55 protein-coding genes (2 of these 55 cut by a window edge) are annotated in these 57,671 nt (G+C 56.5%); 49 read left to right on the plus strand and 6 right to left on the minus strand.

Annotated elements, in window-relative coordinates:
- The 40 genes from HRQ60_RS12885 to HRQ60_RS13080 all read left to right on the plus strand — a co-directional run.
- A protein-coding gene (locus tag HRQ60_RS12885; RefSeq protein WP_216671575.1) for a CheR family methyltransferase crosses the window boundary here: on the plus strand, positions 1-771 show its 3' portion. 57 nt of this gene lie to the left of the window's left edge; only the last 771 of its 828 coding nucleotides appear in the window; its start codon lies off the left edge, out of view; it ends in the stop codon at positions 769-771.
- Positions 772-974: 203 nt separating this feature from the next.
- The gene (aroC, locus tag HRQ60_RS12890; RefSeq protein WP_172196238.1) at positions 975-2,144 is read left to right on the plus strand and encodes a chorismate synthase; all 1,170 of its coding nucleotides are present in this window, start codon (positions 975-977) and stop codon (positions 2,142-2,144) included.
- 1 nt (position 2,145) lies between these two features.
- Positions 2,146-3,243: a 3-dehydroquinate synthase gene (aroB, locus tag HRQ60_RS12895; protein WP_172196239.1), complete on the plus strand. Its 1,098-nt coding sequence runs from the start codon at positions 2,146-2,148 to the stop codon at positions 3,241-3,243.
- Positions 3,244-3,264: 21 nt separating this feature from the next.
- On the plus strand, positions 3,265-3,636 hold the full coding sequence (gene aroH, locus HRQ60_RS12900) for a chorismate mutase (protein WP_172196295.1): 372 nt from the start codon (positions 3,265-3,267) through the stop codon (positions 3,634-3,636).
- 475 nt (positions 3,637-4,111) lie between these two features.
- Positions 4,112-5,197: an anthranilate phosphoribosyltransferase gene (trpD, locus tag HRQ60_RS12905; protein ID WP_172196240.1), complete on the plus strand. Its 1,086-nt coding sequence runs from the start codon at positions 4,112-4,114 to the stop codon at positions 5,195-5,197.
- The gene (gene trpC / locus HRQ60_RS12910) at positions 5,187-6,053 is read left to right on the plus strand and encodes an indole-3-glycerol phosphate synthase TrpC (RefSeq protein ID WP_172196241.1); all 867 of its coding nucleotides are present in this window, start codon (positions 5,187-5,189) and stop codon (positions 6,051-6,053) included. The genes trpD and trpC overlap by 11 nt, the downstream gene beginning before the upstream one ends.
- Entirely contained in the window at positions 6,050-6,772 is a 723-nt protein-coding gene (locus HRQ60_RS12915) for a phosphoribosylanthranilate isomerase (RefSeq protein ID WP_172196242.1), read from the plus strand. The genes trpC and HRQ60_RS12915 overlap by 4 nt, the downstream gene beginning before the upstream one ends.
- Positions 6,772-7,974, plus strand: coding sequence for a tryptophan synthase subunit beta (gene trpB, locus HRQ60_RS12920; protein WP_172196296.1), 1,203 nt, complete (start codon positions 6,772-6,774; stop codon positions 7,972-7,974). Before HRQ60_RS12915 ends, trpB begins: the two co-directional genes overlap by 1 nt.
- Positions 7,971-8,891, plus strand: coding sequence for a tryptophan synthase subunit alpha (gene trpA, locus HRQ60_RS12925; protein WP_246281304.1), 921 nt, complete (start codon positions 7,971-7,973; stop codon positions 8,889-8,891). Before trpB ends, trpA begins: the two co-directional genes overlap by 4 nt.
- A gap of 163 nt (positions 8,892-9,054) precedes the next feature.
- Complete coding sequence (gene hisC, locus HRQ60_RS12930; RefSeq protein WP_172196243.1) at positions 9,055-10,152, plus strand: histidinol-phosphate transaminase; 1,098 nt, start codon at positions 9,055-9,057, stop codon at positions 10,150-10,152.
- Positions 10,153-10,273: 121 nt separating this feature from the next.
- Positions 10,274-11,365 (plus strand): prephenate dehydrogenase, encoded by a 1,092-nt coding sequence (locus tag HRQ60_RS12935; protein ID WP_172196244.1) that lies wholly within the window; start codon positions 10,274-10,276, stop codon positions 11,363-11,365.
- A 466-nt stretch (positions 11,366-11,831) separates the two neighbouring features.
- Positions 11,832-12,179 carry a hypothetical protein gene (locus tag HRQ60_RS12940; RefSeq protein ID WP_172196245.1) on the plus strand — a complete coding sequence of 116 codons (348 nt, stop codon included), beginning with the start codon at positions 11,832-11,834 and terminating at the stop codon, positions 12,177-12,179.
- Positions 12,180-12,346: 167 nt separating this feature from the next.
- Positions 12,347-13,072: a DUF4274 domain-containing protein gene (locus tag HRQ60_RS12945; RefSeq protein ID WP_172196246.1), complete on the plus strand. Its 726-nt coding sequence runs from the start codon at positions 12,347-12,349 to the stop codon at positions 13,070-13,072.
- A 46-nt stretch (positions 13,073-13,118) separates the two neighbouring features.
- A complete protein-coding gene (locus HRQ60_RS12950; RefSeq protein ID WP_216671576.1) occupies positions 13,119-13,742 on the plus strand; it encodes an immunity protein Imm33 domain-containing protein in 624 nt (207 codons plus the stop codon).
- Positions 13,743-14,027: 285 nt separating this feature from the next.
- Positions 14,028-14,633: an RNA polymerase sigma factor gene (locus HRQ60_RS12955; RefSeq protein WP_172196247.1), complete on the plus strand. Its 606-nt coding sequence runs from the start codon at positions 14,028-14,030 to the stop codon at positions 14,631-14,633.
- Positions 14,623-15,246 (plus strand): zf-HC2 domain-containing protein, encoded by a 624-nt coding sequence (locus HRQ60_RS12960; protein WP_172196248.1) that lies wholly within the window; start codon positions 14,623-14,625, stop codon positions 15,244-15,246. Before HRQ60_RS12955 ends, HRQ60_RS12960 begins: the two co-directional genes overlap by 11 nt.
- A 38-nt stretch (positions 15,247-15,284) precedes the next feature.
- Entirely contained in the window at positions 15,285-15,890 is a 606-nt protein-coding gene (locus tag HRQ60_RS12965) for a histidine phosphatase family protein (protein ID WP_172196249.1), read from the plus strand.
- A gap of 299 nt (positions 15,891-16,189) precedes the next feature.
- A complete protein-coding gene (locus HRQ60_RS12970) occupies positions 16,190-16,408 on the plus strand; it encodes an IDEAL domain-containing protein (RefSeq protein WP_172196250.1) in 219 nt (72 codons plus the stop codon).
- Between the two features lie 117 nt (positions 16,409-16,525).
- On the plus strand, positions 16,526-17,188 hold the full coding sequence (locus HRQ60_RS12975; RefSeq protein WP_172196251.1) for a DUF1405 domain-containing protein: 663 nt from the start codon (positions 16,526-16,528) through the stop codon (positions 17,186-17,188).
- A gap of 102 nt (positions 17,189-17,290) precedes the next feature.
- Positions 17,291-17,644 carry a nucleotide pyrophosphohydrolase gene (locus HRQ60_RS12980; protein ID WP_172196252.1) on the plus strand — a complete coding sequence of 118 codons (354 nt, stop codon included), beginning with the start codon at positions 17,291-17,293 and terminating at the stop codon, positions 17,642-17,644.
- Positions 17,641-18,441, plus strand: a complete 801-nt coding sequence (gene dapB, locus HRQ60_RS12985) for a 4-hydroxy-tetrahydrodipicolinate reductase (RefSeq protein WP_172196253.1) — start codon at positions 17,641-17,643, stop codon at positions 18,439-18,441. Before HRQ60_RS12980 ends, dapB begins: the two co-directional genes overlap by 4 nt.
- A 36-nt stretch (positions 18,442-18,477) precedes the next feature.
- Positions 18,478-18,903, plus strand: a complete 426-nt coding sequence (mgsA, locus tag HRQ60_RS12990) for a methylglyoxal synthase (RefSeq protein ID WP_172196254.1) — start codon at positions 18,478-18,480, stop codon at positions 18,901-18,903.
- On the plus strand, positions 18,896-19,597 hold the full coding sequence (gene bshB1 / locus HRQ60_RS12995; protein WP_172196255.1) for a bacillithiol biosynthesis deacetylase BshB1: 702 nt from the start codon (positions 18,896-18,898) through the stop codon (positions 19,595-19,597). The genes mgsA and bshB1 overlap by 8 nt, the downstream gene beginning before the upstream one ends.
- 169 nt (positions 19,598-19,766) lie before the next feature.
- Complete coding sequence (gene bshA / locus HRQ60_RS13000) at positions 19,767-20,927, plus strand: N-acetyl-alpha-D-glucosaminyl L-malate synthase BshA (RefSeq protein WP_172196256.1); 1,161 nt, start codon at positions 19,767-19,769, stop codon at positions 20,925-20,927.
- A 50-nt stretch (positions 20,928-20,977) separates the two neighbouring features.
- Positions 20,978-22,258: a CCA tRNA nucleotidyltransferase gene (locus HRQ60_RS13005; RefSeq protein ID WP_172196299.1), complete on the plus strand. Its 1,281-nt coding sequence runs from the start codon at positions 20,978-20,980 to the stop codon at positions 22,256-22,258.
- A 92-nt stretch (positions 22,259-22,350) separates the two neighbouring features.
- On the plus strand, positions 22,351-23,313 hold the full coding sequence (locus HRQ60_RS13010; RefSeq protein WP_246281310.1) for a biotin--[acetyl-CoA-carboxylase] ligase: 963 nt from the start codon (positions 22,351-22,353) through the stop codon (positions 23,311-23,313).
- 333 nt (positions 23,314-23,646) lie between these two features.
- A complete protein-coding gene (gene panB, locus HRQ60_RS13015) occupies positions 23,647-24,576 on the plus strand; it encodes a 3-methyl-2-oxobutanoate hydroxymethyltransferase (protein ID WP_172196258.1) in 930 nt (309 codons plus the stop codon).
- The gene (gene panC, locus HRQ60_RS13020) at positions 24,573-25,487 is read left to right on the plus strand and encodes a pantoate--beta-alanine ligase (RefSeq protein ID WP_172196259.1); all 915 of its coding nucleotides are present in this window, start codon (positions 24,573-24,575) and stop codon (positions 25,485-25,487) included. The genes panB and panC overlap by 4 nt, the downstream gene beginning before the upstream one ends.
- Complete coding sequence (panD, locus tag HRQ60_RS13025; protein ID WP_172196260.1) at positions 25,480-25,863, plus strand: aspartate 1-decarboxylase; 384 nt, start codon at positions 25,480-25,482, stop codon at positions 25,861-25,863. Before panC ends, panD begins: the two co-directional genes overlap by 8 nt.
- A 175-nt stretch (positions 25,864-26,038) precedes the next feature.
- A complete protein-coding gene (gene dinG / locus HRQ60_RS13030) occupies positions 26,039-28,903 on the plus strand; it encodes an ATP-dependent DNA helicase DinG (protein ID WP_172196261.1) in 2,865 nt (954 codons plus the stop codon).
- Positions 28,904-28,928: 25 nt separating this feature from the next.
- A complete protein-coding gene (locus tag HRQ60_RS13035) occupies positions 28,929-29,606 on the plus strand; it encodes a redox-sensing transcriptional repressor Rex (RefSeq protein WP_172196262.1) in 678 nt (225 codons plus the stop codon).
- Positions 29,569-30,879 carry an amidohydrolase gene (locus HRQ60_RS13040; RefSeq protein ID WP_172196263.1) on the plus strand — a complete coding sequence of 437 codons (1,311 nt, stop codon included), beginning with the start codon at positions 29,569-29,571 and terminating at the stop codon, positions 30,877-30,879. Before HRQ60_RS13035 ends, HRQ60_RS13040 begins: the two co-directional genes overlap by 38 nt.
- 25 nt (positions 30,880-30,904) lie before the next feature.
- A complete protein-coding gene (locus HRQ60_RS13045; protein WP_172196264.1) occupies positions 30,905-31,423 on the plus strand; it encodes a DUF5590 domain-containing protein in 519 nt (172 codons plus the stop codon).
- A 510-nt stretch (positions 31,424-31,933) separates the two neighbouring features.
- A complete protein-coding gene (locus HRQ60_RS13050) occupies positions 31,934-32,479 on the plus strand; it encodes a heavy-metal-associated domain-containing protein (protein WP_172196265.1) in 546 nt (181 codons plus the stop codon).
- A complete protein-coding gene (locus tag HRQ60_RS13055) occupies positions 32,472-33,974 on the plus strand; it encodes an AAA family ATPase (RefSeq protein WP_172196266.1) in 1,503 nt (500 codons plus the stop codon). Before HRQ60_RS13050 ends, HRQ60_RS13055 begins: the two co-directional genes overlap by 8 nt.
- Before the next feature lie 337 nt (positions 33,975-34,311).
- On the plus strand, positions 34,312-35,184 hold the full coding sequence (locus tag HRQ60_RS13060; RefSeq protein ID WP_172196267.1) for a 3-hydroxyacyl-CoA dehydrogenase family protein: 873 nt from the start codon (positions 34,312-34,314) through the stop codon (positions 35,182-35,184).
- Positions 35,181-36,389 (plus strand): acetate/propionate family kinase, encoded by a 1,209-nt coding sequence (locus tag HRQ60_RS13065; protein ID WP_172196268.1) that lies wholly within the window; start codon positions 35,181-35,183, stop codon positions 36,387-36,389. Before HRQ60_RS13060 ends, HRQ60_RS13065 begins: the two co-directional genes overlap by 4 nt.
- Before the next feature lie 23 nt (positions 36,390-36,412).
- Positions 36,413-37,708 (plus strand): asparagine--tRNA ligase, encoded by a 1,296-nt coding sequence (gene asnS / locus HRQ60_RS13070; protein WP_172196269.1) that lies wholly within the window; start codon positions 36,413-36,415, stop codon positions 37,706-37,708.
- A gap of 57 nt (positions 37,709-37,765) precedes the next feature.
- Positions 37,766-38,446 (plus strand): DnaD domain protein, encoded by a 681-nt coding sequence (locus tag HRQ60_RS13075; RefSeq protein WP_172196270.1) that lies wholly within the window; start codon positions 37,766-37,768, stop codon positions 38,444-38,446.
- A gap of 10 nt (positions 38,447-38,456) precedes the next feature.
- Positions 38,457-38,756, plus strand: a complete 300-nt coding sequence (locus HRQ60_RS13080) for a hypothetical protein (protein ID WP_172196271.1) — start codon at positions 38,457-38,459, stop codon at positions 38,754-38,756.
- A 12-nt stretch (positions 38,757-38,768) separates the two neighbouring features.
- Here the strand turns inward: HRQ60_RS13080 and HRQ60_RS13085 are convergent, their stop codons facing one another.
- On the minus strand, positions 38,769-39,641 hold the full coding sequence (locus HRQ60_RS13085; protein ID WP_172196272.1) for a carbohydrate ABC transporter permease: 873 nt from the start codon (positions 39,639-39,641) through the stop codon (positions 38,769-38,771).
- A gap of 371 nt (positions 39,642-40,012) precedes the next feature.
- Positions 40,013-40,963, minus strand: coding sequence for an ABC transporter permease (locus HRQ60_RS13090; RefSeq protein ID WP_172196273.1), 951 nt, complete (start codon positions 40,961-40,963; stop codon positions 40,013-40,015).
- 144 nt (positions 40,964-41,107) lie between these two features.
- On the opposite strand from HRQ60_RS13090, the gene HRQ60_RS13095 reads away from it, so the two are divergent.
- From HRQ60_RS13095 to HRQ60_RS13120, 6 genes are all read left to right on the plus strand, one after another.
- Positions 41,108-42,910: a sensor histidine kinase gene (locus HRQ60_RS13095; RefSeq protein ID WP_246281306.1), complete on the plus strand. Its 1,803-nt coding sequence runs from the start codon at positions 41,108-41,110 to the stop codon at positions 42,908-42,910.
- Between the two features lie 23 nt (positions 42,911-42,933).
- Positions 42,934-44,541, plus strand: a complete 1,608-nt coding sequence (locus tag HRQ60_RS13100) for a response regulator (protein WP_172196274.1) — start codon at positions 42,934-42,936, stop codon at positions 44,539-44,541.
- Between the two features lie 111 nt (positions 44,542-44,652).
- Positions 44,653-46,326: a type 2 periplasmic-binding domain-containing protein gene (locus tag HRQ60_RS13105; protein ID WP_172196275.1), complete on the plus strand. Its 1,674-nt coding sequence runs from the start codon at positions 44,653-44,655 to the stop codon at positions 46,324-46,326.
- Between the two features lie 239 nt (positions 46,327-46,565).
- Complete coding sequence (locus tag HRQ60_RS13110; protein WP_172196276.1) at positions 46,566-47,099, plus strand: RNA polymerase sigma factor; 534 nt, start codon at positions 46,566-46,568, stop codon at positions 47,097-47,099.
- Positions 47,096-47,569 (plus strand): hypothetical protein, encoded by a 474-nt coding sequence (locus tag HRQ60_RS13115; RefSeq protein WP_172196277.1) that lies wholly within the window; start codon positions 47,096-47,098, stop codon positions 47,567-47,569. Before HRQ60_RS13110 ends, HRQ60_RS13115 begins: the two co-directional genes overlap by 4 nt.
- The gene (locus HRQ60_RS13120; RefSeq protein ID WP_172196278.1) at positions 47,550-48,812 is read left to right on the plus strand and encodes a multi-tm2 domain protein; all 1,263 of its coding nucleotides are present in this window, start codon (positions 47,550-47,552) and stop codon (positions 48,810-48,812) included. The genes HRQ60_RS13115 and HRQ60_RS13120 overlap by 20 nt, the downstream gene beginning before the upstream one ends.
- Positions 48,813-48,969: 157 nt before the next feature.
- Here HRQ60_RS13120 and proC read toward each other — a convergent pair whose 3' ends face one another.
- The 4 genes from proC to HRQ60_RS13140 all read right to left on the minus strand — a co-directional run bounded on the left by proC (position 48,970) and on the right by HRQ60_RS13140 (position 53,795).
- Positions 48,970-49,848 (minus strand): pyrroline-5-carboxylate reductase, encoded by an 879-nt coding sequence (gene proC, locus HRQ60_RS13125; protein WP_172196279.1) that lies wholly within the window; start codon positions 49,846-49,848, stop codon positions 48,970-48,972.
- 59 nt (positions 49,849-49,907) lie between these two features.
- Positions 49,908-51,221 (minus strand): glutamate-5-semialdehyde dehydrogenase, encoded by a 1,314-nt coding sequence (locus HRQ60_RS13130; protein WP_172196280.1) that lies wholly within the window; start codon positions 51,219-51,221, stop codon positions 49,908-49,910.
- Between the two features lie 59 nt (positions 51,222-51,280).
- Entirely contained in the window at positions 51,281-52,384 is a 1,104-nt protein-coding gene (gene proB / locus HRQ60_RS13135) for a glutamate 5-kinase (RefSeq protein WP_172196281.1), read from the minus strand.
- Between the two features lie 493 nt (positions 52,385-52,877).
- A complete protein-coding gene (locus tag HRQ60_RS13140) occupies positions 52,878-53,795 on the minus strand; it encodes a LysR family transcriptional regulator (RefSeq protein WP_172196282.1) in 918 nt (305 codons plus the stop codon).
- Between the two features lie 238 nt (positions 53,796-54,033).
- Here HRQ60_RS13140 and leuC point away from each other — a divergent pair, with 238 nt between their 5' ends.
- The 3 genes from leuC to HRQ60_RS13155 form a co-directional block, all read left to right on the plus strand.
- Entirely contained in the window at positions 54,034-55,455 is a 1,422-nt protein-coding gene (gene leuC / locus HRQ60_RS13145; protein WP_172196283.1) for a 3-isopropylmalate dehydratase large subunit, read from the plus strand.
- A gap of 27 nt (positions 55,456-55,482) precedes the next feature.
- Entirely contained in the window at positions 55,483-56,085 is a 603-nt protein-coding gene (gene leuD, locus HRQ60_RS13150) for a 3-isopropylmalate dehydratase small subunit (RefSeq protein WP_172196284.1), read from the plus strand.
- A gap of 232 nt (positions 56,086-56,317) precedes the next feature.
- Positions 56,318-57,671: the 5' portion of an N-acetylmuramoyl-L-alanine amidase family protein gene (locus HRQ60_RS13155; RefSeq protein WP_172196285.1), read on the plus strand. 98 nt of this gene lie beyond the right edge of the window; only the first 1,354 of its 1,452 coding nucleotides appear in the window; the start codon lies at positions 56,318-56,320; its stop codon lies off the right edge, out of view.

A 57,671-nucleotide genomic window follows, 5' to 3' on the forward strand; every position in this document is an offset into this window, starting at 1 on the left:
CCGGACTACAGCGGGTTTATTAAAAACGTAAATGCGAGCACAGGAATCGACTTGTCCCAATATAAGGAAGCACAGATGAAACGCCGTTTGACTACGCTGCGCAGCAAGCACGGCTATGACACGTTTGCCCAATTTTTTGAAGCGATGAAAAAGGACAAAACCCTGTTCTTCGAATTCCTCGACCGGATGACGATCAACGTATCGGAATTCTGGCGCAACCCGAACCGCTGGGAAGTGCTGCGCGATATGATTATTCCGGAACTGCGCACAGGCGGCAAAAAAGGACTGAAAGTATGGAGCGCGGCGTGTTCGACAGGCGAAGAGCCTTATACGCTGGCGATGATTCTCGACGGACACGGCATTCTGGGCGATTCCAAGCTGGTTGCTGCGGATCTGGACGAAGGCGCGCTTGCCAAAGCGAAACAAGGACAGTACCTGGAGCGCTCGCTCAAGGATGTGCCTTCGAAAGTCGCGGAAAAGTATTTCAAAGCCGACGGTTTGATGTACAAAGTCGACGACAAGCTTAAGCGGGCCGTCAATTTCCAGAAGCTGAATCTGCTGACCGATAAGTTTGACGACGGCTACGATCTGATCGTCTGCCGCAACGTCATGATTTATTTCACGGAAGAAGCCAAGTCGACCCTTTATCACAAATTCGCGTCCAGCCTGCGCAAAGGCGGCGTGCTGTTCGTAGGCAGTACGGAACAGATCTTCTCGCCGGCCCAGTACGGACTCGAGCCTTGCGACACGTTTTTCTACAAGAAAATCTAAAGGGGCTCCGGATCGGAAAAGAGCCAAAAAAGTCGTCGTATTCCGCCTTGGGGCGGAAACGGCGGCTTTTTTTGTACAGAAAACGCCGATCTTACGCAAAATGTAAAGGCTCTTGGACAAGCTGCGGACAGATGGTATAATGGGCGAAGACATTTACGGATTTTAGCCGTTTACAGTTTAAAAGTTTAAAGGGGGAACGCGTTATGAGTTTACGTTACTTGACCGCCGGGGAGACCCATGGACCGCAGCTGACCGCGATCGTTGAAGGAATGCCGAGCAATCTGCGGATCGATTTCGAGGCTTTGAACTTTCAACTGCTGCGCAGACAAAAAGGATACGGCCGAGGCCGCCGTATGCAGATCGAGCAGGATCAAGCGGATATCGTAGGCGGCGTTCGCCACGGACAAACGACGGGAGCGCCGATTGCTCTGGTCGTCGCCAACAACGACTGGAAGCACTGGACCAAGATCATGAACGTCGAGCCGATGGAAGGCACGGACGAAGAGAAGCGCCGCGTGCACCGTCCGCGTCCGGGCCACGCCGATCTTAACGGCGGCCTCAAATACGACCTCAAAGATCTGCGCAACGTCCTGGAACGTTCGAGTGCCCGCGAGACGGCTGTCCGCGTCGCCGTCGGCGCGCTGGCTCGCCAGCTGCTTGAAGTGTTTGGTATCCGTATCGGCGGACAAGTGCTGCGAATCGGCGAGATCGTCGCTCCGGCCAACAATCTGCCGCTCGATGAACTGGTCGCCCGCACGGAAGCTTCTTCCGTACGTGTCGCCGACGAAGAAACCGAGAAGAAGATGGAAGCCTACATCGATCTGATCAAAAAAGAAGGCGATTCGGTCGGCGGCGTAGTCGAATGTATCGTCGAAGGCCTTCCGGTCGGTCTCGGCAGTTACGTGCAGTATGATCGCAAGCTCGACGCGCGGATCGCCCAGGCCGTCATGTCGATCAATGCCTTCAAAGGCGTCGAAATCGGCATCGGCTTCGAAGCGGGTGAACTGCGGGGTTCGCAGGTGCACGACGAGATTCTGTACACGGAAGAAGCCGGTTATACACGGGCTTCCAATCGTCTGGGCGGTTTCGAAGGCGGGATCACGAACGGAATGCCAATCGTCGTGCGAGGTGTCATGAAGCCGATCCCGACGCTCTACAAGCCGCTGCGCAGTGTCGATATCGACACCAAGGAAGCGTTCAATGCCCAGGTGGAGCGTTCAGACGCCTGCGCCGTTCCGGCAGCGAGCGTCGTGATGGAGAGCGTCGTCGCCTGGGAAGTCGCCAAAGCGTTCCTCGAAAAATTCGGCGGCGATTCCATGGAGGAAATCAAAGCGAATTACGAAAATTACAAGCGTCAGCTGGAGAACTACTAAGATGGCGGGGACGCCAAAGACGCTGACGGTCGAGCTGGGCGAGCGCTCGTATCCGATCGTGATCGGCGAAGGACTGCTGGGTCAAGCGGCCGAGTATCTGAAACAGGTCGGGGTGCCGAGCAAAAGTCCGCTGCTGATCGTGACCGACGATCATGTGGCTCCGTTATATCTGGACCAGCTGGTCGACGTTTTGACAGCGGGCGGATACCGCGTCGCGAGCGCCGTTGTTCCGGCCGGCGAATCGTCCAAGTCGCTTGCCGTATACGATCAGCTTATTACGCGGGCGATTGAAGAAGGGTTGGACCGTTCTTCGGCGATACTGGCGCTTGGCGGCGGCGTAGTCGGCGATCTCGCCGGGTTCGTAGCCGGAACCTATATGCGCGGGATTCGTTTCGTGCAGGTGCCGACGACCATTCTCGCGCACGACAGCAGCGTAGGCGGCAAAGTGGCGGTCAACCATCCGCTTGCCAAGAATATGATCGGCGTATTTCATCAGCCGGAACTTGTGCTGTATGACGTGGAGACGCTCAAGACCCTGCCGCCGCGCGAAGTGCGTGCGGGATTGTCGGAGATGGTCAAGCACGGGCTGATCTGGGACCGGGATTTCGCTTACTGGTGCCAAGAACATGCGAAGCGTCTGTTGGCTCTCGATTCCGAAGCGCTGGCTTACGGTCTGGAAAAAGGCTGCGCCATCAAAGCCCAGATCGTCTCGCGCGACGAGCGGGAGAACGATCTGCGTGCGATCTTGAATCTGGGGCATACGCTCGGTCACGCGATTGAGGCCGTCGCGGGCTACGGACAATTTCTGCACGGCGAAGCGATCTCCGTCGGTATGGCCGCTGCGGCAAGGCTTGGCGAAGAACGCGGCGGGGCGGGGCTGTACGCGGAGACGACAGCGATGCTGCAAGCGCTGGAACTTCCCGTGACGCTGCCGGTCGATATGGATACCGACGCACTGATGGCTGCCATGCAGCGCGACAAGAAGTTCAGGGAAGGCCAGATGATCTTTGTCGTGCCTCTGGAGGTCGGCCGCGTCGAAATCGCAGGCGATGTAAAAGCGGAAGCGGTGCGAAGCGTTATAGAACGCCTAAAAGCCTGAAAAGGAGTGGGAACCATCGTCATTTACAACCGGGGTATTCGCGGAGCGACAACGGTCGAACGCAACGACCAAGAAGAAATTTACGCGGCTACGGAAGAATTGGTCGCGGAGATGATCCGCTGTAATGGAATCGATCCGGAAATGGTCAGCAATATCTGGATTACGGTCACCGGCGATCTGAATGCCGCTTTTCCGGCGGTCGCTGTGCGCCGTCAGCCGGGTTGGGATTTCGTTCCGCTGATGTGCGCGCTGGAAATTCCGGTCGAAGGCAGTCTGCCGCGCTGTATCCGTTTGATGATTCAGATTAATACGGAAAAGTCCCAGCGGGAGATCGGACATGTCTATCAGCGCGGAGCAACGGTACTTCGACCGGATCTTGTCGGCCGCAAGTAACGTGATCGGCAAAGAAAGCGGAGGCGCTTGCTATCGGCTTCGCGATCGGGTATAGTAGGGAACAAAGTTAAGGATTCGCGCTGCCGCGCCGGGAACAGGAGTGTTACCGGGCGGGGGCGGAGAATCGTGAGGCCCGCAGGGGCCAAGGCGGCGCAGGCCGCCAGACAGAGCAGAGTCAGGCTGAGCAGAGTTTACGTATGGAACGATTCGCGGTCAAACGGCTACGGGTTTTTTACCATACATCGACGAATGCAATCCATCGGAGCACGGAATTTTCTATCCCGCATACGGGTGAAGATTTTCGAAGCCGAAGACCTCTGCTGCGAAGCGGAGGTCTTTTTGTATCATCTCCGCCGCACCGGATCATTCTCTGACGCTTCCGGCGTCGGGCCGGTGGCACCCGCAGCGGAAGACGGTTTCCCGAAGGACGGTCTCGAGGCGCTCGAACCTATTCGACCTCGAAGGAGAGATATCCATGTATACTTCGCATTCATCCGAACCGACAGATAACGTTTATCCGATTCAACCGCTTATCGGCGCCAAAGAAGCGCTTGCGCTGGTTTCCGAAGGAGCTTCGCTGACCCGGGAGCAGGCCAGAACCGCTATGGAAAGTATCATGACCGGTAAGGCCACCCCGGCGCAGATCGGCGGCCTGCTGCTGGCGCTGCGGATGAAAGGCGAGACGACCGAGGAGATCACCGGATTTGCCGAAGCGATGCGCAGCTTCTCCGGTACGGTCGGCACTTCCCGCGAAGATCTGCTCGATACGTGCGGTACAGGCGGATCGGGCATCCACAAGTTCAATATCTCGACCGCTTCCGCTCTGATTGCCGCTTCCGCTTCCGTCCGCGTAGCCAAACACGGCAACCGCTCGGCCAGCGGCCGGGCGGGAAGTGCCGATGTGCTGGAAGCGCTTGGCGTCAATATCGGGCTGAGCGGCAGTCAAGCTGCCGAATGTCTCGACCGGATCGGTATCTGTTTCCTGTTTGCCCAGACCTATCATCCTTCCATGAAACATGCGGCCGGGCCGCGCCGGGAGCTGGGCGTTCGCACGGTATTCAACCTGCTGGGCCCACTGACCAATCCGGCCGGCGCGGATCGCCAGCTCCTCGGCCTCTACGATGCCGACCGCACCGCGCAGATTGCCTCCGTACTCGGCAATCTGGGAACACGGCGCGCGATGGTCGTCGCGGGTCTCGACGGTCTCGACGAGATCAGCGTTTCCGGTCCGACCCGTGTGTCGGAACTTACGGACGGAGTCGTTCGCACTTATGACATTACGCCCGAAGAACTTGGACTTTCCCGCTATCCGCTTGAAGACATTCTCGGCGGAGATGCGGCGGACAACGCGCGGATTATACGCGGCGTGCTCTCCGGCGAACGCGGTGCCCGCCGTGACATCGTGCTTGCGAACGCGGGAGCCTGTATCTATACGGCCGGATCGGCTGCCGATCTGGCGGAAGGCGTACGGATGGCGGCGCAGATCGTGGACTCGGGTCTCGCTCTCAACAAACTCGAACAGCTTATACGGATAACGGAGGAATGCGGATATGTATCTTGATCGAATCGTCGAAACGAAACGCCGGGAAGTCCAGCTGCTGAAGGAAACGCTGAATAAGGCGGAAGCGGAGCGGCGGATTGCCGGAATGCCGTCCACACGCGGCTTTGAAGCGGCGCTGCGCAGCCCCAAGCGTCCGGGAATGGCGCTGATCGCCGAAGTGAAAAAGGCTTCGCCGTCCAAAGGGCTGATCCGGGAAGACTTCCATCCCGTGGAGCTTGCGAAAGCTTACGAAGCGGCCGGAGCGGACTGCCTGTCCGTATTGACGGACAACGACTATTTCCAGGGCAGTGCCGACTATCTGACGCAGATTCGCGCATCGGTCGAGCTGCCTCTGCTGCGCAAAGACTTTGTGATCGACGAGCTGCAAATTTATGAAGCGCGTTTGATCGGGGCCGATGCAGTGCTGCTGATCGCGGCGATTCTGACGGTCAACCGTCTGCGGGAACTGAAAGCGTTGGCCGAAGCGTTAGGCCTCGATACGCTGATTGAAGTGCATAACGAAGAGGAACTTGACACGGTTCTTCAGGTGACCGACCGCGGATTGATCGGGGTGAACAACCGGAATCTGCATACGTTCGAGACCCGCCTGTCCGTTACCGCGGATCTTGCCCCCCGTATGCCGAAGCAGGCGCTGCTGATCAGCGAGAGTGCGATCCGTACGGCCGAAGACGTCCAGTATGTCGGTTCAAGCGGAGCGGGCGGCGTATTGATCGGAGAGACCTTTATGCGCCGCCCGGATATTGGCGAAGCGGTAGCGGAAGTGATGGGAGCGGTTCGTGGGGCGTCCGAACGTCCGGCGGCAGAAAGCGGCGTTCAACCGAACGCGGAAGCCGCCGATTCCGGAGCTTCGAGATGAAGGAGCGCGAAGAACGGGCCAATAAAGCACCCTTCATCAAAATATGCGGGATCCGTACGCCGGAAGCTGTGCGGAAAGCCGCGGAACTGGGCGTCGATTATATCGGTCTTGTGTTTGCTCCGAGCCGGCGCCGGATTGATCCTGCCGAGGCGGCCGTTCTGATCGGCGAGCTGAACAAGGCGCCGAAGACCTCTTCGACAGACAGAGAGCGTCCCAAGGTGGCGGGCGTGTTCGTGAATCCGTCGCTGGACGAATTGAAGCGGACACTGACGGCCGCTCGGTTGGATGTGGTGCAGCTGCACGGACAGGAAAGCCCGGATTTTTGCCGGGAAGTCCGCGAACAATTTGGCGTGGAAGTATTCAAATCGATCTCGATCGGCGGCGAAGATGCCGAAGAGGGCCATGCGGTGCGGGCGGAGAGAACGTGCGAAGCGTATCGAGGTACGGTCGACGTGCTGCTGATCGATACACACGATCCGCTGTACGGAGGCGGCTCGGGACGCACGTTCAACTGGGAGATCATTCCTCTGTATCAGCAGGCGGCCAAAGCCTGCGGAATAAAATTATTCGTAGCCGGCGGTTTGACCGAGGGCAATGCGGGCGAATTAGTACAAAATTACGCGCCGGACGGCATCGACGTCTCAAGCGGCGTCGAGACCGACGGGCATAAAGATATACAAAAAATGACTTTATTCGTAGAAAGGGCGGTTTTATCATGATCGGACAGGTACCGGACGCAAAAGGACGCTACGGCGAATTCGGGGGACGTTTCGTTCCCGAGACGCTGATGAACGCGCTGATCGAACTTGAAGAATCTTACTTGAAGTTTTCGGCGGACGCCGATTTTAACGCGGAATTGAACGATCTGCTCAAGCAGTATTCGGGTCGGGAGACGCCGCTGTACTACGCCAAACGCCTGACGGAACATTTCGGCGGAGCCAAAGTGTATCTCAAGCGCGAAGACCTCAATCATACGGGCGCCCACAAGATCAACAATGCGCTTGGACAAGGACTGCTCGCCGTACGGATGGGCAAAAAGAAAGTCATCGCCGAAACGGGTGCCGGCCAGCACGGGGTGGCGACCGCAACGGTAGCGGCGCTGCTCGGTCTGGAATGCAAAGTGTTCATGGGCGAAGAAGACATGCACCGTCAGCAGCTTAACGTATTCCGTATGCGCCTGCTCGGCGCGGAAGTCGTTCCTGTCGTATCGGGCACGAAGACGCTCAAGGACGCGGGCAACGAAGCGCTGCGCTACTGGGTCAGCCATGTTCAGGATACGTTCTATATTCTGGGTTCAGCCGTAGGCCCCCATCCGTATCCGCTGATCGTACGCAACTTCCAGCGCGTGATCGGCGACGAGACCCGTCGTCAAATCCTTGAGACCGAAGGACGTCTGCCGGACACGATCGTCGCGGCGGTCGGCGGCGGTAGCAATGCGATCGGGATGTTTTATCCGTTTGTCGGCGACGCGGATGTCGACTTTATCGGCGTTGAAGCGGCCGGCAAAGGCATTGATACGCCTCTGCACGCCGCCACCATGAGCCTCGGCACCAAAGGCGTGTTCCAGGGCTCGATGAGCTATCTGCTGCAGGACGAGTACGGACAGGTACAGCCGGCGCATTCGATTTCGGCCGGTCTGGATTATCCGGGCGTGGGACCCGAGCATTCCTATCTCAAAGATGTCGGCCGGGCCAAGTATGTCCCGATCACGGACGAAGAAGCCATTACGGCGCTCAAGCTGCTCTGCCGCACGGAAGGCATCATTCCGGCGCTGGAATCGGCGCATGCCGTCGCGCATGCCGCCAAGATCGCACCGGAGATGGGGGCGGACCGTATTCTGGTCATCTGCCTGTCGGGACGCGGCGACAAAGATGTCGAGTCGATCATGGCTTACGAAAAGGAAGGAGGAGACGCGCAATGAAGCCGAACTTTTCGATGACCCAACGCCTCTTGATGAGTCCCGCTGCCGAAGGCGGGCTGTCTGCGGGAACGCCTCAGGGCGGCGATTCGCCGGCTGCCGCGGGCAAGCGGCCCAATCTGATCGAAGAAACGTTCCGCAAGCTCGGCGAAACAGGAGGCACGGCGCTGATTCCTTTTCTGACGGTCGGCGATCCCGATCTCGATACGACACTCGATATTATCGAGCAGTTGGAACAAGCCGGCGCCGATGTCCTGGAACTCGGCGTGCCGTATTCCGATCCGCTTGCGGACGGACCGGTCATCCAGCGGGCTTCCGCCCGGGCTCTTGAGCAGCTCATCACGGTACGCACCTGTCTGGATGTCGCTCGCCGTGCGAGAGAGCGGGGCGTGAAGATGCCTTTTGTCCTTTTTACCTACTACAATCCGATCCTGCAGACGGGACTGGACCTCTTTTTCGAAGAAGCTTCCCGGAACGGGATCAGCGGATTGATCATTCCCGATCTGCCGTATGAAGAATCGGAAGATATGCTGCAGCGTGCCGACCGGGTGAATATTGCCTTGATTCCGCTGGTGGCTCCGACTTCGAGCGAGCGGATCGAGAAAATTCTGCGAAACGGCCGGGGCTTCGTCTACTGCGTATCTTCGCTTGGCGTAACCGGCGAGCGGGCTTCGTTCCACGACGGAGTCGATGCTTTTATCCGCGATGTAAAATCCCGTACCGATCTGCCTGTCGCCGTCGGTTTCGGCATCTCGGGGCGTGAGCAGGTGCAGCGGTTTTCCGAACTTTGCGACGGCGTGGTAGTGGGCAGCGCGATCGTGCGTACGATCGAAACATTGATCCCCGACCTGATGAATGCCGACAAACGAGAAGATGCGCTCTTGCAAATTCGCAAATTTGTGGCAGAATTAAAGGTATAAAGACGGATCCCGGAGCAGGCGCAGTCGGCAGGGCGCGGCGGTTAACCCGCTTAGCCCTGCCGATGCGGCCTGTTTGGGGGCAGTCATTAACTTTTTGAGCGATGCTGCAGCCCGACACTGTTGCACTGCAACACGCCAAATCAGGAAAGTAGGGAAATCATCCATGCAGCCCAAAGCCCATATTGTCGATCTTCCGGTCTATCAGCCAGGCAAACCGATCGAAGAAGTCCAAAAAGAATACGGTCTCAGCGAAGTCGTGAAACTGGCTTCGAACGAAAATCCGTATGGATTTTCCCCTCGCGTCAAAGCCGCGATCGAAGAAGAATTGACCAAGTTCAATCTGTATCCGGACGGCGGAGCAGTCGAATTGACGGCCGCTTTGGCCGAGCATCTGTCCGTTAATCCGGACCAGATTATTTTCGGCTGCGGTTCGGACGAAATCATCGCTTTGATCACCCGCGCTTTCCTGTCGGAAGGCGACGAGAACATCATGGCGGATGCCACTTTCTCCGTATATAAAAGCAATGCCGATATCGAAAAAGCGACAAGTATCGAAGTTTCGCTGCAGGCCGGCAAACACGATCTCGAAGCGATGCTTGCAGCCGTAACCGATCGGACCAAAATCGTCTGGATCTGCAATCCGAACAATCCGACCGGTACGATCGTCAGCGAAAGCGAACTGAAAAGTTTCCTGGATCGGGTTCCTTCTTCCGTCATGGTCGTGCTCGACGAGGCTTATTTCGAATACGTGACCGACAGCGAATACCCGGACGGCACGAAACTGCTGGCCGACTACAGCAATGTGGTCGTTCTGCGTACCTTCTCGAAAATTTACGGACTTGCCGCACTGCGCATCGGTTACGGCGTAGGCCAGGCTTCCGTTATCCGCTCCATCAATCAGGTGCGCGAGCCGTTCAATACGACGCGTATTGCCCAGGCTGCCGCCAAAGCGGCGCTTGCAGACCAGGAGTTCGTGGAATCGTGCCGGACCAAAAATGCCGAAGGCCTCGCGTTCCTGCAGGGCGAATTCGAGCGTCTGGGACTGTCGTATTTCCCGGCCAACGGCAATTTCATCATGGTCGATACGAAGCAGTCCGCCGCGGATCTGTTCCAGCGGATGCTGCGCAAAGGCGTAATCGCCCGTTCGGGATTCAGGCTGTATCCGACGTATCTGCGCGTGACGGTCGGTTCTCCCCGGGAGAACGAGATCTTCATCCGGACGTTCGAAGAAGCTCTTAACGAACAGACAGCGGCCGTATAGGAAGCGGACCGGTTCAAGTTTCGAGGGGCGGCACGCTTTTTGCGGCAGCCCATCGGACTTCGTCCGCACACTCACCCGAACGCTGTCTGCAATGAATCCTACGAAGCGAGGCTGACTTGATATGAAAATTGCCGTGATCGGCGTCGGACTGATCGGCGGCTCGTTGGCTTTGTGCTTCCGCGGGAAGCCGGATGTCCAGCTCGTCGGCTATTCCCACCGGCAGGACCTGGCCGATCTGAGCGTGGAACTCGGGGTCGTCGACTCCGCCACCTTGTCGCTGGAAGAAGCGGTGCAAGACGCCGACTTTATTTTTATCTCCACGCCTGTCGGGCTGCTGGAGACCTATCTGGAACAAATTCATGCCCTTCCGCTCAAAAAAGGCTGCATCGTCACCGATGTGGGCAGTACCAAAGCTTCGATCGCCGCCAAAGCGAGAGAGCTGGAGTGGAAAGAGGCGTGCTTTATCGGCGGTCATCCGATGGCCGGCTCGGAACGTTCGGGCGTGCAGGCGGCAACTTCGCTGCTGTTCGAGAATGCCTATTACGTGTTGACGCCCGAACCGGACACCGATCCGGAGCCTATACAATCGCTGTCCGAACTGCTGGCTTACACCCGTGCAAAAGTCATCTGTATGGAACCTGGGCAGCATGACGAAATTGTCGGCGCGATCAGCCATCTGCCGCATATTATCGCCGTGGCGCTCGTCAACCAGATCAGCGGTTACCATGACAGCAATCCGCTGTATCGCACGCTGGCGGCAGGCGGTTTCCGCGACATCACCCGAATCGCATCCAGTGACCCTGTCGTCTGGCGGGACATTTTGCTGAACAACCGCTTCAACCTTTTAAAGCTTCTACGCGACTGGAATGTGCAGGTGGAAGGCTTTATCGATCAGTTGGAGCGGGAAGACGGGGAAGGCATTTCGGCCCGTTTCCGCGAAGCCGGCGATTTCCGCGACGAACTGCCGGAACGGCGCAAAGGCGCGATTGCCAAAACGTACGATCTTTATCTCGACGTTCCCGACCATCCGGGGATTATCGGACGCATCACCACCGAACTCGGTTCGCGCGACGTCAACTTGAGCAATCTGCAAATCATCGAGAGCCGCGAAGACGTGCCGGGACTGATGAGGTTGTCTTTCCGCGACGAAGTGCAGATGGAGCGTGCGAGGGAAGTCCTGAGCAGTCTCGAGTTTGACGTTTACGCTTCCTAGTCCAGCGTATCCGCTTCAGTTTGAAGATCCGCCGACATATGCCGGTGGATCTTTTTTTAGACTCATAAACAGGCAAACAAAAAAGGAAAAGAAAGCTTTGACATTTTGGAAGCGTATACATATAATAAACGTACAGTATGGTTTCTCTCCACTCCTATACTCTAAGTGTACTCGAGTAGTACACGGGCCGCTCACTGTGAGCGGCCTTTTTTTGTGCTTATAAACAGTCATTTCTTTTTCTGGATGGACAGAACGGTCTTTTTGGACAACTGTCCTTTTTTTGTCGTGAAATTTGCCGTTTAGCCGTTCGGGATGTCTTTGCGATGGGTAAAAGAAAGCAGGCAAGTATAAAATGACGGCTTTTCGGCGGATACACGGAGATTGGAACGGAAAACGCTGCTGCGGCTTGCGTTCGGAATTCACGGCTCCGATCCGGATCGCGAGTTTGCGCGAGGAGGAGAAAGACATGGCGGAAGCGAAGCCGAGGCTGCAGCCGCTGCGAATACCGGGAGGATGGAAAACCGACGTCAACATGCTGTATGAGTTGGAACCGTCCCCCGACACGATCGACTGGTTTTACGGACCTATTTTGTTCAGTGCCATACACCGCAACCTGGGACATGAAATTTATGTGCGCTGGGAGCCGGAAGGCGATCCTCTGGGGCGATTTCTGCTGCAGCGTTATCTGCTTAAATTCGATGAAAAAGGCAGCAGCGTGCTGGAAGGGTATCTGGTCGACAGCGTCTATTTCCGAGAACGTCTGCAGTTGGTCGACCGGCTGGAAATGTATATGGAACTGTCGAAATGGACTTGACGAACCGTCCCTTACGGATGAAGAGCGGGAGTTTCCGAGCAATACGGAACTCCCGTTTTTTTGTGCCCAAACCGGATAGAGGCGATTTTGACTTGAACTGAACGCATGACCGTAGGATACTGTAGGATAAGCACTTACCGAGAAGCAAACTGTAAAGGAGCCGTAAAATGACGAATTGGGCGGAAATAGCCAGAACCAAAAATGTACACGCCGTGCGTACCGCAGCCGGCGAGCTGGACGTGAACGAGAAAGACGAACGCGGCCGGACGCCGTTGATGCTGTTCATGACGTACAAGCTGCCGCCGGATGCGGTAGAGATTTTGTTGGAACGCGGAGCGGAACTCGAAATCGAAGACAAGCTTGGCGAAACGGCGCTGCTGAAAGCCATCAAATTTCATCAGTCCGGTGCAGTCAAGCTGCTCCTGAAGTACGGCGCCCGCATCGATTCGCCGCGCGGAATCCGGGCGACGCCCTGGAATGCGGCGGCTATGCGCGGAGACCGGGCTCTGGCCGATCTTTTGATGGATACCCGGGGAGCGGTAAGACTGACGCTGACTCCGGAAGAACAGCCGGTGCTGGACGAACTTGTGGCGGAAGAAGACGCAGGCCGTCTGCTGCAGGCGATCCGCCGGCTCGATTCTCCCGTGCTCCTGCATGCTTTCGTCAACCATTACAACTGGGACGACGGTCCGGAGCCTATGATTGCGGTAATGGAGAATCCGGCCTGCGCCGAAATTACGCTGCTTGATATGTACGACCTGGCCGACGGCGATTACTGGCTGGACCTGCGTCCGGAAGAGTATGCGGACCATGAACAAAAAGCTCTTTTCCGCAAGCTGGCCGAACGGCTGCGCGCACGGCTGGAAGCGTCCATGCCGGAAATGGAGCGTTGAGCAGCCGTTTCAAGCCTATTCAAAACATGCCGAAAGGGGCGGGATCATGCTAGTTACCCTAAGTCAGAAGATCGGATCGCGCACATTTTCGCTTCAATGCGAAGATGCACTGGAAGTACAAGGCAAGTTTTTGTTGGATCTGTTTCGGGATACGGAGGAAAAAGCCGGTTTTCTCGAACCCGGCATGAAGATCCAGATCGGCTGGAGCATCTTGTTCGTGCATCAGCAGGATGAATCGAACGTGCACATTCTGGCTCCGGATTACGCGTCCGATCCGTTTGCGCGGACGACCGACGATCTGTCGGCGACCCTGTCGGTGCAGCTGGCGCAAAACCAGGTGCTGAAGCTTGCGGGAGCCGAAGGGGAGACCGCCTTGTTTCAGGATACCCTGATTGCTTCGGAACGCGGGCTGGAAGCCGAACGCATCTATTTGGAGCGTACCGAGAACCGGGAAGGCGGAATCTCCGGTTGGTATCTGGGACCTGCGGAAAGCGAACCGGTCGAGCAGAGCGAATTGAGACGGTATTACATCTATCAGCTCTTCAACCGGCGTCCCGGTGCTCTAAAAGTGCTGGCGCTGCCCAAAGGATACGTCGCGGTCTTGGACGGCGAGCATTTGGAAGCGCTGCTCGACGGCGACGACCGGAAAGTCTGGCCGACCGAAAACTGAAGCCGCAGCCGTAAAAGTGCCAAGTCTATTCCCATGAAGGACAGCCAACATACCGCGGCGGATCGCAGCGGTTTTTTGGGCTGCCCGGCTCCCTTCGGAACTGCGGGAATTCCGGCGAAATCGGGTACATATAAAAAGAAAAGAAAAAATTCGGTCCCTACTGCAACTTTATCGCCTTCTTGTTCGTCTAGGAGTGGACTGCCCGCAATTTTGGCAAAATACGGGCGATGTGATAAAATGAGCTGTAGAATTTTTTTGCGGCAATCGAGGGAGGGCGCGTTTTCGATGGAAGATTCCCAGTTGATTCGGGAAATTAAAGCGGGGAATGTCGAACTTTACTCTGTTCTCATGCGGCGCTATCAGCGCAAAATCCTGGCATTTACGTACTATATGTTAAAGGGCGCGGGCCTCGGGCATCTTGCCGAAGACGTGAGTTCCGAAACTTTTTATAAAGCGTTCAAAAGTCTGCAGTCTTTCCGGGAAGTGGAAGCTTCTTTCTCGACTTGGCTGTATACCATTGCAAGAAATACCGCACTGAGCGAACTTCGCCGAAACCGCGCGATGAGCGTGCCCCTTGAAGACGGGGAACTGATTACGGATTCGTCGACGGACGCGGCGCCCGAGCAGGCTCTGCTGCGCAGCGAACAGGTGGGCATGGTGCGTACGGCAATCGACAATCTGCCGGAGAAACAGCGTGCGGCGCTTATTCTGCGCGAATATGATCAGATGGACTATCAGGAGATCGCACGTATCCTCGGACAAAGTATCAGCTCGGTGAAATCTCTGCTGTTCCGGGCGCGTCTGAGTATCAAAACCCAATTGGAACCCTATTATTGCGGCCCGGTCTACGAAGAAGAGATGTACAAGGGGATGAGACCGAATGAAGGGTAGAGAAGAAGGTGGACACCGGAGCGGTTCGCGCTGGAATCCGAATGCCCGGCGTCCGACCGATCTTCCGGAAGATTTGAAAAACAACGGGTTGCCTCCGGAAGACCGGACGGATGAAACCTTCGACTTCGACGATTTCCCCGATCTCGAAGAACTGATGCAGCAGGCGGGAACGGAACTGCCGGAAATGGATGCGGAACGGATGAACCGCAGCGTCATGGACCGGATTTACGAAGAATCTCCTTGGCTGCTGCCCGGCGAATCGAAGACCTATGCTTCGCAGCACCGGTTTCGCAGCCGTGCTGCGGTCTGGATCGCCGCCCTGCTCGCCGTTTTCCTTGTCAGTTTCGTTTATTTGGCCGGCTGGGGAATTCCGGACAAGGAGCAGAGCGCGACGCGCAATGTGCCGGCCGGCGTAATCGTTCAGCCGCTGACCGTCGATTCCGGCGTCGTCGAGACGCCGCCGGATACCCAACCGGCCGCGGACCGTGGGATCGTCGAACCGTTGGTTGCGCAGATCGGCCCGACCCATCCGCAGTATTGGATGTTCTTGTCGTTAACCGGCATGGGACTTGCCCTGCTGTCGTTGACCCGGATCGCAAGAATGCGCAGATAACTGCTTAAAAGCGATCGAGAAAGGTTGTGGAGATGCCGATGCTTATCGGATTGATCAGACATGGACTTACCGATTGGAATGCGGCGGGCCGCATCCAGGGCCGCAGCGATATCCCGCTCAATGATGAAGGACGCCGTCAGGCGGCCGTATTGGCCCGGCGTCTTGGGGAAGAAACCTATCGCTGGGATTTCGTGATTTCCAGCGGACTGCTTCGGGCACAGGAAACGGCTGAGATTATCGCCGCCCAATTGAAGCTGCCGCTGCTTGAAGCCGATTCGCGTCTCGCGGAACGCGGATTCGGCCAGGTGGAAGGGCTGACCCAGGCCGAGCGGGAAGAGCGATTCGGCGCCGAGTGGAACACCCAGGATATCGGTCAGGAGAAGCTTGAAGCTCTTGAAGAGCGGGCGTTGTCTTTTATCGCCGATCTGGAAGTGAAATATCCGGACAGCCATATCCTTGTCGTCACGCACGGCGGGCTCCTGGCCCAGCTGTATGCCGCTCTCTACAAAGGCAGACATACCGAGCGGATCGGCAACCTCTCATTGACGGTGCTGGAAAAACGGGGAGAGCAGTGGGAACCTCTCATCTATAACTGCACCAAACATCTGCTCGAAGAACCTTCGGCAGACCCAAGAACTTCTTGAGATGAAAGCCTTTCTTCGGCAGCCGCCGACGGAAGGCTTTTTTTTTGATTTAAGCATCCCGAGGTATTCTTGCTAAATAAAAATCATGATTTTTACCGTTTTCTGGTGCAAGCTCTTCCTTTCTGGTTAAAATCAAAGAAAGGAGCTCGACTCTTTTCTCTTTTTTTAAAATCGAGAAAAATTGAGGACGCTCTCAATTCTTTCACGCACGGGGTATGCGGGGGAATCCCTACTCCAGCCAGAAGTCGTCGAAGCAGAGTCGGTTGCCGGATGATACGATAACTCGGGAGGTGCGTCCTTTGGACAAGATGAAAGCCGCTTACGAAGTGATGTTGGGTCTGGCCGCCGAGATGGTATGGGATGAAGCGCTGCGCAGACGGCGCTGTGAAATGCTGCAGCAGGACATCGATGCCGCTCTCGCCAATGGGGACGAATTGGCTTTTCTGGCGCTGACCGGCGAATTGAAGCTGCTGGAAGGCCGTTCGATTTCGTCTGAATCCTCGCGCTTGCCAACTTGAAGAAGCCGCAGTTAAAATAGAAATGGGTTCATCACAGCCTGGCCGCCGACGCGGTCAGGCTTTTTGTGAAGGAACGGCTGTTGAAAAGTCGCCCGAATTTGGTGTGGGAGGAAGAAAATGACGCTTTCTTGGTTGTGGAGCCGGGCTCTGCTGACCGACCGAAGGATTCTCTGGCTGCTGTTTGTCAGCAATCTGATCGGAACGGTATACGGATATATCTGGTACGGCGGTCAATTGGCCAATGTATGGGAAACCCAGCCGGCTTGGCAAATCGTATTTGTTCCGGACAGTCCGACCGGCAGTTTGTTCTTTACGCTTGCCGTATTGGGGCTGCTGTTTCCTCCTTCTTCGCGATGGATGAAAGGGATCTTGAATCTGATCGAAGCGCTGGCGGTTGTCACTTCGGTTAAATACGGGATATGGGCGATTTCGATTATTGTCTGGGACGCGGGTCTGGGTTATCCGATCGAGCCTCTCAGTTGGATGCTGATTGCGTCTCACGGCATCATGGCGCTTGAAGCGCTGCTGTATGTCCGTTTCTTCAGTCTGGGCGTCCTGTGGCTGATTCCGGCCGCGGTTTGGACTTTTGCAAACGACACGATCGATTATACCTTCGGAATTTTTCCATACCTGTCGCCGGAACATCTGGCCCGGATCGATCAGGTCCGAAACTTTACGTTTGCGCTCACGGCGGCCAGTGTGCTGGCCGGATGGGCGGCGATTCGCGGAGCCGGCAGGAGTTGGAGAGCCGGCGAAATACAGGTTCGGCGTTCCCGGTAGCTTGGCCGCTGTCATTGTGTTGGAAATGTCTTTGCGATAACATAAGGAAGAATGCAGCGCAAGCTGGCAGGTCAGAAGAACAGCGGAAGGGGGAGAATCGGCATGGAGAAAAGTCTGGCGGAAATGCAGCGGGAAGTCGACCGTTATATTTCGCAGTTCAAAGAGGGGTATTTCAGCCCGCTGTCGATGCTCGCCCGGATGACGGAAGAAGTCGGGGAACTCGCCCGGGAAGTGAATCACAGCTTTGGCGAAAAGCCGAAAAAGAGCGGGGAAGACGACAATTCGATCGAATTGGAACTGGGCGATATTTTGTTTATTACGCTTTGCTTCGCCAATTCGCTGAATATCGATCTGACAGAGGCCCACGATCGGGTCATGCATAAATTCAATACGCGCGATAAAGACCGTTGGACACGGATCGACGCCCAGACGCGGCAGGAGGAAGAAGAACAATGAGCGAAAAAATCAGGGTAGCGGTTGCAGGGGCAGGCGGACGCATGGGACGCGAAGTGGTCAAAATGGTGCTGGAGGACGAAACGCTGGAATTGGTGGCGGCGATCGACCGTTCGGGCGCCGGGAGAGATGCGGGGGAGCTGGCGGGACTTAAGCCGTGCGGTCTGACCGCGGTCGACCATCTGGATACGGCGCTGGCATCTGCCAAACCGGACGTCCTGGTGGACTTTACCGTTCCTTCGGTCGTTTATTCCAATACGGTAACGGCGATCAAGCACGGCGTGCGTCCCGTAGTCGGGGCGACGGGCTTTACGCCCCGGCAGATCGAAGAGCTGGACGAATTGTGCCGGGAAGCGAATATCGGCGGACTGATTGCTCCGAACTTTTCGATCGGGGCGATTCTGATGATGCAGTTTGCGGCGAAAGCCGCAGAATACCTGCCGCATGTCGAGATTATCGAGACCCACGGCGATCAGAAGCTGGATGCGCCTTCGGGTACTTCGATCAAAACGGCGGAACTCATTGCGAAAGGCCGCGAAAAGTTCAAGCAGGGCAATCCGGATGAAGAAGAAATTCTGCCCGGCGCACGCGGAGGCGAATACGAAGGATTCCGGATCCACAGTGTGCGTCTGCCCGGCGTATTCGCGCAGCAGGAAGTCATTTTTGGCGGTTATGGACAGAGCCTCAAGATTCGTCACGATTCTTACGAACGCGCCGGTTACATGCCGGGCGTCAATATCGGCATCAAGAAAGTGATGGCGTATACCGGCATGGTGTACGGATTCGAACATTTGATGTAGAGCATTCTATCAACCTAGCCGGAAAGAGGGATCTCGATGAAGATCGCATTTATCGCGCACGACCGTAAAAAAGACGAGATGGTCAATTTTGTAACGGCTTACGAAAAGGCTTTTGTAGGCAGCGAGCTGTATTCGACAGGAACGACCGGCCAACGGATCATGGAAGCGACAAGTTTGCAAATCCATCGGTTTATGTCGGGCCCGCTCGGAGGTGACCAGCAGATCGGTGCGCTGGTGGCGGAGAACGAACTGGACCTGATCATTTTCCTGCGCGATCCGCTGATGGCGCAGCCGCATGAACCGGATATTACGGCGCTGCTTCGGATATGCGACGTACAGGGCATTCCGGTAGCGACGAATGTGGCAACAGCCGAGATTCTGGTCAAAGCCTTGATGCGCGGCGACTTTGGCTGGCGTGAGCTGGTACATAAGTACAAACCGGGCATTGAGAGCAATGAGTGAAAAACTGGATATTCTCGTGTTCGGTGCCCATGCCGACGATGCCGAGATCGGCATGGGCGGTACCATCGTCAAGCATACAAGAGCCGGCCGGCGCGTCGGAATCTGCGATCTGACTTTTGCCGAGATGTCTTCGAACGGCACCGTGGAACTGCGCCAGAAGGAAGCCGAGGCGGCTTCCGCCGTGCTTGGCCTCTCCATGCGCAGCAATCTCGGTCTGCCGGATCGCGGGCTGTTTCGCACGGACGAGCATATTCGCCGGATGACGGCCGAAATCCGCAGATGGTCGCCGAAGCTTGTGTTCGCTCCTTATTGGGAAGACCGGCATCCGGACCATATCGCGTGCAGCGCCCTGGTTGAAGAAGCGGTTTTTAATGCCAAGCTGCGCCGTTATATGCCCGAGATGCCTCCGACAACGGTGAACCGTCTTTATTTTTATTTTATCAACGATCCCGGACGCACCGATCTTATGGTCGACGTCACGGATTTTTATACGGAAAAAGAACAGGCGCTGCGCTGCTACGCTTCGCAGTTTACCGGCCCGGGGCAGAACGCGGATGCTGTCGATACCCCGCTGACCGCGCAGTATGTGGAACGCGTCAAAGCGCGCGATTCGCTGCTCGGCCAAAAGCGGGGCATCGGTTACGCGGAAGGGTTTGCTTCGCGTCTGCCGCATGAAATTCATTTGTTCGACTAATACCTTGTCAACGCTAAAAGTAAGGTTATGCCCCCTTCAAACGCATCTAAAGCGTGTGCATGTGAAGGGAACGTAAACCTCGGATTAAGAGTTGACAAGGTGCTGGAGAAAACAGGAAACGACCCGGAGCCCCGTATGGGCAGCCGGCAAGAAAGGAGTTCCGGGCTTAATGAAAGACACACTCAAAATCGGTATCACCTGCTATCCTTCGCTCGGCGGATCGGGAGTGGTCGCGACGGAACTGGGTAAGCTGCTGGCGGAAAAAGGACACGAAGTCCATTTTATTACGCACAGTATTCCTTTCCGGCTGGGAGCCTTTCACAAAAATATTCATTATCACGAAGTGGAAGTCAGCGACTACTATGTTTTTCGTTATCCGCCGTACGATCTGTCTTTGGCATCCAAAATGGCACAGGTGGTCAAACGGGAAAAACTCGATATTTTGCATGTCCATTATGCGGTGCCGCATGCGGTCTGCGCCTATCTCGCCAAGCAGATGGTAGGAGACGATCTCAAAATCGTGACCACGCTGCACGGGACCGATATCACGGTGCTGGGGCAGGACGTTACGCTCAAGGATCTGATCGCGCTGGCGATCAACCGCAGCGATGCGGTAACGGCAGTGTCGGCGGATCTGGTTCAGCAGACGCGCGAAGCGCTGGAGATCACGCGCGACATCGATCTGACCTATAACTTTATCGACAAAAGGGTATATTATCCGCGTGAAGTCTCCGGACTGCGCAGCGAATTTGCGACACCGGACGAGAAGATCCTGATGCATATCTCCAATTTTCGGCCGGTGAAGCGCGTGACGGACGTGATCGAAGTCTTCGACCGGGTCAACCGACAGATGCCGTCCAAACTTCTGCTCGTCGGGGAAGGACCGGACATGCCCAAAGTGCAGAGCAAGATCAGGGAGCTGGGGCTGGAAGACCGGGTACATTTTCTCGGTAAACAAGATGAGATCGCCCAGGTGATTTCGTTGGCCGATCTGCTGCTGCTGCCTTCGGAAAAAGAAAGTTTCGGCCTGGTAGCGCTTGAGGCGATGGCCTGCGGTGTGCCTACCGTCGGTTCGGAAGCCGGAGGCATACCGGAGCTGGTCGAACATGGCGTTACCGGTTATCTGGCGCCGATCGGCGACACGGCGGCGATGGCCGTTTACGCCGTGCGCCTGCTGAGCGATCCCGGAGAAAAAGCAAGAATGCGCGAGGCCTGCCTGGAGCGGGCGCATACGCGTTTTTGCGATCAGAAAATCATGCGCGAGTACGAAGAAATCTATTACCGCGTGCTGGGGCGCAAGCTGCCGGAAGCGGTCGTTCAAGGCTGCTGAACAGCTTTGAACGACCGCATACAGAAAGAGCGGAAACGGAGTTGAATCATGTGGCGCAGTGGAAGTACGCCGATCCCGAGGAAGTCCGACTGAGCGCGGAAATTCTGCGTACGCTTGAGCAGGCCGGACATACCGCCTGCTGGGTGGGCGGATGTGTCCGCGACGAACTCATCGGCCGTCCGGTCAACGATATGGATATCGCCACGTCGGCCCGTCCCGAAGAGGTGACGGAGCTCTTCGCCCGTACGGTGCCTACCGGGATCGAACATGGCACGGTAACGGTTGTGGTGGAGAAAATTCCGTTCGAAGTCACGACGTTTCGGACGGAAACGGATTACAAAGATTTTCGCCGGCCGGATGAGGTTACTTTCGTCCGTTCGCTCGACGAGGACCTGCAGCGGCGGGACTTTACCATGAATGCTATCGCCCGCAAACTCGGCGGCGAATACGTCGATCCTTACGGGGGCCGGGCCGATCTGGAGCTGGGTGTGATCCGCTGCGTGGGCGAAGCGCGCGAGCGGTTTCGCGAAGATGCGCTTCGCATGCTGCGCGGGGTACGCTTCGCCTGCGTGTTCGGTTTCGATTTTGAACCGAAGACCTGGGAAGCGCTGCTTGAACTCCGCGGCAATATGATTCATATCGCCGCGGAGCGGATTCGCGCCGAACTGGAGAAGATGATCGGCGGGCCAAATCCGGCGGAAGGACTGCGGCTGATGGCCCAGAGCGCTCTGCTGGCGGAAGCGAAGATCCTCATGAAGCCGCAGGCGCTGGAGCAGGCACGTCCCGCAAGGCTGGATGCACTGCCGCCGCAGCCGGCCGAGCTGCGCTGGGCGGCGCTGCTTCAAGGCCTCGGCGTAACCGGCGGCGAAGCGGAAAATCTGCTGAAGAGCTGGACGTTCTCCGGCGGATTCTCCAAATCGGCCGCGGCGCTGCTGCGGATCGACGAGCGAATGGAGGCGGCAGGCGGCGCAGAGACTCGGCTTGTTTTTATCCGCTGTGTCTTGGACTTCGGCCGGAAAGCGGCCGAAACCTGGCTGACCTACCGCTTCGCGCTGGCCGAAGCGGACAAGCTGCCGGCTGCGCGGTTTGAGCAGGCGGCCGAATGGCTGGCGGCGATTCCGGCCGAATCGCCGCGGGAGCTTGCGCTCGGCGGGAACGATATCGCCGGGCAGTTGAATCGTGCGCCCGGTCCCTGGCTCGGCGCACTGATCCGGCGGCTGCTGGAAGCCGCCGCTTTGGGCGAGATCGCAAACGAACGCGAAGCGCTGCTGGCCGGCATAAACCGGCTGCTCGCGGAGCCGGATACACGGGAGGGGGCGAGAAGCGAATGACAGAACCGAAACCGACGCCAAACGACAGCCGCCGATCGAACCATGGGGCCTATCCGCTTCCCGACGGAGACGGACGGGCAAGCCTGCTGGACATGTTCGACGCGGCGGGCGGAGAGTACCTCTCCGGCGAAGAAATCAGCCGGCGGCTCGGCGTCAGCCGCACGGCGGTATGGAAGCAGATCCGCCGGCTCAAAGACGCCGGTTATGTGTTCGATGCTTCACCCAAGCTTGGTTATCGCCTTGCGGCTTCCGTATCCGCCCTGGATACCCGGCGCATCGCATCGCATCTTCGGACGGTTCGTTTCGGACGGGAATTGACCGTGCTGGCGAAGACCGATTCCACGCAGACCGAAGCGGAGAAACGGGCGCGCGAAGGTGCGCCGGAAGGGACGCTTGTCGTAGCCGAAGAGCAGACTTCCGGACGGGGCAGACAAGGAAGAGTCTGGCATTCGCCGCCCGGCAAAGGCGTCTGGATGAGCACGGTACTTCGTCCCGAAGGTCCCTTGACCGCCGTGCCGCAGCTGACCCTGCTGGCGGCGGTAGCCGTCTGCCGTGCGATTCGTCAGGTGAGCGGGGTGGAAGCCGGGATCAAATGGCCGAACGACCTGCTGGCGGACGGCCGCAAGCTGTGCGGGATACTGCTGGAAGCGGTGGTGGAAGACGGCGGCGTGCGGCACTGCATTATGGGAATCGGTATCGATGCCAATCTGGAGGAGTCCGATTATCCCGAGGAACTGCGAAGCAAAGTGACCTCGCTGCGGCGCGAATCGGGTATCGAAGTCGATCGCTCGGCGCTGATTGCGGCTGTGATGAACGAATTCGAGACCCTGTATCGGCTGTATGCCGAGAGCGGATTCGAACCGGTGCGGCTGCTGTGGGAATCGCTGAGCGTTACGCTTGGCCGCGAAATCGTCGTGCGCGATGTACGCGGCGAACGCCGGGGATGGGCGCATGGACTCGGCGGGCAGGGCGAACTGATGATGCGCACGGAAGACGGGGCGGTCGTACCGGTTTATTCCGGCGATATCGAGCTCTATCCAAAAGAAAGAGAGTAACAAAGAATAAGAAAGGTGTTTTCTTTTCGGAGATTTGTTATACTGGCGGTGTGGAGGCGGTATCGGCGTTTCAAGCCGAACTGCACTGCCGCAGCCGTAAAGATCCGATTGCAAGACCCCTGTTCCGGACGGACTTTCGCCCGGACCGTATGAATTGCCCTGCAGTTCTGCTCTGAGCCGTACAAGGACCGAGACAGAAGGGAGAAGCGAATCGTCGCGCCCGTTTCTTCTTACCTTTCGGCCCTTTTGGTGACAGCAAAAGGCTTTTTGCGTTGGACAAAGCTGCAAGTCCGGTGCAAAGGCCCACACTATCCACAAAAGGAGCCTGATGAAATGACAGCAAAAAGACCGTTGAACGTAGTGAAAATTCGCAAAATGAAACAGCAGAAAGAACCTTTGACGATGATTACGGCTTACGATTATCCGTCCGCGAAACTGGCGGAAGAAGCCGGCATCGACCTGATTCTGGTAGGAGATTCCCTTGGAAACGTCGTACTCGGCTACGATTCGACGATTCCCGTAACTTTGGACGATATGGTGTATCATTCGAGAGCGACGGCGCGGGGAGCGGGCAATACGTTCATCGTCGCCGACATGCCTTTTATGACCTACCACGGAAGCATAGATGAAACGCTCAGAGGCGTGCGCCGCCTGATGCAGGAAGGACATGCGCACGCCGTCAAGATGGAAGGCGGTCTGGAGATTGCCTCCGCGGTCAAAGCGATTGTGCAGGCCGGAGTGCCGGTACTCGGGCATATCGGCCTGACGCCGCAGTCGGTCAATACGATCGGCGGCTACCGCGTGCAGGGCAAAGACGCCGAAGATGCCAAGCGCCTTATGAATGAAGCCAAAGCGCTGGAAGAAGCCGGAGCTTTCGCGGTCGTTCTGGAACTGGTTGCGGAAGAAACCGCCGCCGCCATCTCCCGCGAACTGTCGATCCCGACGATCGGCATCGGCGCCGGCCGCGGATGCGACGGCCAGGTGCTTGTGTTCCACGATGTGGTGAAGTACGCTTCGCCGTATATGGAGAAAAGATTCGTCAAAACGTTCGCCGATATCGGCTCGCAGATCCGCGGCGGGATCGAAGATTACGTAAACGAAGTGAAAAGCGGAGCTTTCCCGGCCGAAAATCACGTATTCAAAGCCGATGAAGGTGTCGGCGAGTCGCTGGATTCGCTGTACGGAGGAGGACGTTCCGAAGAAAAACCGGCTCATGCGGGAGACGGAACTTCCGATAAAAAGAAAGTGGGGGCGCAGGCATGAAGATTGCCGCCACTATCGCCGAAGCGCGTACTTTGATCGCCGCGCTGCGCGAAGAGCGCCGCGGCTCGGAGCAGGGAAACGCTGTCGGTTTCGTGCCGACGATGGGTTATCTGCACGAAGGCCATGCCAGCCTGCTGCGGCGTTCGCGCGCCGAAAGCGGCATATCCGTGCTCAGCATCTTCGTCAACCCGATCCAGTTCGGACCGGGGGAAGATCTGGACCGCTACCCGCGCAGCGAAAAAGCGGATCTGGAACTGGCCGAACGAGAAGGAGTGGATGTCGTATTCCTGCCTTCCGTGGACGAGATGTATCCGCAAGAACGCAAAACGACCGTCACCGTCACTGGAGTCACCGAGCGCCTGTGCGGCGCTTCGCGCCCGGGACATTTTGATGGAGTCGCCACCGTGGTATCGAAACTGTTCCATATCGTCAAACCCGACAAAGCTTTCTTCGGAGCCAAAGACGCCCAGCAGGTAGCGGTTCTGCAGAAAATGGTCATCGATCTGAACATGGACGTCGAAATCGTGCCTTGTCCGATCATACGCGAGGAAGACGGGCTTGCGCTCAGTTCGCGCAATGTGTATCTCAGCAGCGAGCAGCGCAGGGAAGCGCTTGTGCTGTCGCGTTCGCTGCGCGAAGCGGCCGAGCGGATCCAATCCGGCGAGAGCGTGTCGCCCCGCCGGATTGTCGAAGACGTCACCCGGGCCATTCAGGCTTCTCCGCTTGCCGTCATCGACTATGTGGAAATGCTGGCGTTCCCTGACCTTGTACCGCTGGACGAAGAACACGGATTATCTGATTTGAGGGACTCGGGAGGATCGCTTATCCTTGCGGTAGCCGTCAAATTCGGTACGACCCGACTGATCGACAATGTCATTATGAAGCTCAAGGAGGCTGCTCTGCATGTATAGAACCATGATGAAATCGAAGATTCACCGTGCGACGGTTACGGAAGCGAATCTGAACTACGTAGGAAGCATCACGATTGACGAAGATCTGATGGATGCGGCCGATCTGCTGGAGAACGAGAAAGTGCAGATCGTCGACAACAACAACGGCGAGCGGCTGGAAACGTACGTGATTCCGGGTGTCCGCGGGAGCGGAGTCATCTGCCTTAACGGCGCGGCGGCGCGGCGTGTACAGCCCGGAGATACCGTGATTATTATCTCCTATGCGTCGATGTCGAATGAAGAAGCGCTGCTGCATCAACCGACCGTCGTGTTTGTGGATGAAGGCAACCGCGCCGTCGAGACGGCCGTCAAAGAAATTCACGCCACGATTCGTTAAAAAAGCGAAAAGCGGACGCCGCTCGCATCACGATGCGCGGCGCCGCTTTTTTTCTGCGCTGCACGCGCAAAACCTTCCTTTTTTTGGGCTTCGTGCAGTGGTGAATGGTTTCCCAAACCGCCCTTTGTCTGTTATGCTGATAAGGAAATACGTATTGAAAGGATTTATCGATTCCATGAAATTTGCCGTGCTGGATTTTGAAACGACGGGCACTCAGGCATCGGATGCCATCATCCAGATCGGTCTGAGCGTCATTGACCACGATCTGCAGATCGTGGATACGTACCAGTCCCTGGTCAATCCCGGCGTTCCGCTTCCGTCGTTCATTGCCGAACTGACAGGAATTCGCGAAGAACAGCTTGGCGAAGCGCCGGTATTGGACGAAGCGATCATCGGGATGATCCCGCTGCTGGATGACGCCGTCCTGATCGGACACAATGTGGCGTTTGATTTCGGCTTTTTGCAGCGCGCACTCGACCAGACCGGATATCTGCCGTTCAGCGGCCGGATTCTGGATACGATCGATCTGCTGCGTATTTTGTATCCTTCGATTACGAGTTACCAGCTCGGCGCGGTCGCGTCGCAGTTTGGCGTTCCGCACGAGCGGCCGCACCAGGCGGACAGTGACGCGCTGGCGACGGCGCACGTTTTTTTGCACTGTCTGGAAGAAGCGAGAACGCTGCCGCTCGTGACGCTGCAGCGCATAGCCGAACTGCTCGCAGGCGACAGCGATCTGGGTTGGTTTTTCCAGACGCTGGTCGAAGAGAAAGAGCTTGAGCCTCTTCAGGAAAGCGGAGAATTCAAGTTCTACCGCCAGTTCGCGCTCAAGACGGGCGAGTGGGCCGAAGTGCCTCCCGCCCGCGAAATCCGCGACGGCAATCCGCTTGAAGAGGTGTCGTTTGAACAATTTCTGGAACAGGTGCAGAACAATCTGCGGGCCGAACTTCCCGGATACGAAGAGCGGGAATCGCAGAACATCATGTTCGGCAAAGTCCAGGAAGCGTTCGACAGCGACAAGCATCTGCTGATCGAGGCGGGAACAGGAACGGGCAAGTCGCTCGGTTATCTGATTCCCGCCATTTACGAGAGCGTCAAGAAAGATCGCAAAGTGATGGTCAGTACGCATACGATCAATCTGCAGGAACAGCTGCGCGAACGCGATGTTCCGCTGCTGAGCCGTGTCGTGCCGTTCGAATTCCGCGCCTCGGTATTCAAAGGACGCCAGCATTACCTGTGCATGCGCAAGCTGGAACAGAAAATCGACCGGCGCGAATTCACACATCCCGCGGACGATGCGCTGACGGCGGCGCAGCTTGTTGTCTGGCTGACCCGAACGCAAAGCGGCGACGACGAGGAACTGAATCTCGGGATCGGCCGCGGCCAGGATTTCTGGGATACGATTGCCAGCGAGACGGATTCGTGTCTGGGCCGCGCCTGTCCGTGGTTCCGAAGCTGCTATTATTATCGGGCGAAACATGAAGCCTCCATGGCCGATGTCGTCGTGACGAACCATTCCAAACTGTTCTCCGACGTCAAAGCCGACGATCAGCTGCTGCCCGCCTACGAGCGTCTGGTGATCGACGAAGCGCATCATCTCGAAGATGTGGCCGGCAAGCATTTGGGGCTGCATCTGAAATATTTCTCGTTTGTCCATACCCTGAACCGGCTCTACAAAGACGGCAAAAACGGCCAGCTTCCGGCCCTGCGCCAGCTGCTTGGACGAATCGGACACGAGAAGAAAAACGATTGGAACAAGGCGATCGACGATATTGTTCCGGAACTGATCGATGCCAAAGAAAACTGGGACAAACTGACGGAGCTGCTCTATACGCTGCTGCCCGATCGGGCGGATATCTCTGCACCCGAAGCCGGCCAGCATACGCTGCGGCTGACGGCGGGCGAATATCCGGCAGGTTGGGATACGCTGTCGACGCTGGAAGACCAGATCTACGTAGGTCTGGGCGAAGCGATCCGGCGCGGAGAACGAATGGCGGCTTCCGTCAAGGAAGACAGCGGCGATTACACGGCCGAAGGGCTGGCTACGGATATTTCGGGTTTGTTCAAAGATTTATCCGAAGCGAGGGAGTCGCTGCGCTTCTTTATGCGTCTCGACGACGGCAGTACCGTATACTGGCTCGAAGGCAGTTCGCAGTTCAAGAGCAAGTCGCTGCAGATGTATGCGGTACCGATCGATGTGAGCGCGCAGCTGCAGCAGCACTTTTTTGATAAAAAGAAAAGTGTCGTTCTGACTTCGGCTACGCTTGCCGTTGACAAGAAGTTCGACTACATGATCGATCAGCTGGGTCTGCGCGAAGCCTCTTCGCAAAAAAGACTGTTAACGGAAGTGCTGCCTTCGCCGTTCAATTACCGGGAGCAGGCGCTGCTGATCGTTCCGCGGGATTTCCCGAGTGTCAAAGGACAGATGGCGGATGCTTCTTTCCTGGCCGCTCTGACCGATTCGCTGGCCCGGACCGCGGAAGCGACGCAGGGACGCATGCTGGTGCTGTTCACTTCCTATCGGATGCTGCGCCAGGTATACGAGCCGCTTAAGGAGCTGCTGTCCGCGTCGGGCATTTCGCTGATCGGGCAGGGAGTGGACAGCGGAAGCCGCAGCCGTCTCACTCGGCGTTTTCAGGAGAATGCGAAGACCGTGCTGCTCGGCACCAGCAGTTTCTGGGAAGGGGTCGATATTCCCGGCGATGCGCTGACCTGCCTGGCGATCGTACGCCTTCCGTTTCAGCCGCCGAGCCATCCGCTGCTGGAAGCCAAAAGCGAGCTGCTCAAGCGGCAGAATCTCAATCCTTTTATGAAATTGTCCGTTCCGCAGGCCGTGATCCGCTTCAAACAGGGATTCGGCCGGCTGGTGCGCACACGGCGCGACCGCGGCATCGTAATCGTCTATGATACGCGCGTGATCGAATCGTATTACGGCAAGTACTTTTTATACTCGCTTCCGGGTCCGAAAATGGAGCATATGGCGCTCGAGCAGATTGTGCCGAGAGTTGCCGAGTGGCTGGAACCGGAAGGAAAGTCGGATTAACTTATTCCCCTGGGAGGGACCTTGAATGAAAGCGGAAAAAATTTCGGAAGCCGTTGTTCGCAGACTTCCCGTTTACCTGCGCCACCTGAGTGAACTGCATAAACGTGAAGTCATGACGGTATCGTCACAGGAACTCGGCCAGAAACTGGATCTCAATCCGGCGCAAATCCGGAAAGACCTTGCCTATTTCGGAGATTTTGGCCGCAAAGGTATCGGATACGACGTTTCTTACCTGATCGAGAAAATTCGCCATATCCTCAAGCTGGACCGCCAGATCAACGTGGCGCTGATCGGTGCGGGTAATCTGGGGCATGCGCTGTCCAATTATAATATGTACCTCAAAGAAAGCATGAAGATCGTAGCGGTGTTCGATTCGTATACGCCGAAGGTCGGCACCAAAATCAACAAACTGACCGTACAGCCGATCGAAGAACTGCAGTCTACCGTTGCGGAGAAAGGGATTCGCGTCGGGATTATTACCGTGCCGGATTCCGAAGCCCAGCGCGTGGCCGACCAACTGGTCGGAGCCGGCGTGGAAGCGATCCTGAATTTTGCGCCTACCGTCTTGAAGGTACCGGCCGAAGTCCGGATCCATACGGCCGATTTCACGACCGACCTGCTCAGCCTGGCTTATTATCTCGATAACGGAAAGGAAGCGGACATCCATGACAACGACAAACAGCCCGAGCAAGTGGATCGTTAGAAACGGCGTATTCGCCACCGGCCTGCAGGGAGAAGTCGTCAAAGGCTGTATGGTGATCGATCAAGGCATGATTGCCTATATCGGAACCGAAGAACCGGAAGACGCACGCGATCTGCCCTCGGTTGACGGAAAAGGCCTGCTGTTTATGCCGGGTCTGGTCAACAGCCACGGCCATACGGCCATGTCGCTGCTGCGGGGCTACGGAGACGACATGGTGCTGCAGGAATGGCTGCAGACCAAAATGTGGCCGATGGAAGCCAAGTTCACGTCGGACGATGTCTATTGGGGCAGTTCGCTGTCGATCATCGAAATGCTCAAAAGCGGGACAACGACCTTCCTCGATATGTACGACCATATGGACCGTGTTGCGGAAGCGGTAGTGAAATCGGGAATGCGGGCTTCGCTGACGCGCGGCGTTATCGGACTGTGTTCGGAAGAAGAACAGGAATCCAAACTGGCCGACGCGATCGCTTTTGCCAAAGCCTGGCACGGACAAGCGGACGGACGCATTACGGTTATGATGTCGCCGCATGCGCCGTATACCTGCCCGCCTGCCTTCATCGAACGGTTTGTTCAGGCGGCGCACGATCTGGATCTGCCGCTGCACACGCATATGTCGGAAACAGCGGCCGAAGTGGAGCAGAATGTTCGGGACTACGGACTGCGTCCGGTGGCCCATCTTGAAAAACAGGGCTTCTTCTCCCGTCCGTCGATGGTGGCGCATGCCGTTCACCTGACGGACGAAGAGATCGACATGCTCGCCGCGCACAAAGTGGCGGTCTCGCACAATCCGGGCAGCAACCTGAAGCTTGCGAGCGGCGTGGCGAGAGTGCCGCAGCTGCTCAAAGCGGGCGTTGTCGTATCGCTTGGCACAGACGGTCCGGCCAGCAACAACAACCTTGACATGTTCGAGGAGATGCGTCTGGCCGCGCTGATCCACAAAGGCGTATCGGGCGATCCGACAGCCGTTCCGGCAGCGGAAGCGCTGCGTATGGGGACGCTGTACGGGGCACAGTCGTTGTACCTGGACAACCTGGGTACCCTTGCCGCCGGAATGAAAGCGGACTTTGTGGCACTCGATACCGAGCAGGCCCATTTCCTGCCGCGCACCGACTACGTATCGCATATCGTGTATTCGGCTGCCGGCCAGGACGTCCGTCATGTCTGGGTGGACGGGGTTCAGATCGTCAAGAATCGGGAATGTCTGACGATGGACGAAGAGAAAATCCGGTTCGAAGCCCAAGCGGCATTCGAAGGGCTGCTGGCCCGGTAATCCGGACATCGGGAGGAAAGACAACGTGAGCAAGCGTACCAAAATCATCCTGCTGGCCGTGCTCGTTCTGCTGATCCTGCTGTCGGGAGCCTATTTGTATTACACGCTTTCGATGAAAGAACGGACAAACGAGCGGAGCGAGGCCGTCGCATTGGCCGTCTCCAAGGCGCAGTTGACCGAAACCGGGCGGGCAGACAAATGGGTATGGGGCGAGGACTCGATCTTCTGGGTCGTCCAGGGCTCGACGGCTGCGGGCGAGCAGCAGTACGTCTGGCTGCAATATACCCAAGAAGGCAAGCCGGCGCAAGGCAAAAGCGCGGTTCGGATCATGCCGGCGGCCGGAACGATATCCCGGGAAGACATGTGGAATCGGCTCGAAACCGAACTGCCCGATGCCGATTTGATCCGGATGCTTCCGGGCTTCTATAACAAACAGTACGTCTGGCAGATTTTCTATGAACAAGCCGGCGAGCATTACTACCGGTTCTACAGCCTGACGGACGGAAGAGCGATCGACGAGCCTTTCCTTCTTCCGAATTGGTAGGAACCCGCTGCCCAAGCCCGTTTTTTGCATGTGCGCCTGGCGGCGCAGGTTCGTCCGGCTTTTTGGCGGACGCTCGCCGAGAACATCAAAAAAGCTTCTCCATGATTGCATGGAGAAGCTTTTTTGTCATTCCCAACCTCCCTAAACGATACCGGATTCAGCCGAATCGGTAGGAGGTTCGAAGCGGTTGCAAAAGTGCCGACCCGCTGCTTGGTTGGAAGCTTTCGAAGCGGATCCGGAGCTGTTTTAGGGAAATACCTCCCGGTAAAACCGTGCCAAGCAAGCATTTACACGGTAGGGTGCGAATTAGAAAATGGGAAAACGGTGTGATATACTTATTCTCAACAAAGAGGTAAATTTGGATAAAGGAAAGAAATCGTAGGTTGTCAAGCAATGTTTGCATACACCAAAAAAGCATTCTGCAAAATGCTTAAAAAAGTGTAGCCGATTGATGGATGTCATACTCTGTTGCCACGCTAGCACATACAGCAAGAAGAGGAGAAATGCCCATTGAAAATCCGCATCCTTCCCGTAGCCCTTACTGCCGCACTGTCGCTGATTATTCTGCTCGGAGGCTGGTTTCTGTATCGCCAGACCGCACTTGAGCGTCCCATTGAGCAGATGCTCGCCAAATATCCGGGCGTTACCAGCGCCCAAGTGAACATTACCCAGAAGCAGGCCGTATTGAAACTCGATCTGCAGTCGAACGTGGATTTGCGCGGGATGATTGCCGAACTTCGCAAAACCGAAGGTTCCCTGCTGAAAAATCGCTCGATCGTTCTCGATATTGCCGACCATTCGACGCCCGAAATCGACGCTTTGTGGAAAAAAGCTTCCTTTTCGGTCGCAGAGGCCATGGCCAACAAACGCTATACCCTGATTCCCGATACGCTGTCCGAAATCCAAAGCGATAACGGCGGCTATACGATCTCCAGCGATATGGACGAACATTACATCTACGTTGCCCTAAGCTCCGCTTCGGACAACAAAGCCAATAAATATATCATTCTGCCGCTTGGTGCGGCGCCTGGAACGGGAGGACAAACCAATGCCTAGATGGACGAAAGAAATACTGATCGGGTTTACGGCGGCATTCGTTGTTTTCCTGGGACTGATCGGAGTCAACATCATGCCGCTTGCCGTATTGGCCTTGGTAGGAGCCGGAATCTTCGCCGTTCTGCAGATGAAAGGCGGATTGGCGGTAGGCGCGTCCCAGGACCGCAAGCGCAAAAAGCAAAAGCCGGAAAAATTCACGTTTGAACAAATCGGCGGCCAGGATAACTCCAAGCAGGAACTGCGCGAAGCCCTCGATTTTCTGATCAATCACGAAGAAATCAAAAAGCTCGGAATCCGGCCGCTCAAAGGCATTCTGCTGACGGGCCCTCCGGGAACCGGCAAAACGCTGATGGCCAAAGCGGCGGCTCATTATACGGATTCCGTATTCGTAGCCGCTTCGGGCAGCGATTTCGTCGAAATGTACGTCGGTGTCGGAGCGGGACGGATCCGCGATTTGTTCAAGGATGCGCGTACCCGTGCCGCACAGGAGAAAAAGCAAAGCGCAATCATCTTTATCGATGAGATCGATGTCATCGGAGGCAAGCGCGAAGGCGGCCAGCAGCGCGAATACGACCAGACGCTCAATCAGCTGCTGACCGAAATGGACGGCATCTATAACAACGAAGAGCCCCGCATCCTCGTCATCGCCGCAACCAACCGCAAAGAAATGCTCGACAGCGCGCTGCTGCGTCCCGGCCGTTTCGACCGTCATATCCAGGTCGACCTGCCGGACAAAAAAGGCCGCAAGCATATTCTCGAACTGCATGCCACAAGCCGTCCCGTTTCCAAAGAAGCGGACCTTGACCGGATTGCCGAAGAAGCTTACGGCTTCTCGGGTGCCCAGCTCGAAAGCGTCATGAACGAAGCGGCCATTTACGCCATGCGCGAAAAAGCGGCCGTCATCGGGCAGCAGCATCTGTCCCGGGCGATCGACAAGGTGATGCTCGGCGAGAAGACGGACCGCGAGACAAGCACGGAAGAAAAACGCCGCGTTGCGATCCATGAACTCGGTCATGCGATCATGGCCGAAGTGCTGCGTCCCGGCAGCGTGAGCCAGGTCGCGCTCAGCCCGCGCGGGCAGGCACTCGGCTATGTCCGTCACAATCCGCAAAAAGAACAGTATCTCTACACCAAGCAGTTCCTGGAAGAGCAGATCATGATCGCCCTGGCCGGTTCGGCGGCGGAAGAAATCTATTACGGAGGCCGCAGCACAGGGTCCCGCGGCGATTTCGAACAGGCGCTCGATCTGGTCGAGAACATGATCGTTTCGGGCCTTACGGATCTCGGCATCGTCAGTCTCAAGATGCTGACGCAGGAAGAATTGATGAAGCACAACGACAAAATCCTGCGCGCCCTGACGGAAGACACCCGCGGAGAGCTGGATCGTTACCGCCAGGTGTTCGAAGGCTCGCTCGATATTCTGATGCGTGAAGAAGTGCTGTCCGGCGATCAGTTCCGGGCGCAGTTCCGCAAGCTGACCCAGCTTCCGGCTTGATCGTTGTCTGGGATTGCTTTTTGTATGCGGCTTGACGGAAGCTCCGGGATAGGCATCCCGGGCCTTTTTGCGTCCCGACTTCACAAAATATCCGCAACTGCCTTGCCGCCAGTCAAGCTTGCAGGCTTATGATAGAGAGAGGTGTCCATGTCCGTAAGTCCGCGTTTGAATACCGCATAGAGTCGTTTTGGCGAATCCGAATATTTTTAATCCGCAATTTCTTTTTTACATTTCGGATATGCTAAGATATGATTAGATGTTGGGAATGCAAGACGCTCATGTCGGCTGTAGGAGTGGACAATCTTGCAGGAGAGACGAGAAAGGATGAATACTAGAGATGAATTTTAAAAAAATAGGCGTCGTCGGCGGCGGGGTCATGGGACAAGGCATCGCAGAGATGCTGGCTGCCCGCGGCCTTGATGTGCTGTTGGTCGAGAAAAATGATGAAAAGCTCGACCATGCATACAGCATGATCGAAACCAGTCTGGACAAAAAGCTGGAAAAATGGGGGATTACCCCGTCAGAGAAAAAGCTGACCCTGTCCAGAATCGCGAAAGTCAACCATTTTGCGGAGCTTGGCTCTTGCGATCTGGTCATTGAAACGATCTCGGAAGATCTGGAAGCGAAAAAAGCGGTGTTCGCCCAGCTGGACCAAGTTTGCCCGAGCCATGTTACACTGGCGAGCAACACCTCCGCGCTGAGCCTGACCGAAATCGGCAGCTCTACGCTGCACCCGGAACGCGTCATCGGCATGCACTTCATTTATCCGGTCGCTTCGATCAATCTCGTGGAACTGATCCGCGGATTGAAAACATCGGATACCGTTGTTGACGCGGCGAAATTCTTCGTGGAAGATACGCTCGACAAAAAAGGCATCATGGTCTACGAATCGCCAGGTTTTGTCAGCACCCGTCTGATCTGTACGCTGATCAATGAAGCGCTGCATGTGCTTGAAGAAGGCGTGGCTTCGGCCGAAGATATCGACGATGCCATGAGAATCGGCTACCAGTTCAACCGCGGACCGCTCGAAATGTGCGACCGTTTCGGTCTGGATTCAGTATTGGCGGCGCTCGAAGGCATGTTCCGCGAATACGGCGATATCAAATATCGTCCGGCCTTCATCTTGAAAAAGATGGTGCGCGCAGGGCAGCTCGGCACGAAGACCGGCGAAGGATTCTTCAAGTACGACAAGGATGGTGACAGACTGTGAAAGTACTCGTAATCAACTCGGGGAGCTCCTCGCTTAAATACCAGCTGTACGATATGACCGACGAATCGGTTCTGGCCAAAGGTCTGGTCGAGCGGATCGGAATGGATTCGTCCATTCTGACCCACAAACCGGCCGGCAAGGAAGAAGTCGTGGAAGTCAGCGAAATTCTGGAACACAATACGGCGATCCGCAAAGTCATCGACAAGCTGACCGACAGCGTGCACGGCGTAGTGTCCAGCGTGGACGAAATCAATGCGGTCGGACACCGTGTGGTACACGGCGGCGAATTCTTCAACGAATCCGCGCTCGTAAACAAGGAAGCGAAGAAAAATATCCGCGCCTTGATCGATCTGGCTCCGCTGCACAATCCGGCGGCCGTTATGGGGATCGAAGCGACGGAAGTCAACATGCCGGGCGTCCCGCAGGTTGTCGTATTCGATACCGCGTTCCACCAAACGATGCCGGAAAGATCGTACCTGTACGCGATCCCTCGTGTCCTGTACAGCAAGTACAAAGTGCGCCGCTACGGCTTCCATGGCACATCGCATTATTACGTCAGCCTGGCGGCCGCCGAATTCCTCGGCAAACCGATCGAAGACATGAAGATCATCACGGCGCATATCGGCAACGGCGGCAGCCTGACGGCGATTCAGGGCGGCGTATCCGTCGACACGTCGATGGGCATGACTCCGCTCGAAGGTCTGATGATGGGTACCCGTTCGGGCGACCTTGATCCGGCGATCGTGCCTTACGTCATGAACAAGGAAGAGCTGAGCGTCGGCGAAGTGAACTCAATGCTGAACAAGCACAGCGGCCTGCTGGCTATTTCGGGTATCAGCAGCGACATGCGCGATATTACGGACGGCTGGGAAAGCGGAGACAAGAACGCGACCTTGGCTTTTGAAATGTACGAATACCGTCTGCGCAAGTACATCGGTTCGTACGCTGCCGCCATGAACGGCGTCGACGTACTCGTCTTTACGGCGGGTGTCGGCGAAAACTCCGCAATCGTGCGCAAAGTGGTCTGTGAAAACCTGTCGTATCTCGGGATCGAGATCGACGAAGAGCTCAACAAAGTTCGTTCCGGCGATCCGCGCCGCATCTCCACGCCCAACTCCAAAGTGGAAGTGCTGGTCGTACCGACGAATGAAGAGCTCGTGATTGCCCGCGATACGTACCGCATCGTGGAAGCGAGCAAGGCTTAACACACAGGAGAGGAATGACTTGCATGTCCACCAAAACAGATATTCGCGGCGTCAGCGGCCATGTCGGCGAGACCGTCAAAATCGGCTGCTGGGTCAACAATAAACGTTCGAGCGGCAAGATCCAGTTTCTTCAGCTGCGGGACGGCACCGGTTATATTCAGGGCGTCGTCGTCAAAAGCGAAGTTTCGGAAAAAATCTGGAACGATGCCAAAAGTTTGACCCAGGAAAGCTCGCTTTACGTGACCGGCATCATTCGGGAAGAACCCCGCAGCAAATCGGGGTACGAGATGACGGTTACGGGAATCGAAGTGCTTCATCTGACCGAAGATTATCCGATTACGCCAAAAGAGCACGGTGTCGATTTCCTGATGGACCACCGCCATCTGTGGCTGCGTTCGACCAAGCAGCGCGCAGTGATGGTGGTGCGTGCACAGATCGTCCGCGCTATTCGCGAATTTTTCGATACACGCGGTTTCACCTTGATGGATCCTCCGATCCTGACGCCGTCTTCGGCTGAGGGAACAACGGAGCTGTTCCATATCAAATATTTCGACGAAGACGCCTACCTGACGCAAAGCGGACAGCTTTATATGGAAGCTGCCGCGATGGCGCTGGGTAAAGTGTATTCCTTCGGTCCGACCTTCCGTGCCGAGAAATCCAAAACGCGCCGTCACCTGATCGAGTTCTGGATGATCGAACCGGAAATGGCGTTTGTCGAATTGGAAGAAAGCCTGGAAGTCCAAGAGCAGTTCGTCAGCCATGTTGTGCAGTCCGTCCTGGACAACTGCAAAGCGGAGCTGGAAACGCTGGAGCGCGACGTGAGCAAGCTGGAACAAGTTACGGGCTCGTTCCCGCGTATCACGTACGACGAAGCGATCGAGTTCCTGAACAACAACGGGTTCGATGTGCCTTGGGGCGAAGATTTCGGTGCGCCGCATGAAACGGCGATTGCCAACCATTACGACAAACCGGTCTTCATTACGCATTATCCGGCGGAGATCAAGGCGTTCTATATGAAGCCCGATCCGAACCGTCCGGAAGTCGTTCTGTGCGCCGATATGATTGCACCGGAAGGCTACGGCGAAATCATCGGCGGCTCGCAGCGGATCGACGATCCGAAGCTGATGGAAGAACGTTTCGCACAGCATAACCTGGCTTCCGACGCGTACCAATGGTACATGGATCTGCGCAAGTACGGTTCCGTTCCGCATTCGGGCTTCGGTCTGGGCCTGGAACGTACCGTTGCCTGGATCTGCGGCCTCGATCACGTCCGGGAAACGATTCCGTTCCCGCGCATGCTGTACCGCCTCTATCCGTAAGGCGCTTTACGCATGCTGCGAAGAGCCGATCAGGCAGGCGGAAGGAGGAACAAGCGAGTGAATGACGAAGCCTGGAAGACTTGGGCCATGGGAGTCTCCTATGCGATGGAATCGCCGCAGGTTCATCTTCCTCACGCACTGCTGCGTTTTTACCGCAAAATGGAACTCAGCCTGGAAGAGACGATGCTGTTAATTCAGCTTATCGCTTTCCGTCAGGCCGAATTGAACGATTTTCCAACCCTTGAAGAACTGGGAGAACGGACAGGTCTTGAGCCGGGCGATCTTGCAGCCAAGCTGCAGCGCCTGATCAAAGACGGCTTTCTCGCGATTCATGAAGACGAGGATACGCCGTCCGGCATCCGTTACGAACGTTACAACCTGGCCGGGCTGTACGAGCGTCTGGCAGGCTGTCTGGCGGAAGAGCGGCGCAGCCAGCGCCGGGCCGAGCGTCCGATCGTTCCCGAAGAAGAAGCCGAGACGGTCGATAACCTGTTCCGTATTTTCGAACAGGAGTTTGCCCGTCCGCTCTCGCCGATGGAATGCGAGACGATCTCGGTCTGGATCGACCAGGACCGATATCCGGAAGAGCTGATCCTGTTGGCCCTCAAAGAATCGGTTTTTGCAGGCAAACTGCATTTCCGCTATATCGACCGGATCCTGCTCGAATGGAGCCGGAACCGGGTACGTACGCCGGAAGATGTCCGGGCCTATTCTCAGAAATTTAGAGGGCAAAGGTGATCCCCACTCTTTGAGCGCAGCGAAAAGAACGGGGATCACCGACCATCATTCACACAACGCCGAATTTCACCGTTTGAGCCTTGGCGAAAACGAAGAAACTTGGCGCGCCGCTCCCCGCAGCGGCATTCTACCGCTTTGCCTTAGGCAAAGCGGTTTTTCTATTCAAAGAGTGAGGTTCGCATCCGTTACGCCAACCTTCCAATTTGAACGGTCTTGCATGAAGTTTCGTTTCTGCAGCCATGACAAAAAAGACGCTCTCCCAAAAGCGGAGAACGTCTTTTTTGATTCTGTTGAATACCCGGTGCTGTGACTCCGGAGAGTGCTACTCTTTTACCGCACCGACGACAATCCCGGTTACGAAATACCGCTGCAGGAACGGATACACGATCAGGATCGGCAGGGCGCTGATAAAGATCTGCGAGGCACGAATCGTACGCTGCGACAGATTGGCGACGGCCTCGGGATCAAGCTTCGACATATCCGCCTGCACGATGATCGTCTGCATAAAGCTGGCCAGAGGAAGTTTCTCGGAATCGCGGATATAGATGATGCCGTCGAAGTACGCGTTCCAGTGTCCCACCATCATGAACAGGGACACGGTTGCGATAACCGGCAGCGACAGCGGCAGATAGATGCTGAAGAAGGTCCGCAGATGGCCGGCACCGTCGATAAACGCGGCTTCTTCCAGGTCTTTGGGAACGCCGCGGAAAAAGTTCAGCAGCAGGATGATATTGAATACCGCGACGAGACCCGGCAGGATCAGCGCCCAGAGCGAGTTCATCAAGCCGAGCTTGAGAATCAGAATATAGCCGGGAATCAGTCCGCCGCTGAACAGCATCGTGACGACAAAGTACCACAGATACACGTTGCGGGCGGCAAATACGCGGGTTTCTTTGGACAGTGCGTAGGCGGCCGTCGTATTGACGACCAGCGCAAGCGCCGTACCGAGAATAGTCCGCTGCACCGATACCCAGAGCGAAGACAGGAAGTTGGCGTTGTCGAACGTTTTGGCGTAAGCTTCGAAAGTGAACCCGATCGGCCAGAAAGTGACCAGTCCCGCATTGGCGGGAGCGGTCGAGCTGAGCGACACCATAAGCAGGTGAAGCAGCGGCAGCAGGCAGGCGATCGAGACAGCCGTCAGAAATATATTGTTGCAGATACTGAAAATCCGGTAGGGAAGCGTTTTGTGATACATGGACGAAGTCTCCTTTCTGCTCGATGAATTTCGTGCCTTGACCAAGTTAAAAGTAAGGTTACGTTCCCCTGAGATTTCGTACCTGAAGCGTGTACGAAGTCTCCGACGGAATTGTTATTTCAGAAAAACGTAAACCTCTGATTAAGAGTTGAAAGGGTACGAGTACCTTGTCAACACTAAAGGTAAGGTTACGTTCCCCTGAATCGCACCTAAAGCGTGCGCGTTTCAGAAAAACGTAAACCTCTGATTAAGAGTTGAAAGGGTACGAGTACCTTGACCGATAAAGAGGTTAGGTTACGCCCCTCGAAAACCCGCTTGAACCGTGCGTGTTTCCGACGAACGCAAACCTTAGATTTAATTCGGTCAAGGTACTAGAAGATGCGGTATCCGGCGAAGCGGTAAGCCAGACGGTACGAGACGGCGATCAGGATCAAGCTGATGACCGACTTGAAAAGGTTCACGGCTGTGGCAAAGCTGAATTGTCCACTGAGCAGGCCTTCGCGGTACACGAATGTATCGATGATATCGCCTTGTTGGTAAATGAGCGGGCTGTACAGGTTGAAGATCTGGTCGAAGTTGGCGTTCAGCACGTTGCCCAGCGCAAGCGTCGCGATGACGATCGCGATCGGAACGAGCGAAGGAATCGTGATGTACAGCGTCTGTTTCCACCGGGTCGCTCCATCGACTTCCGCCGCTTCGTACAGCGCGGGATTGATGCCCGACAAAGCGGCCAGGAAGATGATCGTATTGAAGCCGAACTCTTTCCAGACGTCGCTGACAATGATGGTGAACCGGAACCAGTTGCCGTCACCCAGGAAGAAGATCGGCTTCGTTCCGAACAGATAGACGATAAATTGATTGATGAGTCCGGTCTGCGCGAGCATGTCGATCAGAATGCCGGACAGCGTCACCCAAGAAAGAAAGTGAGGCAGATAAACGAGAGTCTGAATCGACCGTTTCAATGCCATTTTCCGGACTTCGTTCAGCAGCAGCGCAAAAACGAAAGGCACGATCAGGTTCATGACAATCTTGGTACAGGCGAAAAAGAGCGTATTGCCCGTGATTTTGAGGAAATATTCATTCTCCCACATGTACTGGAAATGCTTCAGGCCTACCCAGGGCGACTCGGCAAATCCGAGCGCAGGCTTGTAATCCTGAAAAGCCATTACGATACCGCTCATGGGAATATACGAAAAAATAAAGACCATAATGGCTGCCGGAAGCACCATGAGATGCAGTATCAATGGCTGTTTGCGGCCTCTTTTTCTTTTGCCGCCGAGCGCTTCTGTCTGTTTTGTCCGCTCGCTTGTCGTTGCTTTCATTGCTTTCCCCCGCTTCCAAATGTGTGGTGTGTCTCTACGTTCTCTGCTATATATAAATAGTATCAAGCAAGTGTCGGGGTCGATATATAACAATGTTAGGATCGATAGGCTTTTATTAGGGACAACGATCCGGAGGAGTACTTTATGCAGCAAATACTCGAAGCAGCGGGCGTCCGGGAGAAGCCCCGGGGCCGTTTTAGTCTGTTTGCCAAGATGAACAGCTTGATTGCGATTTTGTTTCTTCCGATCGTGCTCGCCTATACGTATTCGAACGATGTGACTTTTCACGTGGTCAGCCGCGAGCTTCAGACGTCCAGTGCCCGTCAGCTGACTTTTCTCTCGGGTCAGATCGATTCGAGGCTCAACCAGATGATGGATTTCAGTCTTACGTTTTCCCGCGATCCGAATGCCCGGGATTTTAACGGATTGAATGTGTGGGGGGACCGGTACGACCGCATGCAGACCCGTTACGCCATTCAGGAAAAAATGATGCTGCAGTCCGGAGTAACCGATATCTGGCCGGCCCGTTATGCCCTGCATTCGCAGCAGAATCGCCAGGTGATCTCAAATTATGCGCGCACCGGAGACTACAGCGAAGATTATCTGCGGCGCAATATGAGCGGGAAATGGACCTACGGCGACGCGGGCAGCGGACAGCCGCCGTATTTCTATTGGTTCTATACCGACTCGCTCGGGCAGCAGGGACTGCTGACGGGCAGCAGCCTTGTCGTGGAAGCAAGTTTCAGTTCGGACAATATCCGCAATATGCTCGATACATACAAAGCGGGCGGCCAAGGCGATCCTTTTTATTATCACAAAGGGGATGCGCCTATTCTGAACAGCAGTGCGGACCGGGAGCTGTCGGAAGCCTTGATCGCCGATCTGAATACGCATCCGCTCGAGCGTACCGCCCAGCGGATTGTGGAGCTGCGGGGGCAGGATTATCTGGTCAGCTCGGTCGGTTCGGCGTATCTGGACGGACAGTTGATCGATGTCGTGCCGCTGGGGCAGGTGCTCGGGCCGATCTCGTTCAGCCGCAATCTGTTCTATCTGTCGATCGGGCTGCTGTTCGTACTTGGCGTCTCGGCTTCCGTCCTGCTGTACCGCAACGTGCAGCGTCCGATCCGCAAATTGATGAACGGCTTGCTGCGGGTGCAAAGCGGCGATTATTCGGTTCGTCTGCACGCCCGGAACCGGAACGAGTTCTCGTTCGTGTTCGAACGGTTCAACGATATGTCGCAGCGGATCCAGGAACTGATCGAGAATGTATTCAACGAGAAGATCAGGGCCCGGGAAGCGACGCTCAAACAGCTTCAGGCCCAGATCAACCCGCATTTTCTGTATAATTGTCTGGGATACATTATCAATATGGCGCAGATGAAAGACGAAGAAGCGGTGGTCTCCATGGCTTTCAACCTGAGTGCCTATTACCGCTACACCACCCGTATGGAAAAAGAAATCGCTCCGCTCGAAGAGGAAGTCCGTCTGCTCGTCAACTATCTCGATATCCAGAAACTGCGGAACGGCAGAATCGATTATCGGATTGATCTTACGGAAGAGCTGCGGCGGCAGGAGATTCCGAGGTTGATGATCCAGCCCATTGTCGAAAATGCGGTTATCCACGGGGTAGCCAAATCCTATGCGTCGGGCGAAATCCGGATTACGGGCGGCCTGGAAGACGGATTCTGCGTGATTCGAATCGATGACGACGGACCGGGACTGACCGCCGAAGAGTACGACGCGCTGAATCGGAAAATGGACGAAGAACTGCGGGAAGAGATGGGCTGCGGGCTCTGGAATACGTATCAGCGTATCGTGCATCAATTCGGCAGCCGGTCGGGACTCCGCTTCGGTCCGTCGCCGGCAGGAGGATTCCGGACCGAAATTTTCTGGCAGATCCCCGGCGAGCCGGAAGCCGATCCGATTCGTCCGGCTGTAAGCTATTAAAAAGCAAGAAGGAGAGAATCATTATGCAGTTAATGATCGTCGACGACGAAATCCACTGGGTCGACAATCTGGCCATGAACAAACCCTGGGACACGCTCGGGATCGAGGTGGTACACCGAGCCTATTCCGCGCGCGAAGCGCTGGAACTGATCGAGATCCATCCGATCGATATTGTCATCTCCGATATTCTGATGCCCGAAATGAACGGGATCGAATTGATCGGGAAGATCCGCGAGCGGGACCGGAAGATCAAATGCATCATGCTGTCGGGTCATTCCGACTTCGAATATGCCAAACAGGCAATTCGCCATAACGCCGTCGATTATCTGCTCAAGCCGCCAAGCGATGCGGATCTGCTCGCCACCGTCGGTTCGGCGATCTCCCAGCTGAACGCCGAGTGGGAGATGGTCAGTTCGCTGGAACGGACCAATTATGCCCTGCGCGAGAATCTTCCGCTGCTCCGCGGTCAGCTCTTGCTGGACGCATTGGACGGACAGCGGATGCCGGCCGAAGAATGGGAGCGTAAACTCCACAACTACGGACTGCCTTTTACGGTAGGGCCTTCTGCGCTGCTGCTTGTCCGTATGGAAGAAGAATTCGGCCGATACCGCAACAACGGTCAGCCGCTGATCGAATATGCGATTATCAATATGGCCGAAGAAGTGATGGGGGAATTCCTGGAAGTCTGGGGGGTCAAAGAGGAACACGGCTATCTGGCCTTCCTGCTCCAGTTCAAGGAGGAAGCGCCGCCTGGACGCGAAGGCCTGCTCGAGAAGCTGTCGATCCAGCTGCAGTCCAAGGTCAAGCAGTTTCTCAAAGGCTCGCTGTCGATCGTCATGACCGATTCGTTCGAATTTCCGGAAGAACTGCCGGACGCTTTCCGGCGGGCAACCGCTTATTTTCGCCAGATCGTCGGAGACGAGCGGGAATTCGTCATGCGTCTCAGCGAACCGGCAGGACCGCAGGAGCAGGGCGCACTCCGTTCGTTGTACCTGCCGCCTTCGCTTGAGAACCTGCTTGAAGCCGGACGCTGGGACGAAGCCTGGGAGAAACTGCAGGCCGTCTTCGATGAACTGGACAGCAGCTGGTCGGAGTCGTGGGAACACTGTATGGAAGCCGGTTTTCTGATTGCGTCTTCGTATACCAATCTGGCGCATCGCGGCGGCCATACGCTGGAAAGTCTGCTGGGCAGCGAGATCGAACCGCTGCAGCGGGGAGAAGTATTCGCTTCGATCGCCCGGCTGCGCAGATGGTCGCTCGAAGCGCTGCGTCTGCTCAAGGAAGGCACATCAAGCGAAGTCAAAGACAGCCGGTCGCTGTATGTGCGCAAGGTGCAGGCTTTTGCCGACAAAAACCTGCATCTTGACGTCTCGCTGCGCGCATTGGCCGATCATGTCAATTTGCATCCTACCCATCTCTCCAAGATCTACAAGATCGAGACGGGCGAAGGAATCAGCGATTATGTAGCCAATCTGCGGATGGAACGCGCCTGCTACAAACTCAAATCGACCGACAAAAAAGTGTACGAAATCGGGCTGGAGATCGGCTATATGGACCCCGCGTATTTTATCAAAGTATTCAAACGCCATTTCGGCATGACCCCGCAGGATTATCGGGACTCGGGCAAATAACGTGACAAAATCCTATCCGGCCTAACAAACTCATATAGATGCCTTCCTGCAAAAGTTGGTACAGTAACGGATGTAAGGTAGCGGTTACAAGTCAACGGGGGGGATTAAGCAATGAAAAAAATCCGGAATGCCTGGAAAATTCTTGCGGTCGCAAGTCTGTTCACAGTCAGCGCCTGCAGCGGCGCATCAGACGGAGGCAAGACCAAAGACGGAGCACCTGTCGAGACGGAAACGGCGGCAGCCGCGTTCAAAGCGGGTAAATACGATCCGCCGATCGAGATCAGCAGCGTATTGATGCCGAAGAAGTATGTGCAGGGCGATACCAAAGAAAACAACGTCCACGATCGCTGGATGCTGGATACGCTCGGGATCAAACACAAAGATACCTGGTACCCGGCAAATGACGACCAGTACAGACAAAAACTTCAGCTGGCTGTCGCTTCGGGAGAAAAACTGCCCGATTTCGTACCCGTCCCAACCAACCCGGTTCTGACGAACCAACTGATCGAATCCGGCCAGTTCATGCCGATCGACGAACTGTTCGACAAGTACGCCAACAAGATTCTCAAAGATCACTCGGCCGAACATCCCGAGCTGTGGTATCCGTTCACGAAAGACGGCAAAAAGTACAATATGCCGATCCTCGAATACACGGATAACGACAATACCGAGCTGTGGCTGCGCGAAGACTGGATGGAGAAACTGAACCTTGAAGCTCCAAAAACGATCGCCGATCTTGAAGTCATCATGGATAAATTCAAAAACGAGAACCCGGACGGCTTGTCCCCGGACAAAGTATTCCCGCTGGCAATCTCGCTCAAAAACAATACGAACACCTGGATGGGCTCGCTCGACTGGCTGTTCGGAGCCTACGGAACGATTGAAGAGCAGTGGAACAAAGACGCGGACGGCAACCTGGAATACGGTTCCATCAACCCGGGTTCCAAAGAAGCTCTCGCGAAACTGCAGGAATGGATGAACAAAGGGTATATCCACGCCGACTCCGCGCTGTGGGACGAGTCGAAAGCGGCCGAGAGCTGGACCAAAGGCACGGCGGGCATTCTGCCCGGCGCGAACTGGGTACCGGACTGGCCGGCTCCCGATCTGCTCAAAGCCGTGCCGGGATCCAAGTATAAAGCCTATCCGGTTCCTGCCGGACCGGACGGCAAGATCGGAACCAAATGGCAGAACTCCGGCGTCAATGCAAGTATCATGATCAACAAAGATGCGGCGCATCCGGAAGCCATTTTCCTGTACTACAACTACCTGCTCGACAATCTCGCGGATCCAAAAGCGGGCAGCGATTACGAGTACGGTTTTGCCAAAGGATACGACTGGGATGTCGTTGACGGCAAACCGACCAGCAACAAAGACAAAATTCCGAATTTCTCCAACGAGTTCCCGTTCCTGACGGGTCCGGCTCGTATTCCGAATCTTTACATGCAAACGCTGGTCAAACTGGCGGACGGCGAAGAAGCGGTAACGCCTTACGAGAAACAAATGGCCGAGTTCCGCAAACCGGAAAACTGGTACGCGGCAAAAGTCGTCATGTCCCAAGCGGACGTGCGCAAACAGAACTACTTCACCGGAGCGGCTACGCCGACCATGATCTCGAAGTGGAATCTGCTGCGTCAATCCGAGATGGAGACGTTCAACAAAATCATTTACGGCAAACTTCCGATCGACGCATTTGACGAATTCGTGGCCAGTTGGAAATCCAACGGCGGCGAACAGGTCACCAAGGAAGTCAACGAATGGTACAAATCGGTTTCTTCGGCGCAGTAACACGCAGCTTGGAAACCTTCCTCCGAAAAGGAGAATCGAAAGACCGGATACCGCCGCTGCGGTATCCGGTCTTTTTTTTGCCGATTTTGTCTGCTCCGGCGGCAGCGTGTACAATAAAAACGGCGAAAGACCGGGCAGAACGAAGTTCCGGAAATTTATTTGCAGCATGCGCAGGGGCAGTCCTTGGCGGCTGCGTCTATTGGACGGGAGAGGGGGAGAGCACGATTGACGAACAGGAAATGATCCGCGGAATTCTGCGCGGCGACCGCGACGCTTTTCGCGAACTCGTCGACACGTACAGGCAGCCCATATTTCGTATTGCCTTCTCGGTACTGCGCAGCGAGAAGGATGCCGAAGACGTCGCGCAGGAAGTATTTATCCAAATTCATAAATCGCTCCCCGATTACCGTTCCCAAGGCTTCAAGACCTGGATCTCCCGTATTGCGATGAACAAGGCGATCGATTTCAAACGCAAGCAGAATCGGCAGCGCGAAGATTTGTACGATTCCGAACCCGCTCTCCTAAAAGTGGTATCGGGAGACGAAGCGCCGCTCAGCCGTATTTTGCGCGAGGAACAGTCGGAAGAAATGCGCAGACGTCTGGAAGAAATGCCTCAGGGACATCGCGATGTGATCGAAGCTTTTTATTTTCAAGGCAAAAATTACGAACAAATATCGGCGGAATTGGACGTTACGGTCAAGACCGTCGAATCGAAATTGTACCGGGCGCGAATGTGGATTCGTCAGCACTGGCAGGAGGAGGAATGGCGATGAACGAGTTCGAACGACACGGACCGCAAGACTGGATGCGTTATGTTCGGGGCACGCTGGCCGAACCGATGAGAGAACGCCTGGAGAGTCTGCTGCTGCAAGGTGATGAGCAGGCTTTCGGCCAATATCTGGCGGCGCTCGAGAATGTGGGCGGGGAACTGCCGGGTCTTGCCGACGAAGAAGCATTCAGCGAACGGGTTATGGCTTTGATTCCGGAATCTGCCGACCCTGCGGGTACCGGTCGCTTCGGCCGCAAATGGAGCGAGCCGATCTTCCTGTATACGGTTGCCGCTGCCGCCGCGCTGCTGCTGACGTTCAGCGGAACGTTCGATCGGCTCGGCGAGCAGGCGGCCAAAGCGGCGGACGAAGCGGGCAAAATGTCGTACAGTCAACGGCTGACGGACGGAGCATCCACTTGGTTGGGCGGCTTCAAAGCGAAAGGGGAAAGCAATCATGAATCGACAACGAAGTAAATTGGCGGCACTGCTGCTGAATCTGGTACCCGGACTTGGCCATGCTTACTGGGGCAAAAAATCAAAAGGTTTCATCTATTTTATGCTTCCCTTTTTCCTGCTGGGAGCAGGAGGTCTGCTGACGTCTTTGGCCAATGATGAAACGCCGGCGATCGTCGGTGCCGTCATGACGGTGATCGTCTGGTGTATCAGCATGTTCGATATGCTTGTGGCGGTACTGAGCCGTCCCGCGGAGCCGAACGTGCCGCCGGGATATTACGGGCATGGTCCTGCCGGGCCGTACAATGCTTATCCGGGTCACCCGGGTTACGCGGCGCATCCTAACGGCATGGCGCCTCCCGGTTCGGGAGCAGGAATGGAGCATGGAGAAGCGCACGCGGGATTCGGAACCGACGAAGACCCCGGCTACGACCCTTACGCTCCTTATCCTCCGATCGGAGACGGACGGATGCTGCGGGAGAAAGATTATTTCTCCGACGTCCAGCGTTTTTGCACCGTTATTCTCAGCTTCGTACCGGGGCTCGGCCATCTGTACATGGGTTTGGTCCAGCGCGGCGTATCGTTCCTGGCCGCTTTCTTCGGCCTGACTACCGCCCTGATCTTCCTGACCGCTTTTACCGGCGAAGAAACGTTCCTGATGTTTCTTGGGGTCCTTCCGATCATCTGGATTTACGGGATGTTTGATGCCGTGCAGTTGGCCGGACGCAAAAGCCGCGGGGAAGAACCGCGCGACTTCTCGCTTATTGAACGATGGGATATGGGACGCGACGGCGGCGGCAAAAGCCGGACCATGGGCTTGATGCTGGCGATCGTACCGGGAGCGGCACATATGTACTTGGGGCTGATGAAACGCGGCGCACAGCTGATGATTTTGTTTTTCGGCAGCTTGTATGTCCTTGATGTTCTCGGTTTGTCGCTGTTCTTGTTCCTGGTGCCGCTGATCTGGTTCTACGCCTTTTTCGACGCGCTTCAGCAGGTTGGCCGCTATGGAAGAGAACCGCTGGCCGATAAGCCTTTGCTTGAAAACTTCGACGCGAACCGGGGCTGGATGGGTGTGTTACTGGTTGCGCTGGGATTGTATTATGTGCTCAAAACGATCGTCATGCCGTTTATCGACCTCTATCTGCCGTCCTTGGGATTCCTGCACGATCTCGAACCGTATGTCCGTAATACCGTCGTGGCGCTGCTGTTGATCGGAGGCGGAATCAAGCTGATGAGTTCGGGCCGCCGGTTCAAGATCTGAATCAAGATCTGAGCGGGCAAAAATCTGCAGCTTGAAGAGGTCAGGGCGCAAGCTTTCGCACGAGATTTCGCACGGGATAAAAATGCGTTTAAAAAAGTCCGCCTGCACAAGAGCCGAAGCTCTGTACAGGCGGACTTTTGACTGGGAATCAAGCGGGTCAATCTTGGGCGAGGCGGGGAAGCTGGTTCTCCAGATCCTGTCCCATTTCGGCGGAACGTTCCGCGCAGCGTTGGGCGGCCCGGATCACGGCGCCAAAAAAGTCGCTTTCGTCGAGCTTGGCGATCGCCGCTTGGGTCGCCCCGTTCGGCGAAGTCACTTTGCGGCGCAGTTCGGCCGGTTCTTCGCCGGTCTGGCGAACCATCTGGGAAGCGCCGAGTACGGTCTGCACGGTCATCTCGCGGGCTTGTTCGCGGGTAAGACCGCCGAGTACGGCCGCTTCGATCAGCGCTTCCATCATGTAGTAGACATAGGCCGGACCGCTGCCGGAAATACCGGTCAGCGCATCGATTTTGTCTTCTTCGGTCTCGATGACCGTACCGACGGCTTCGAACAGCAGGCGCGCCGTGCGGCGCTGATCTTCGGACAATCCGTCCGAGAAGCTGACGCCGGTCACGCCCAGGCCGATCGAACTCGACGTATTGGGCATCGTGCGGACGACAGGCTGCTCCGGCCGATTCAGCAGACTGCGAAGCGTCGCGATCGACAGACCCGCGATCATGGACACCACCAGCGTATGCGGGCCGATCAGCGTGCCGAGCTGCTGCAGCGCTTCGGCGGCGTCTTTGGGCTTCATGGCCAGAATGACGACGGGGAAGGTGCGCAGAACACGTTCTTTTTCCGCGGGATCGTTGGTTCCGGGCGTGCCGTAACGCTGTTCAAGCTGTTGAAGTTTGGCCGTATCGCTCCGGTTCAGAAACATGATCTGCGAAGGGGCGATAACCGCTCGGGCAATCAGGCCGCGGGCGACGGCTTCGGCCATCGACCCGGCTCCGAAAAAACAAACGCGGTCTTCGATCAGCATACGGGTTTGGGTCATCAGGGATTCATCCTTTCGTGATAAAGCGGAAGTAGGGAAAAGGGAACGTGTACAGCCGATCAGGTGCGGATCTGCCCGGTTCCGTAGACACGGTATTTGGTCGAAGTCAGCGCCGGAAGCCCCATCGGTCCGCGGGCATGCAGCTTTTGCGTACTGATACCGATCTCCGCGCCGAAGCCGAATTCGAACCCGTCGGTAAAGCGTGTGGAGGCATTATGATACACAGCGGCGGCATCCACTTCATTCAGGAAGCGGACAGCAAGGACTTCGTTTTCGGTCACGATACATTCGGAATGTTTCGTGCCGAAGCGCGCGATATGGGCAGCGGCTTCTTCAAGCCCGTCCACGATCTTGATATTCAGAATATAGTCGTTGTACTCCGTGCCGTAGTCTTCATCCGAAGCAAGTTTGGCTTCCGGGATAAGGGCCAGCGTCCGTCGGTCGCCCCGAAGTTCGACGTTAAGTTCGAGCAGACGATCCGCCAAGGCGCGCAGTTCCCGCTTCGCAAAGTCTTCGTGTACGATAAGCGTCTCCATCGAATTGCAGACGGAAGGGCGCTGCACTTTGGCATTGATCGCAATCTCGGCGGCCATAACCGCATTCGCCGAAGCATCGATATACGTATGGCAGACGCCGGCGCCGGTCTCGATGACCGGGACTGTCGCGTTGCGGACAACGTTGTCGATCAGCGAACGGCCGCCTCGCGGAATAATGACATCAAGCAGTCCGTTCAGCTTGAGCATCTCGTCGACCGAAGAACGGGAAGCGTCTTCGATCACCTGCAGGGCGTCCGGCGGAAGCGCCGTTTCGGCCAACGCCGCACGCAGCACTTCGGCAATACGCCGATTGGTGGACAGCGCGGCCGAGCCGCCTCTGAGCACAACGGCGTTGCCGGTCTTGAGGCAGAGCGCGGCCGCGTCGACCGTTACGTTCGGTCTGGCTTCGTAGACGATGCCGATCACGCCGAGCGGCACGCTCACTTTTTCGATCCGCAGTCCGTTCGGCCGTTCGATCCGCTCCAGCACGGCACCGGTCGGATCGGGCAGATCGGCGACCAATTTGAGCGCGTCGGCAATCGAAGCGATCCGGGTTTCGTTCAGCATCAGCCGGTCAAGCAGCGACTCGCTCGTTCCGCCTGCGCGGCCGCGTTCCAGGTCTTCCCGGTTGGCTTCGATCAGCGAAGCGGCCTGCGCATTCAGCGCATCGGCCATCGCCAGCAGAGCCGCGTTCTTCTCTTCGGTAGACAGCGAAGCCATCCGGCTTGCAGCTGCCGCAGCTAAGGCGGCTTTGGTGCGTACCTCGCTTTGTACGCCGTCGGCGCCCGGTGAACCTCCTGTCCGGTCTTGGGGTTCGTTTAGGTTTGTGTTCGTCATCTTCGTTTCCTCCCGGTATTCGTTTTGGGGCCTTGGCAGACCCAGTGACGCTTTGGCACTCAGCCGAGCGAGATCCATTCGTCCCGGTGAATCGCTTCAAGCCGGTGCAGCCCGTTCAGCCGTTCGAGGACTTGGGGTCCAGGCAGGCCGCAGACGCGCTGCAGATCTTCCATATCGTAATTGACGACGCCTCGGCCCACGATATCGCCGGCCGGTCCGCGAACTTCGACAACATCGCCCGTATGGAATTGTCCTTCCACTGCGGTGATCCCGACCGGCAGGAGGCTGCGGCCTTCTTCGGCGAGTGCGCGTTTGGCGCCGGCATCGACGATCAGCGCGCCCAGCGGCCGGGACAGATATCCGAGCCACTGCTTTTTGACGGACATGGCGGACAGCAGCGTCGTGAAATGGGTGCCGCGGCCTCCACCGTTCGCGGCTGCCGCCAGATCGCCGGATTCGTCGGCACGTCCGACAAACACCGGCACGCCGCCGCGGGTCGCGATCCGGGCGGCGTCGAGTTTGGATCTCATGCCTCCGGTACCGACGCTGCTGCCGCTGCCGCCGGCCATCCGGTAAATTTCTTCGCTGATTTCGCCGATCGTCTCGTATTTGACAGCGCCCGGGTCATGCCGCGGATCGGCGCTGTACAGCCCGTCCGTATCGGTAAGGATGACGAGACGCTCCGCTTTGACCAGATTGGCGACCAGTGCCGACAGCGTATCATTGTCGCCAAACTTCAATTCGTCGACCGAGACCGTATCGTTTTCGTTGAAGATCGGCAGAATGCCCCGTTCAAGCAGTTCTTCTATCGTCATAACGGCGCTGCCGATCCGTTTGCGGCTGTGAAAGTCTGTGCGCGTCAGCAGAATCTGGGCAGCTACATGACCGTGCTCGGCCAGCGCTTCCTGATACGCGCGCATCAGCAGCGCTTGTCCCACGGCGGCCGAAGCCTGCTTTTCGTGCAGTTTCTTCGGCCGCTCCGGATAACCGATCGCCCGGAATCCGGCTGCGACCGCACCGGACGTAACGAGCAGCGGCTGGAAGCCGCGCCGGTACAATCCGGCCAGCTCGCCTGCGAAGTAGGCGACCGCTGCGCCGTTCAATCCGCCCTGACTTCCCGTGAGCGAACTGCTGCCTATTTTGACTACGATGCGTTTTTGCATGAATTCTCCTTCTTTCTGCGGGCAGGAACAATAAAAAGGCTTCCGTCCAGGCGCAGCTCATGCTGCGCAAAGGACGAAAGCCGGATCTGTGCTTCCGCGGTACCACCTTGATTGACGGCCGGAGCCGTCCCACTTGAACCCCGATAACGGAAGGGAACCGTCCGGGCTTGTGGCCCGGATCGCTCGGAGGTAGGATTCGGAAAAGTCCGACCGTGAATTCTCGCAGCCAGGGCCGAAGATCGAAACCGACAGGTTGGAATTCCGGAACCGGATCCGCCCGATCGCATACTCACATGCGAACAGGTTCTCCGGAACGAAAATCCAGGCGGCAGATTCAATATCGTTCCATGGAATTCACTCTCTGTAAGGCGGGTGTTTTCGTACTGGCCCCGTCATTGCGGTGTGACATTTGGTTTTTCCTAGAATAGCACGGAGAACCGCGTTTGTAAAAGGCGGAATTCGCGAACGTTCAGGCCGTACCGGGCCGCCCGGTTCAGGAACGTTCCAGGCGCTGCATGGTTGCGCGCAGCGTTTCGATAAAGGCTTCCGCCGCTTTGGACAGCGAACGGCCTTTGCGGTAGGCGATGACTAGGGTGCGGTAAGGCACCGGACCGGCCAAAGGCAGGTAGACCGGCAGCAGCTCGCTGCGTTTGGAGCGGGAGACGAACCGGGGCACAAGCGTTACGCCCATCCCGGCAGCTACGAGCGACTGCAGCGTCTCCATATTGCTGCTCTCGAACACCACCTGAGGTTCGTAGCCCGCCTGACGGCACAGATCGAGCACCATTTTGCGAAACCCCTGTCCCTGTTTCAAAATAATGAACGGCTCATGCTCAAGCTCGCGCATATCGATGCCCGAAGCGGGAGACGTACCCGAGAGTTGGGCCAACCGGTGATTCGGAGGAACCGCCAGATCGATCGGCTCGTCGGCGATCCATTCGTAGTCCAGCGTCGGTTCATTTAAAGGGAGGGACAGCAGGCTGATATCGGTTTTGCCGCCCGCGGTCAGCCGTTCGAGATTTTGCGAAGTGTCTTCGAGCAGCGTGACGTCGATGCCGGGGTAGCCATCCCGAAACGCCGGCAGCACGTGCGGAAGCAGGTGGGAGCCGGTCGTCGGCATGCTGCCGACGGTAATTCGCCCTTTGCGCAGCTGCGAAATGTCTTCCATCTCGACTCGCAGCAGATCCATCTCGTCGACGATGCGCTGCGCGCGCTTCATAAACTCGCGTCCCGCATGCGTCAGCTGAACGGTGCTCGTGTTGCGCTGAAACAGCAGCACGCCGAGTTCTTTTTCCAATTTGGAGAGCTGCTGGCTCAGCGAAGGCTGGGCGATATGCAGTTTCTCCGCCGCGCGCGAAAAATTCCGCTCGGCGGCGATCATGAGCGCGTATTGAAGCTGTCTCAATTCCATGTCGGGATTCTCCTTCGGGGCGAGGGTTCGAGCCGTCTCTTTTTTGTCCGCTTGGGACTTGTCCGTTTCATTTTACCGCTGCCCGGCAGGATTCGTCTATAGGTAAAACCTATTAGGATTATAGTTATTATATCTTGGAACAATGAGACAACTCCATGTTATATTTAACCCACTAACAAAACCTGGCCTTGATACTCGTGAAACGGGCCGGTTTGAATCCAGCAGCGGGGTGAACGAGATGAGCAAAAAAACGATGTATGAAAAGATCTGGGAAAATCACGTGATTCATCAAGAAGAAGGCAAGCCGTCTATCATCTATATCGATCTTCATTTGGTGCATGAAGTCACATCGCCGCAGGCATTCGAAGGTCTTCGGCTCAGCAACCGCCAAGTCCGCCGTCCGGACCGCACGTTCGCGACGATGGATCATAACGTACCGACAACGGATCGCTTCAATATCAAAGATCCGATTTCCAAGCAGCAGATCGACACGCTGTCGCAAAACTGCAAAGACTTCGGCGTCAAACTGTTCGACCTCGACACGATCGACCAGGGCGTCGTACACGTCATGGGACCGGAGCTGGGCCTGACCCATCCGGGCAAAACGATCGTCTGCGGAGACAGCCATACCTCTACGCACGGGGCGTTCGGCGCTTTGTCGTTCGGGATCGGCACCAGCGAAGTCGAGCACGTTCTGGCGACGCAGTGTCTGCAGCAGGGCAGATCCAAGACGATGGAAGTCCGTTTTATCGGCAATCGCAAACCGGGCGTCACGGCCAAGGACATGATTCTGGGCGTTATCGCCAAGTATGGCACGGACTTCGCCACAGGCTACGTGCTGGAATATACGGGCGAGTCGATCCGCAGCCTGACGATGGAAGAGCGGATGACGGTCTGCAACATGTCGATCGAAGGCGGAGCGAGAGCGGGACTGATCGCACCGGACGAAACGACGTTCGAGCATATCCGGGGACGCCAGTATGCGCCTCAAGGCGAAGCGTTCGAAGCGGCGGTAGCCGATTGGAAAAAACTCGTGACGGACGAAGGCGCACAGTATGACCGCGTCGTCGAATTCGATGTCGATTCCCTCATTCCTCAGGTGACCTGGGGAACCAGCCCGGGTATGGGCGCGGATATCGATTCGGTCGTGCCGAATCCGGCCGACTTTACGACCGAGAACGAACGCCGGGCCGCCGAGAAAGCGCTGGAATATATGGATCTGGTTCCGGGAACCCGGATGTCCGATATTCCGATCGATTACGTCTTTATCGGTTCCTGCACCAACGGACGGATCGAAGACCTGCGCGCCGCAGCCGAAATTGCCAAAGGCTACAAGGTGGCGGACCAGGTCACGGCGATCGTCGTGCCGGGTTCCGGCCGCGTCAAGCTTCAGGCGGAAGAAGAAGGCCTGGACGCGATCTTCCGCGAAGCGGGCTTCGAATGGCGCGAAGCGGGATGCAGCATGTGTCTGGCGATGAACCCGGACGTTCTGCAGCCTGGACAGCGCTGCGCTTCGACTTCGAACCGCAACTTCGAAGGCCGTCAGGGCCGCGGAGGACGTACGCATCTGGTATCGCCGGCCATGGCCGCCGCAGCCGCGATTCAGGGACATTTTACCGACGTACGCGACTGGACATTCAAGACCGAAGTCGTCAGCTGACCAATCTCCGGAAAGAAGGGACTTATTATGGAAGAATTCAAACAATTAAACGGACTCGTCGCCCCGGTCGATCGGGTCAATGTCGACACGGATGCCATCATTCCCAAGCAGTTTCTCAAACGCATCGAACGGACGGGTTTCGGCCAGTTTCTGTTTTTCGAATGGCGTTTTGACCAAGAAGGAAATGAGAATCCTGCGTTCGAGATGAACAAGCCGCGTTATGAAGGGGCCGAAGTGCTGATCTCCCGTGCCAACTTCGGCTGCGGATCGTCGCGCGAACACGCGCCGTGGGCTATTCTGGACTACGGATTCCGTGTGGTGATCGCGCCGTCGTTCGCCGACATTTTCTACAACAACTGTTTCAAGAACGGCATTCTGCCGATCCAGCTGTCCGAAGAACAGGTTCAGGATCTGTTCTCCCGTACGGCCGAGCATGAAGCCTACCGTCTGAACGTCAATCTGGAAGAGAAAACGTTGACCGACGCTTACGGTCTGCGGATCGACTTCGACCTGGACGAACACCGCCGCCAATTCCTGCTTCAAGGATTGGACGATATCGGACTGACGCTGCAGCATGAATCCGATATCTCCGCATACGAAGCCAAACGCGCCGAACGGGCATACGTCTGACAGGAAACCGGCTGACCGCCGAAGCGTTCGTTTTTCGAGAAGCGCCGCCTGCTTATCCAGCAGTGCGGCGCTTTTTTGCGTGCGATTTAACCGGGGATCAAGAAGGCCAAGAAGGAAACGGCGGCGAAATCTGTAACGGATTCGAGAAAAATCATTGATTTTTTTGAAAAAAACGTTGGAAAGAGAGCCAAATCTGCCGATAGAAAAATGAGGGGAAGGAAAGGTGAGCCGTATGTCAACCATAAAGGGCTTTCGCCGGGGATGGATCCGGCTGGCGGCGCTGCTTGCGTTTGCTGCCGTATTCCTGATTCCGCACTCCGGTTTCGCTGCCGCGCCTGCGACCAAAATCGTCTTGAATGCCCGGGAGTTGACGGAGGCCAAGGATGTGATGACCGTCGGGAATATCACGATGGTGCCGATCCGGGTCGTATCCGAAGAGCTCTGGTACAAAGTCGGCTGGAACAAGCAGCGGCAGCGGATCACGATCGGAGAAGGATCGGACCGACTGGTGCTGACCCTCGGAGAGACATCGGCCGAAGCCGGCCCCGTAAGCGTTTCGCTGCAGCAGCCTCCGTTCGTCAAATCGAACACCACCTATGTTCCGCTGCGCTTTGTCGGAACGCAGATGGGACTTGAGGTGAAGTGGGATGCACCGAACCGGACCGTTTATCTGACGAACGAAGAGCCGGCCGAGCAGCCGGTTCCGGAAGAAGTTCCGGGCGCGCAGCCTCCGTCCGCTTCGGTGCAGCAGATCAGTTTCGCGGACGGACGGCTGTCCGTGCTGCTGGACGGCGAATACTCGCCCGTAAGCTCGGTATTGACCGGGCCCGACCGGATTGTGGTGGATCTGCCCGATACGACGCTTGGAAGCGGATTCGTCCAGGGGCTTCCGGGAGCGGGCAATCAAGGTTCGATCGAGACGCAGGGGCAGGCCGGGATCACAGGCGTTCGTTTCTCGCTGTTCAGCCGCTCGCCGTCTTTGGTCCGGATCGTGATCGACCTGGAGCGGCCTTCCGATTACAAGATCTATAGTCAGGGTCAGGTTCTGTTCGTGGAACCGGCCCAAACCGGCGATACCCCGCCAGGCAAGCCGGATTCCGCAAGCCTGGTCCCCGAAGTCGGAGATGCCGGCCGCCGGGTAATCGTCGTGGACGCGGGACACGGGGGCAAGCAGACCGGTGCGGTGGGCGTAGGAGGCGTGCTGGAAAAAGACCTCAATCTGGCGATGGCACTCAAAGTCGAAGCCCAGCTGAAACGGTTGGCCGGAGTCGATATCGTGATGACCCGCAGCGACGATACGACCTTGTCGCTGCAAGGACGCGTCGATATCGCCGAAAGCGTACATGCGGATGCGTTCGTGTCTATTCACGGCAACAGCATGCCGATCGGTTCGCCGCCTACAAGCGGTACGGAAACGCTGTATTCACGCCCCGACAGCCAGGTTTTTGCCGAAACGATGCAAAGACATGTACTCGAAGCGACCGGTCTCCGCAGCCGGGGGGCGAGAACGCAAAGTCTTCATGTCACCCGGGAGACGACCATGCCGGCAGTCCTGGTCGAAACGGGATTTATGAGTCCCGGAGGGG

Origin of the sequence: Saccharibacillus qingshengii (assembly GCF_013185195.1) — a bacterium.
GTDB classification, from domain to species: Bacteria; Bacillota; Bacilli; order Paenibacillales; family Paenibacillaceae; genus Saccharibacillus; species Saccharibacillus qingshengii.

Excerpts from the sequence above, each read along its gene's own strand:
- aroC (WP_172196238.1), top strand. The coding sequence starts at position 975 with ATGAGTTTACGTTACTTGACCGCCGGGGAGACCCATGGACCGCAGCTG.
- aroB (WP_172196239.1), top strand. The coding sequence starts at position 2,146 with ATGGCGGGGACGCCAAAGACGCTGACGGTCGAGCTGGGCGAGCGCTCG.
- trpD (WP_172196240.1), top strand. The coding sequence starts at position 4,112 with ATGTATACTTCGCATTCATCCGAACCGACAGATAACGTTTATCCGATT.
- trpC (WP_172196241.1), top strand. The coding sequence starts at position 5,187 with ATGTATCTTGATCGAATCGTCGAAACGAAACGCCGGGAAGTCCAGCTG.
- HRQ60_RS12915 (WP_172196242.1), top strand. The coding sequence starts at position 6,050 with ATGAAGGAGCGCGAAGAACGGGCCAATAAAGCACCCTTCATCAAAATA.
- trpA (WP_246281304.1), top strand. The coding sequence starts at position 7,971 with ATGAAGCCGAACTTTTCGATGACCCAACGCCTCTTGATGAGTCCCGCT.
- hisC (WP_172196243.1), top strand. The coding sequence starts at position 9,055 with ATGCAGCCCAAAGCCCATATTGTCGATCTTCCGGTCTATCAGCCAGGC.
- HRQ60_RS12935 (WP_172196244.1), top strand. The coding sequence starts at position 10,274 with ATGAAAATTGCCGTGATCGGCGTCGGACTGATCGGCGGCTCGTTGGCT.
- HRQ60_RS12940 (WP_172196245.1), top strand. The coding sequence starts at position 11,832 with ATGGCGGAAGCGAAGCCGAGGCTGCAGCCGCTGCGAATACCGGGAGGA.
- HRQ60_RS12945 (WP_172196246.1), top strand. The coding sequence starts at position 12,347 with ATGACGAATTGGGCGGAAATAGCCAGAACCAAAAATGTACACGCCGTG.
- HRQ60_RS12950 (WP_216671576.1), top strand. The coding sequence starts at position 13,119 with ATGCTAGTTACCCTAAGTCAGAAGATCGGATCGCGCACATTTTCGCTT.
- HRQ60_RS12955 (WP_172196247.1), top strand. The coding sequence starts at position 14,028 with ATGGAAGATTCCCAGTTGATTCGGGAAATTAAAGCGGGGAATGTCGAA.
- HRQ60_RS12960 (WP_172196248.1), top strand. The coding sequence starts at position 14,623 with ATGAAGGGTAGAGAAGAAGGTGGACACCGGAGCGGTTCGCGCTGGAAT.
- HRQ60_RS12965 (WP_172196249.1), top strand. The coding sequence starts at position 15,285 with ATGCTTATCGGATTGATCAGACATGGACTTACCGATTGGAATGCGGCG.
- HRQ60_RS12975 (WP_172196251.1), top strand. The coding sequence starts at position 16,526 with ATGACGCTTTCTTGGTTGTGGAGCCGGGCTCTGCTGACCGACCGAAGG.
- HRQ60_RS12980 (WP_172196252.1), top strand. The coding sequence starts at position 17,291 with ATGGAGAAAAGTCTGGCGGAAATGCAGCGGGAAGTCGACCGTTATATT.
- dapB (WP_172196253.1), top strand. The coding sequence starts at position 17,641 with ATGAGCGAAAAAATCAGGGTAGCGGTTGCAGGGGCAGGCGGACGCATG.
- mgsA (WP_172196254.1), top strand. The coding sequence starts at position 18,478 with ATGAAGATCGCATTTATCGCGCACGACCGTAAAAAAGACGAGATGGTC.
- bshB1 (WP_172196255.1), top strand. The coding sequence starts at position 18,896 with ATGAGTGAAAAACTGGATATTCTCGTGTTCGGTGCCCATGCCGACGAT.
- bshA (WP_172196256.1), top strand. The coding sequence starts at position 19,767 with ATGAAAGACACACTCAAAATCGGTATCACCTGCTATCCTTCGCTCGGC.
- HRQ60_RS13010 (WP_246281310.1), top strand. The coding sequence starts at position 22,351 with ATGTTCGACGCGGCGGGCGGAGAGTACCTCTCCGGCGAAGAAATCAGC.
- panB (WP_172196258.1), top strand. The coding sequence starts at position 23,647 with ATGACAGCAAAAAGACCGTTGAACGTAGTGAAAATTCGCAAAATGAAA.
- panC (WP_172196259.1), top strand. The coding sequence starts at position 24,573 with ATGAAGATTGCCGCCACTATCGCCGAAGCGCGTACTTTGATCGCCGCG.
- panD (WP_172196260.1), top strand. The coding sequence starts at position 25,480 with ATGTATAGAACCATGATGAAATCGAAGATTCACCGTGCGACGGTTACG.
- dinG (WP_172196261.1), top strand. The coding sequence starts at position 26,039 with ATGAAATTTGCCGTGCTGGATTTTGAAACGACGGGCACTCAGGCATCG.
- HRQ60_RS13035 (WP_172196262.1), top strand. The coding sequence starts at position 28,929 with ATGAAAGCGGAAAAAATTTCGGAAGCCGTTGTTCGCAGACTTCCCGTT.
- HRQ60_RS13040 (WP_172196263.1), top strand. The coding sequence starts at position 29,569 with ATGACAACGACAAACAGCCCGAGCAAGTGGATCGTTAGAAACGGCGTA.
- HRQ60_RS13055 (WP_172196266.1), top strand. The coding sequence starts at position 32,472 with ATGCCTAGATGGACGAAAGAAATACTGATCGGGTTTACGGCGGCATTC.
- HRQ60_RS13060 (WP_172196267.1), top strand. The coding sequence starts at position 34,312 with ATGAATTTTAAAAAAATAGGCGTCGTCGGCGGCGGGGTCATGGGACAA.
- asnS (WP_172196269.1), top strand. The coding sequence starts at position 36,413 with ATGTCCACCAAAACAGATATTCGCGGCGTCAGCGGCCATGTCGGCGAG.
- HRQ60_RS13085 (WP_172196272.1), bottom strand. The coding sequence starts at position 39,641 with ATGTATCACAAAACGCTTCCCTACCGGATTTTCAGTATCTGCAACAAT.
- HRQ60_RS13090 (WP_172196273.1), bottom strand. The coding sequence starts at position 40,963 with ATGAAAGCAACGACAAGCGAGCGGACAAAACAGACAGAAGCGCTCGGC.
- HRQ60_RS13095 (WP_246281306.1), top strand. The coding sequence starts at position 41,108 with ATGCAGCAAATACTCGAAGCAGCGGGCGTCCGGGAGAAGCCCCGGGGC.
- HRQ60_RS13100 (WP_172196274.1), top strand. The coding sequence starts at position 42,934 with ATGCAGTTAATGATCGTCGACGACGAAATCCACTGGGTCGACAATCTG.
- HRQ60_RS13105 (WP_172196275.1), top strand. The coding sequence starts at position 44,653 with ATGAAAAAAATCCGGAATGCCTGGAAAATTCTTGCGGTCGCAAGTCTG.
- HRQ60_RS13110 (WP_172196276.1), top strand. The coding sequence starts at position 46,566 with ATGATCCGCGGAATTCTGCGCGGCGACCGCGACGCTTTTCGCGAACTC.
- HRQ60_RS13115 (WP_172196277.1), top strand. The coding sequence starts at position 47,096 with ATGAACGAGTTCGAACGACACGGACCGCAAGACTGGATGCGTTATGTT.
- HRQ60_RS13120 (WP_172196278.1), top strand. The coding sequence starts at position 47,550 with ATGAATCGACAACGAAGTAAATTGGCGGCACTGCTGCTGAATCTGGTA.
- proC (WP_172196279.1), bottom strand. The coding sequence starts at position 49,848 with ATGACCCAAACCCGTATGCTGATCGAAGACCGCGTTTGTTTTTTCGGA.
- HRQ60_RS13130 (WP_172196280.1), bottom strand. The coding sequence starts at position 51,221 with ATGACGAACACAAACCTAAACGAACCCCAAGACCGGACAGGAGGTTCA.
- proB (WP_172196281.1), bottom strand. The coding sequence starts at position 52,384 with ATGCAAAAACGCATCGTAGTCAAAATAGGCAGCAGTTCGCTCACGGGA.
- HRQ60_RS13140 (WP_172196282.1), bottom strand. The coding sequence starts at position 53,795 with ATGGAATTGAGACAGCTTCAATACGCGCTCATGATCGCCGCCGAGCGG.
- leuC (WP_172196283.1), top strand. The coding sequence starts at position 54,034 with ATGAGCAAAAAAACGATGTATGAAAAGATCTGGGAAAATCACGTGATT.
- leuD (WP_172196284.1), top strand. The coding sequence starts at position 55,483 with ATGGAAGAATTCAAACAATTAAACGGACTCGTCGCCCCGGTCGATCGG.